This is a genomic window from Bradyrhizobium sp. Ai1a-2, assembly GCF_000426245.1.
Taxonomy (GTDB): domain Bacteria; phylum Pseudomonadota; class Alphaproteobacteria; order Rhizobiales; family Xanthobacteraceae; genus Bradyrhizobium.
In genome coordinates this window covers 57,672-115,342 of record NZ_AUEZ01000005.1, presented here as the reverse complement: position 1 = coordinate 115,342, position 57,671 = coordinate 57,672, and the positions used below count along the sequence as shown (strand labels likewise).

Genomic DNA, 57,671 nt, shown 5'->3' with positions numbered 1-57,671 from the left:
CGTATCGTCGGTATCTGATCTGATCGATCAGCGCAACGAACTGGCCTCATCGTCGGCGATGCTGGCGCAGTTGGAGGGCCGCACGCCCAGAGCGGGAGGGGCGCCCGGGGAGGCGATGCCGGCGGGCTCCGCCTATCTCGAAGGCGCCACGGTCACGGTTGCCGGGGCGACATTGTTGCAGCGCGTGGCGGGTTCGGTGACGAAATTCAGTGGCAATGTGTTATCGACTCAGCTCGATGTTCCCAATACACCAGCGAAGGCCGGCTTCATCAGCATGGTCGCGAGTTTCGAAATCGAGCAACAGCAGTTGCAACAGGTGCTTTACGATCTTGAGGCCGGCATGCCGTTCTTGTTCATCGACCAGCTCGTCGTGCAGACCATCCTCGATGGCGCGAACTCCGGCGAAGGCCCGGGCAAGCTGCGCGTGCTGCTCGGTGTTTCCGGCCAGTGGCGGGGGGCCAAGTAATGCGTTCGGCAGTCGTCGCCTTGAGCTTCCTGGGCTTGGCGTTGTCAGTCCAGCCCGTCGCATCCGCGGCGCCTGATGCTGCCGGCGATGCGCTGGATGCCGGGCTGTTGGATGACACGCGGCTGGGCGGGCCCGTTCTGACATCGCCGCCACCTTCCGAACCGGTCACGACAGTGCGCGCGGTTCCGCCACAGCCGGCACCGATTCGGCCACTCAGTGCCAATCCGTTGTGGGGCATTCCGCTGACGCAGCTATCCAACACACGCGAGCGTCCGGTGTTCTCACCCTCACGGCGGCCGCCGGCCGTGGCCGTCGCCGAACCTGTCGTCACCAGGCCGCCTCCGCCACCGCGGAAGAAAGAAATCGAGCCTCCGCAATTGTCGCTCGTTGGCACCATTGCCAGCGACGACGAAGGCTTCGGCATATTCCTGGATCAGTCGACCAATGCTGCGCTGCGGCTAAAGGTGGGCGAAGATTTTCAAGGCTGGAGGCTGAGTGCGATTCGCGGGCGGGAAGTCACCATGGAAAAGAATGAACAGGGCGCCGTGCTCACACTGCCGCCACCAGGCGGCGAAGGTGGTGGCGAGGTCCATCTCGTCCCGGTGAGCACGATCAGGACGCCATTGGTGACGCGACGCCAGAGCGTCAGCTCCGATTGAATCAGAACCGATGCTCTAGAGTCTCGTATTGATGCGTTTTCTTCGCGCGAAAGCACTTCTAGTTAGTTGAGTCCGAGCCATCGCTGGAAAGCCGGCGTCAGCAGCAGGCCGAGCGCCAGGAACGGGCCGAATGGCATCGATGTCTGACGCTTCACTTGGCGTCCGGCGAGTTGCAGACCGCCGGCCGCGGCAAGCGCGCTCAAGGCAGCGATCGACAGCAACGTTGGGATGCCTGTTACGCCGACCCAGGTCGTAGCGGCCGCAAGAAATTTGACATCGCCAAGCCCGAGCCCCTCGATTTGTCGTAGCAAATAATAGAGGCGCCGCAACAACAGGAAAATCACAGCAACCGCCGCAGCTTCATCGAGTGCCTCGAAGCCATCTGTCAGGTTCCCGAAGACGATGGCTTGGACAACGCCAAGGATGGCAATCGCAAGATTCAACCCGTCCGGAATGATGCCGTGACGAAGGTCGATCAGTGCCAGCGCGCAGCACGCCATGCCAAGGGCGGCGTAGAATCCGAGGAACTGCACTACTTCACTGTCGACTGGCATGAGAGCTACGATGAATGACGAAGTGTGTGAGTGCTTACCAGAATTTTCTTCGCGCTCAGCAGCTCAATTTTCAAGCAGCCGGCAGAACACGAAGCGACCTTTCGGGAATGTGATCGTCGAAAAAACTCTTCACAGAAGAAAACCGCAACGTGCAATCAGTCTGTCACAAAACCGCATAGGAAGCTGACAATATTTCCCGTCGCTGCGAGCGATAGCTGATGCGTGAATAACGGTGAATAAAATGCGAGTGGCGACTTGCCTTGCCTTGCTGGTGATGTTGTGCGGTGCGCGTTCCGCATATGCCGGAGTTCTCGATGAAGGCGCCGAGCGCTATCGGCCTTACATGATCGAAGGCATTGGCAGCGCGCTGGCGGGTGCGCGAGCATTGCGCGAAAAGGCTGCAGCGGGGGATCTCGCGGGCGCGAAGAAGGCCTGGATATCGGCGCGCGCCGGCTGGGAGCGCTCCGAAGTCTTCACGACCGGCTTTGTGCCTGAGCTTGACGCGAAGATCGACGCCTGGCCGAACGCAGATAGTGGGTTCCATGCCATCGAAGCGAAATTGTTCGGCGCAGGCCAGACCGACGTCGACAAAGATGCCGCTGCGTTGGTGGAGGACCTGAATGATCTGCACGTCAAGCTCAAGGACATGCCGCTCACGCCGCAGGGGTTGCTGGATGGGACGGCGCGGCTCGCTTACGAAGTCGGGGAAAGCAAGGCCGATGGTGGCGAATCCCGCATCAGCGGCACCTCGCTCGATGATATGCGCAACAACATCGCCGGCATCGATTTCGCCTACCACACGATTTTTTCCGCCGCTCTCAACACGGCGGATGGCAAGCTCGATGAAATGGTGACGAATCGAATCGAGTTGCTCGAAGCGATTGTCGCGGCGCCCGACCTGCCGCATGTCGATATTCCGCAGTTGCGCCGCGCCAGCGAGGAACTGGTGGTGACACTGCAGACCGCTTCGACAAAGCTTGGACTGCAGCGGCCGACGCTGGAGGCCCAGGTGCGATGAACTCGCCTTGGCTGCGGCTGGCGGCGCTTGCGTCGGGTCTTCTTGTCGTCGCGTCGCTTGGACGCGCGCTGGCTTTTCCCGTCGATGGCAATCAGACTGTCCTGCCGACAAAAACCGAGCTGAACGAGGATGCGCTCGACAAGCCGCGCGAGGTGTTCCAATCCGAACGCGCCGGCGCGAAATCTTATATGGTGAACCTCGGTGACCTCGCGTTCAATTCGCCGGCGATCCTTGGCGAGGTGGCGCGGCAAGCCGGCGTGAGCTGTGGCACCTGCCACGTCAACGGCGTCGGCAACGCCAAATTCTTCATGCCGAAGATGTCGACGCGGCCGGGAAACTTCGATGTCACCGGCCCATTGTTCAATCCGAAGGCCAACAATCTCGTGCTTGATCCGGTTCGGATTCCGAGCCTGCGCGGTGCGCGCTATCTTGCGCCGTACGGGAGCGACGGGCGATCGGCATCGCTGCGCGATTTTATCCGCAACGTCATTGTGAACGAGTTCGCCGGGCCCGAGCCGTCGCCGGCGATCATCGATGCTATCGTCGCCTATGTTCAGGATATCGACTTTCTGCCCAATCCAAGCCTCGGTCCCGGCGGCCGGCTGGTCGGCAATGTCAGCGAGTCCGAACGTCGCGGCGAAGCCTTGTTCTCCAAACCATTTCCGCATGATCCTGGCTTGAGCTGCGCCGGCTGTCATGTTCCTTCGGCGGCCTTTGTCGACCACCAACAGCATGATGTTGGCTCCGGTGGCCTGTTCAAGACGCCGACCCTGCGCAACGCGGACTTCAACGCGCCTTATTTTCACGACGGTCGCTTCGACAGCGTCGATCAAGTCGTCGATCATTTCGATCGTGCATTCGATCTTGGCCTGTCAGCACAGGACAAGCGCGACCTGGTGGCCTACGTCACGGCCGTCGGCGATGGCGTGCAGCCCTATGAGCGCGACGGCGCCGGCGCGACGCTGAAGGAAATCAATGACTTCAACCTGGTGCTCGCGACCGCAATTCCTTCGGGTGATAAAGCGATTGTCGCGCTTGCGGTCGACACCATCGGCCACGAGTTGCGTGAACTCACTGAGCGATATCCTGATCGAAAGAACACCAGCGTATCGGGCGGCGAGCGGCAGCGCGTTTCGGCGCGCAACAGTCTCAAGGAACTCGTCCTTATGCTGCGGCGAATCGACATCGCCGTAAGCGAAGGCCGCGGTGCCGACGCTGCGACCGAGTTTCGGAACTATCGCTATCTCATGGCTGCGGCTGTCCCGGCGATGCTGGCGGGCGCTGAACCGTGGTCGCTGTTCAATCAGGATGTGCATGATCAGCACTATGCGGCGCTGCGCCAGGTGATGCAGTCGAAACATCTGTCTCACTAGGCCGCTGCTACGACGCGCGAATTCGTGTGCACAGAAATTCTCGCGCGATAGCGTCGCGCACCTCACTTCCAAAAACTCTTGTGCCTTGTCGTGCGATGCAAACGGCATCGATCGCGATGCATGCATCGTGGTTGCCGATGCAACGCAGAGAATCTTTTGAACGAATCAAAATTTCTCGCGCGCTTTCACAGCAACGATAAGCGTGCGTCATGTTGCCGCATTAGACGATGTGTCGCCAACCACAACCTTTGGAGTCGGTGATGACTTTCAATCATAAGAAGAACTGGCGAACCACCACAGCACTTTGCGTCATTTCAACTGTTGCCGTCGCAACAGCCGCCTACGCAGCTCACTATCCCGGCGGTCGAAGTGACTGGGACAAGCGCCCGCACCACAATCGTTTCGCTCATGACAATAAAAGCAACGATCACGACGGGAACGGTCATCACGGTGATGACAACAATGGCCACCATGGCGATCATGGTGACAAGGACAATGATCCGGCCGACAAAGTGAAGACCGCGTCGCCGATCAAGCACGTCATCATCCTGATCGGCGAAAACCGCGGGCTCGACCACACGTTCGGCGTGTACAAGCCGAAGGGCAGGGGACAGACGATCTCCAACCTGCTGTCGAAGGGCATCGTCAACGAGGACGGCTCGCCGGGTCCGAACTTCGCGCAGGCCCAGCAGTACTCGGTCGCTGCGCAGTCCTCCTTCTATATTGGCGTGCCGACGATCGCGAAGTCGCCCTATAGCGCGACCAACGCGATGCCGCAGCCGAACACGGCGGGCACGCCCACCGGGCAAAGCGACACGTCGCCTCCGTTCAAGACGATCGCCGAAGCCAGCGTCGAGAAGGACATGGATTCGAGCGATCTCGATATCCTTACGACCGGTTTCAGCGGCCTGCCGACTGGTGTCCTCGATACCCGCGTTCCCGGCGCCGGCAATCTGACCGGACCGTTCCCGCTGCAGGGTGAGCAGATCAGCGACGACGACTACACCGGTGACACCACACATCGGTTCTATCAGGACTGGCAGCAGGAAGACTGCAGCGCGGCCAGCGCCACGAAGGCCAACAACGCCGGCTGCTTGAACGACCTGTTCCCGTTCGTGATGGCGACTTACTCGGCGTCCAACAAGAGCATGGCCAACTCGATGGGCTTCTATAATGCCCAGCAGGGGCAGGCTCCGATCCTGAAGATGCTGGCCGATCGCTTCACCCTGGGCGACAACTTCCATCAGTCGTTCCATGGCGGCACCGGCGCCAACCACTTCATGCTCGGCACCGGCGACGCCGGTTTCTGGAGCGACGGCAAGGGCAATCCGGTCACGCCGCCTGCGAACCAGATTGCAAACCCGAATCCGGTGGCCGGAACGGTGAACCGCTACACGGTGGACGGCAACTTCAGCGACTGCTCTGATGTGGCGCATCCTGGCGTCAAGCCGATCGTGACCTATCTGAACAATCTGCCGTATGCGGCCGAGCCGAACTGCAAGCCCAACCACTACTACATGCTCAACAACACCGATCCGGGCTATCTGCCCAACGGTGCGCTGGCGAACGGAAGCAGCATGCCGCCGTCGTCGGTGCGGACCATCGGCGATGCCTTGATCGAGAAGAAGATCTCGTGGGCCTTCTACGGCGGTGCGTATAATGACGCCGTGGCGCTTTCGAACGCCGCGGTTGCCGCCAACCCGAGCAAGCCGGATCTCAACGCGGCTGCGCTCGCCGATCCGGCCCACGCGCTCGGTGTGGCCTACTGCCAGATCTGCAATCCGTTCCAGTATGCGACCTCGATCATGGCCAACCCGACCGTGCGTCAGGCTCATATGAAGGACACTGCCGATCTGATCACGGCGATCCAGAACAACACCTTGCCTTCGGTGTCGTTCGGGAAGCCGGACGGTCTGCTCGACGGCCACCCGCAGAGCTCGAAGGTCGATCTGTTCGAGGCCTATGCGCTGAACGTCCTGAACGCGCTGGACAACAATCCGGAGCTCAAGGCTGAGACCGCGGTGTTCATCACCTGGGACGAAGCCGGCGGCTACTGGGACTCGGGCTACATCCAGTCGATCGATTTCTTCGGCGATGGAGCGCGTATGCCGATCCTGATCCTGTCGCCCTATTCGACCGGCGGGAAGATCTACCACAACTACGGTGACCACGTTTCGCTGCTCAAGTTCATCGAACGTAACTGGAGTCTGCAGCCGCTGACCAACCGCAGCCGCGACAACCTGCCGAACCCGACATACTCGAGGAACAACGAGTATGTGCCGACCAACAGCCCCGCGCTTGCCGACCTGTTCGATGCGTTCGATTTCAGCAAGCCGGTCACGCTGTCCTATACTGAGTAACTAAACGGCGTTCCAGGAACGACTGATCTGAACATGGTGCCGACCGAACCGATGGTTCGGTCGGCACCACGGCTTTTTTTGCGCCGCACTGAGGTTTTCCCATGGATCGAGACCGGATGATTGCGTTGGGCGGCAGGAGGCTGCGAGCATGCCTGTTTGCCTTGGTCGGTTCGGCGCTTGCCGGCGTTTCGGCGTCGGCGCAGCAATTTTCAGCGGACCTTGTCATGAGGCAGGGGGAAAAGGTCGTGCGTGTGGGAAGCTTGCGCGTGTCCGAGAGCAAAGTGAGGATCGAGACAACCGATTTCGCCGATGGCTTCTTCCTGGTCGACGGGGAAAAGCCTGCGGCCACTTTCGTGCGGCCGCGTGCGAAGGTGTTCATGGACTCGAGGCAATCAAGTCCGCTGACGCAGATGTTTGTCGCTGTTGATCCTGACGAGCCCTGCCGGCAATGGCAGACAATGGCGTCGCTGGCGGCGCCGGTGGATCCCGATAAGTGGCATTGCGCGCGCGACGGGGAGGGAGCAGCGGGAGATCGCAAGGCGGACATCTATCGGATCGTTGCGGCCTCCGGAGCCGGCTTTGTCGGGTGGGTCGATCGCGAGCGCAAGTTTCCGCTGCAGATCAAGACCGCGGACGGAGCGGTGATCGCCCTCGACAACATCCGCGACGAGCCGCAGCCGGCGCAATGGTTCGAAATTCCGCCCGGACTGCGCAAATTCGATCCGCAGGCATTGATCGATCGCATCCGGCAGAGCGACGTATGGGTCGCTCCGCCCGAACAGGAGTGAGCGGTCACTGCGATTGCCTGACTGTCGATTGCAGTATCCGTCCAAGCGCCGCGTAGTGCGATTGGTGGACGTTGGCGTTGAACAGCGACCACGGTTCTGCCTTTTTCAACGCAACGGGAACGTCAAAGGTCGCCAGCATCGAGAAAGTCTCGTATTCGGCCATCGCCTCGTCGAGATGGCCGGCCGCAACTTCGAGATCGATCCGGCGCAGGCTGAGAACCAGGTCCTTGACGGCGGTGCGTGCCGCAAGTCGCTCTTCCTGGCCTCCGACCGAAGCATACCTGATATCCGGAACGTGCTCGGTCAGTTCACGCAGCTCGGCGCCTACGCCCGTGACCGCCAGCGAAACCACCGCGGTGTCCCCGGCAGGAATGGCCAATTCAAGAACGCTCGCCAGTTCGCGGACTTCCTTCATTCGGATCGCCACGCCATCCTTGTCGAAAGGGCGGTCGCCATCGCCGATCGCGGTCAGATAGGCGACGAGGTCCTGCGTGTCCTTCGGCGACAGACCGAGATCGAATATGCGGTCAAAATGTCCCACTACTTCTTCATAGGTGTCATACCGGCCATCGTGGAAGTAGGGCGCGTTGAAGTTGGCATTCAGCAGGGTCGGCGTTTTCACCAGGCCCCCTGAGCCCACGTCATGACGGATAAGGTCGGTGAAGACACCGGTCGGAGTATGACAGGCGGCGCAGTTCAGTTGAGGCTGATGCGGAAATGGCTTGAAGAACAGTTGCTCGCCGTGGCGCTCGGCGGCACTTGCCTGTGCGGTAAGCATGCCGCCGGGCGTGAGCCTGGGATTGGGCAGGAAATCGATGTCGTTGATGTAGGCGACAAGGCCGTCCAGGACGGCATCGCTCGGCCGCGGTCCCTGAAACTCGTTGACGATCACACTATATATGAAGTCGCGCAGCGAGGTGATGCGGCCGTCATGCCCGTAAGGCGCCAGGAAGCGCGCGCCGCGCAGGCTGGGGATCCGGACCGGATCGAGAATGCTGTTGAATGCCTTCGGGTTGAACATCAGGCTGGTGGTGTCGAAGGTGCCGGGGCGCGAGGAGGCACCGGGGACGAACAGCTTCGGATTCGAGGCCCCATTGATGTGACAGGTGCCGCAGCTCATTTCCGCCTGTCGTGCCTTGCCGCCCAGGATGGAAGGCGAATTGAATGCGAGATCGCCAAGGTTGATCAGGTAGGACTTGTGCCCGCCCATGGCCTCCGAGTGAAACAGTTCGCGCGGCCGCGCCAGCGCTTCCTCGGAAAATTCTGTTCCGGTCGGCAAGACGGTCTGATCGCCGCCCAAGGGAAACGCTTCTGTCCGCAACGGGACGAGCGTCGCAACAAGCCCGATCAGCACAATCAAAGCGCACGAGGTGATGCGATGCGCGGCAGTCGCACGATTTCGGTGCGAGCGGCGCGCAAGAATGTCCCTGGTCATCACGACAAAGCCCCTGCAGCAATGAGTTGGGCGGTCTGTGAACAGCAGATGTCGTAGAGATGACAGTGTCGCTGTCGGCGAGACCGCAGCTGGACTGGATAGACAGAACTTGTCGTCAGTTTGATGACACTCAGATGGCAGAGCACACCTCGATATCCGTCTAATAATGGCGCCTAACGTCTTGGCGTGCGCGCGACTCTCACATTGTCGAAAAACAGTCATCGGATCGAAATGTGCGGCAGTTAGCCTCACTTGCGTTTCATTCCATATTTGCTCTCAGGGGAGAAAACCATGCGGCTTTGGGGAGCCATTCCCGCGCTCACATTGGCTGTTGGTGCGATCGCGGTCGCGCCGGTGGTCAAGGCAGAGAATATCGTCGAGAAGATCGTCGACCAGTTCAAGCACGACAAAGGCGACGATTCCAAACATCATGACCATGATAATGGGCATGGTAACCATGATCGGGACGATCTGCTGAAGGCCTACAAGCACGTCGTGATCATCTATCAGGAGAATCACAGCTTCGATAACCTGTACGGCCACTGGGGCGACGTCGGCCGTGACAACATCAACGGCGTTTCCGATGCCGATCAGCCGCACACGCTGCAGGTCCGCCAGGACAGCAAGACGGTCTACTCCTGCCTCTTGCAGAATGACGTCAACCTGACTTCTCCGTCGCCGTTGCCGACGAGCTGCACCGACAACGGAAGCTCGCTCGCCATCCTCAGCGCCTTCAAGAACAAGCCGTTCGAAATCAACGACTTCATTCCGACTTCGGCCACAACCTGCCCGAAGCCGATCGGCGCCTTCGCGGCTCACGGCTTCCTCAACGGCACCGGCCTGCCCGGCGGCTGCACGGAAGACATCGTGCATCGCTTCTACAGCGAGCAGTATCAGATCAATGGCGGCCGGCAGAACCGCTACATGACCGGCAGCGATGCTGCGGGTCTGGTGATGGGCTATTACGACACCAGGAAGCTGCCGATCTACCACTATCTGCACGATCGCGGCGCGCCGAACTACGTCATCGCCGACAGCTTCTTCCAGGGCGCCTTCGGTGGTTCGTTCCTCAACCACCAGTTCCTGGTCGCGGCCGCGGCGCCGCAGTTCGTCGGCGCACCCAACGACGGGAGTGCCAATGACCTGCACTCCATCGTCGACGCCAACGGCATGCCGACCAGCACGCCGCTTTACACGCCGCTCACCACGGTGAAGGACGCGCAACTGACGGCCAAGTGCAGCCAGTCTGGCTTGCCGAACGGGCTCGCCTGCGGCGACTTTGCCGTCAACACCACCCAGCCGTTCTATCAGCCCTATTCGCCGGGCACGGCGGATGCCAAGCGCCTGCCGCCACTCAACAACGCCAACATCGGCGACAAGCTGTCGGCCAAGCGCGTCGACTGGGCCTGGTATTCGGGCGGCTGGTCGAACGCCAATGGTGACGTCGGCGCGTCGGGCTGGACCAACGGAAACGGCACCACCTGCACCGATCCGAACCACCTGCCCACGGCGGTCTTCCCCAACTGCGCCGACGTGGACTTCCAGTTCCACCATCAGGCGCTCAACTACTTCGCCACCTACGCGCCCGGCACGAAGGCCCGCAAGGACCATCTGAAGGACGAGGCGGAGTTCATCCAGGCGGCAAAGAACGGCAGGTTGAAGGACGTCAGCTTCATCAAGCCGATCGGCGAAGAGAACGAGCATCCCGGTTATGCCAGCGAGGCCGAGGGCAGCCAGCATCTGGTTGACCTGGTCAAGGCGATCACCGAGGGACCGGATGGCAAGGACACCCTGATCATCATCACCTATGACGAGTTCGGTGGTCAGTGGGATCACGTCCCGCCGCCGCCCCACAATCGTCGCGGCGATGACGCGAAGGCTGCGGACCAGTGGGGACCGGGTACCCGCATCCCGGCGCTGCTGATCTCCAAGCGCTTAGAGAAGTCGGGCGTCGCCCATGAGGATTACGACACCACCTCGATCCTCAAACTGCTCGAGAAGCGGTTTGACCTCGATCCGGTCGTGACCCGGCCGGTGCGCAGTCTCGCAGTGGCGCTGAAGGCCGGCGATTCCGACCGCCACTGAGGACAGGCTACAAGGCGAGCTGGCCCGCATCTGCATCAGGTGCGGGCCAGTTGATTCGAGCTCATTCGGCAAATTCTCTCGCGCCTCGCAACCCCGTAGTCCCGTAGGATGGGTAGAGCGCAGCGAAACCCATCGCGATGGAGCACGCGGGACGATGATGGGTTTCGCTGCGCTCTACCCATCCTACCGAGTCAAATGTCAAACAGCGTCTCGGCTGTCATCGTCCGCGAAGGCGGACGATCCAGTATTCCAGAGGCGGCAGAGTTTGAATCGAGAGGCCGCCGGATACTGGATGCCCCGCCTTCGCGGGGCATGACGGTGAGTGGTGAGGGGATATGAGTTCGCATTCTCGCGGCATGAGATGCCCGAGCTTTGCGCTACTTTCCACCCTCTCAATGAACAGAGGGCGCAGGGAAAGCCGGGTGCTGGTTGCACCCGTGGGTCCCGTGCAACAAAAAGCACGGGGGTAGGACCACAGGTTCAACCGAAGCAGTCCGGCTTTCCCTGCGCGATGGTGTTACGGCTTACTTCGTGCTCTCCCCGGTGACCGGGCTCTTTTGCCACCGTCACCCGCGGCAGCTCTTGCTGCTCGCGAGCTTAGCGCCAGCGTCGGGGCGCCAGGACCACACGACTTCGCCGTCCGTGATGCGCGTGCTCGTCAGTCACACGCATCGCGTCCACCGCATCTCACCGCAACGTTCGTGACGATCGCGATGCGCCCCTCATTCGGGTGAGACGCGCGGAGTTAAATCACTGATTTGCCCGACGACGGAAGCGGAATGTTTTTTCCGCGAGGGCTGGACGGCGCAAATCACGTTGAAATCGCTTCGATAATTGGCGACCCGCGCATGCGATATCGGCCCCTCATGGTGAGGGCTGCGCCTTGAGACGAATGCAATGCGCGAGCACGCGCGCCGCTCAGACCGCCCAGGGACGCTCCGACTGCAGCACCTTGAGTTCGGCAGCGACCTGTCGCAGCTCGTCGGCCAGACGGGTGTTGTGAATCCGGATTTCCCGCCTTGGCGAGAGGTCGGCAATCAGCGTGCTTTCGGCGGCTCTGCGCTCGAGCTGCTCGATCCGTTCGTCGAGTTCATTCATGGCCCAACCCGCTCGATGCTCCGAGGCGAGGCAGCATGGCAGCGTTTTGGAACCGGTGCACTAACCTGTGAAACTCGCAAGCCAATTGATCACCGCGGGCGATCCTCGTAGTTCGCCCCGCCGGTCGACAATCCAGACAACCGTGTCAGTGCTGCTGCACCATCAGCTCGCTCAGCCCGCGAGTCATCGCCGCGACATCGAGCGGCTTCTCCCATAGCGGCACGCCTTCAAATTCGGGGTCAATCACGCTCCTGTCATAGCCGGTCGTGAAGACGAACGGGATGCTGCGGGACCGCAATGCACGCGCGAGCGGGAATATCGATGCGGCTCCGAGGTTGATGTCGAGCACTGCGCCGTCGACTGTCCGGAATTCAGTCAGGATGGCGGATGCATCTTCGACATTGCCGATCGGACCCTCGATTTCGGCGCCGAGCGCCAAACACGCCCGCGCGATATCGTCGGCGAGAAAATATTCGTCTTCGACGATCAGGATGCGGCGTCCGGTCAGGAGGCCGCGTTCGCGAACAAGAACAGATGCGGACATCGTACCTCCAGCGTCGCTCGTTGCGGAAATCCTGTCGAAAATTAGGAACGCAAGGCGAAGCTTCGCTTTGTTGAAAACACCCCAAACGATGGCAGGTTCCATGCGCAACCGCGACATTATCGTCATCGGTGGCTCTGCCGGCGCGACGGCGCCGCTGAAGGACATTCTGAGCAAGCTGCCGGTAGATCTACCCGCGGCGATATTCATCGTGCTGCACATGCCAGCCCAGGGGATCGGAGTCTTCTCGACCGTGGTGGGGTCGGCCGGCAAGCTGCCGGTCCGCCAAGCGGAAAACGGCATGGTCATCGAACATGGCCATATCTACCTGGCGCCGCCGGATCACCATCTTCTGCTCTTCAAGGATCATCTGATGTTGGGCCGTGGCCCGCGCGAGAACATGGTACGCCCCGCGATTGATCCGCTGTTTCGCTCTGCGGCGCTCCACTACGGACCCCGAGTGATCGGCGTCGTCCTGAGCGGATTTCTGTCCGATGGAGCGGCCGGCCTGAACGCAATCAAGCGCTGCGGCGGCTTCGCGCTGGTGCAAGACCCCAAAGATGCCATCGCCGACGAGATGCCGATACGCGCGCTTGGGACGACAACTGTCGACCTCTGCGTTTCCGGCGGGCGGATCGGTGACGTGCTATCCGACCTGGTTCGGGAGGCACCGGGTGCCGCGCTGCCTATTCCCCCCGAGATCCGGCTGGAGGTGGAGATCGCCGCAGGCGAACGCATCGGCAGCGATAGCCTGCTCCCGATTGCCGACCCGGCCTCGCTGACTTGCCCAAGCTGCGGCGGTGTGCTTTCGGAGATCAAGGACGGTCATCCCCTGCGTTTCCGTTGCCAGGTCGGCCATGCCTTCACCGCCGATGTGCTGGCCAAGGAGCAGGAAAGCCGGGTTGACGAGGCGTTGCGGGTGGCGCTGCGGATCATCGAGGAGCGCGCCGAACTGGTTCATCGCATGGCAATGGCCGGCCGCCAGAGCGGCCGGGCCGCGGTGGCCGAAATGTACGAGACGCGGGCGGCAGAGTACCGCGAATACGCCGACATGATCCGGCGCGTCGTGCTACAGTCGCTGCACCCGAAGCCTCGCAAACCTTAGGCATTGCCATGGCCATATCGCTTGCCGAGCGTGCCGAGCAGCTCAGGGTCGAGCGGCGCCTTCTGATCAAGGCGGATACCGATATCGAGGAAGGCTGGAAACGGCTCCAAAACCAGCAGGATCTGCTGCTCGACCTGCAGGCTGGCGGTCACGATACCAAGCAGGCCGAACGCCTCGTCACTCTCCTCGAGCAGACCCTGCTGCAATGGGAGCACCATCGCACGCTGATCGAGCAGCGCATCGCGTATCTCGAAAATGAACTCTATCCAGTGCCGGTCAAGGGGAAGTGACGCATCTGGGATCCGTGAGTCCGGCGCCGAATCGAACATTCAGTCAGGCCATTTGCAGTACGCATTGCTCCCAGTACCGTTCTCGATGGGTCGCCGCTTATTGGCGCTGGCCAGATCGGACCGGATGATCACAACCCGTAAGTTCTTCAGACATTTCCGAATCCAGGTTCCGGGGCCATTTCCACCCGCCTGGCAGTCCGCAACGCCTTAGCGTCCCGGCGTCATTGAGCCAGTCGACCAGATCGTTCTCTCGTGCGTTATTTCGCCAGAATGTCTGTTGGGATAGTGTCAAAGTCTGCTATGTCCATGGTTTGCCAAGCTAAATCAGGTCCTGACAGAACAATGAGAGCCGCCGCCCCATGAGTGAATCCGGATCGGAACTAGCGGAGGGCGGGCGTCGGACCAAGGCGCCCTTGATCATCGGCGTCGGCGCGTCCGCCAGCGCGATGGACAGTATCGAGCGGTTCTTCTCGAAGCTGACGCTCACTTCTGACCAGACCATCGTGTTGGTGTTGCAACAACGCGAGGCGTTCGACGAAGGACGGCTGCGAGAGATGCTGCAGCGATCGCAAGGCAGTCGGCTTTCCGAAATCCAGGACGGCGCTGCGATCGAAGGTGGGACGATCTACCTCTGCCCCGTCGAAAGGATTGCTACGATCCAGGGCGATCGTCTTGCGATCCGCAGGGCAGCGCAGGCGCCGGGCGAACGCGCCACGATCGACAGCTTCCTGGTATCGCTCGCGGAGGAGCGCGCGGAAGAGGCGATCGGGGTTGTCCTCGCCGGGACGGGCGGCGACGGGACCCTGGGCGTCGCGACCCTGAAGGACCATGGCGGGCTGGCTATCGCAGAACGGGTCGCCAGCGATCATGCTGATCCACTCGCCGACAGCAACAATGCGGCCGCGATCGCCGATTACGTGCTGCCGCCCAATGAGATTCCCGAGCACATCCAGGTCTATTCCCGCCATCTGCGGCGGCTGGAAGAGAGGCAGGGATTTGACGAGGTGCTCGCCGCCGCGGCGAGTTCACTTTCGCGGATCGCCGACATCCTGCGCAACAAGACCGGCAATGATTTCCACGGCTACAAGCAGAACACCTTCCTCCGCCGTGTGCAGCGCCGTATGCAGGTGGTGCAGATCGACGAGATCGCCTCCTACGTCGATTACTTGAGACAGGACAAGGACGAGGCGCTGAACCTCTTCAACGACCTCCTGATCGGAGTCACCGAATTCTTCCGCGACAAGCGCGAATTCGAGGTGCTGGAAACCCAGGTCATTCCGAAGATCTTCGAGGACAAGGCCGCCGGCCAGCAGGTCCGCGTCTGGGTGCTGGGTTGTGCCACCGGGGAAGAGGCCTATTCGATTGGCATCCTGCTTCGCGAGTACATGGCCACGCTCGACTCGTCGCCGCAGGTGCAGATCTTTGCGACCGATATCGATGGGCGCGCGCTGGCCGCGGCCCGCGTTGGTCGCTATCGGACCAATATCGAGGGCAACATGTCTCCGGAGCGGCTGGCGCGCTGGTTCGTCCGCGAGGGCGACACTTATTGCGTCGTGAAGGAGCTGCGCGAGATGTGCATCTTCTCGCAGCATAACGTCATCAAGGACGCGCCGTTCTCGAAGCTCGATGTGGTATCCTGCCGCAACCTCCTGATCTACCTGAACGCCGAGTTGCAGAACCGGGTCATTCCTCTGTTCCACTTCGCCTTGCTGCCGGACCGCTTCCTGTTCCTCGGCAACTCAGAGAACGTGACGCGGCATCCAAAACTGTTCGCGCCGGTGGATCGTCGGGCGCGCATTTTCAAGAAGCTCGAGACCGGCACCCGTCTGCCGCCGGAATTTCCGATCACGACCACGGCCGGGCGCGCGGCCATCGAAGTTCCCCCGGCGCGCGTGTTAGGCCAGGATGTCGGGCTGGAGCGCCGCGCCCAGCGCATCGCCGAGCGCTACGCGCCGGCCTATGTGATCACCGACGAGAATTTCCAGATCCTGCATTTCTCCGGCCGCACCGGCCGCTATATCGAGCCGACCGCGGGCGCCGCGACGCTCGACCTGCTCAGTCTCGTGCATCGCGATCTTCGGCTGGAATTGCGGACGGCGCTCGGCCGGGCAGCGGAGGCCAACGAGACTGCACGTGTCGAAGAGGTGCAGCTCGGCGTGAACGGCCATCGCATGCTGGTCGACATCACTGTCGAGCCGATCCAGGAGGGTGCTTCCGGCCACCGCAATTTTGTCGTGCTATTCAAGGACGGCCCGCTGCGCGCCGTCGACAACAAGGAAAATAATCCGAATGGGCTGGTCAGGACCGAGCACGTCGAGCGGCTTGAGAGCGAATTGCGGGCGACGCGCGAGCGGCTGCAGGCCACCATCGAAGAGCTCGAGAGCACCAACGAAGAGCTGAAATCCTCCAACGAGGAATATCAGTCGCTGAACGAGGAATTGCAGTCGGCAAACGAGGAACTGGAGACCTCGCGCGAGGAGCTGCAGTCGGTCAATGAGGAATTGACCACGGTCAATGGCGAGCTGGCGCACCGGGTGCAAGAACTGACCCGTGCCACCAGCGACCTGAAGAACTTCCTCGAGAGCACGCAGATCGCGACCGTGTTCCTGGACAATGACCTCAAGGTGATGAATTTCACGCCCGCGATCACCCAGGTGCTGCACCTGGTCGACACTGATGTCGGCCGGCCGATCGCGCATATCAAGGCGCGGATTCCGATCGAGGAGCTCTATGACGAGGTGCGTCGGGTGCTGCGGACGCTGGCCAGCGCCGAGCGAGAACTAAGTGCGCCCGACAGCGGCACGCGCTACATCGTCCGCATCCTGCCGTACCGGAGCATCGACAATTTCATTGCCGGCGTGGTCATCACCTTCATCGACGTCACGGCGATCACGCGCGCGGAGGAGCGGCAGCGGCTTCTGCTCGCCGAGCTTCAGCACCGCGTCCGCAATACGCTCGGCGTCGTCCGCTCGATTGCACGCCGCTCGGCTGAAACCAGCTCGAGCGTCGACGAATATGCGGCCCATCTCGACGGCCGCCTCAACGCATTCGCACGCACCCAGGCGATGGTGACGCGAGACCCTGAAGGCGGCGTCGATCTCGAATACCTCGTCATCGAGGAGCTGCTCGGCTACAATGCCCGAGAAGGCGAGCAATTGCGCGTCTCCGGTCCGCAAGTGCGTTTTCAGGCAAAGGCGGCAGAGACATTCGCGCTCGCCCTCCATGAACTTGCGACCAATGCGCTCAAATATGGTGCAATGAGTCAGCCTTCCGGGCGCATCGAGATTAGCTGGCGGATCGACGAGGCGGTCAATCCGCCGCGACTGGCTTTTGACTGGCGCGAGCGGGGCGGCCCACCCGTCACACCGCCGCCGCGCAAGGGTTTTGGCACCGAACTGCTGGAGCGGACATTGGCGTTCGAGTTCAAGGGGCAGACCACGATCATGTACAATGCTGGCGGCCTTCATTGCACCATCACCATTCCCTTGAATCGGCGGACCATTCATACGCCGGTGGTAGGCAGCTAGATGCATCCCGCACCCATCGACGGAAGTCTGGCGCAGCCGGTAATCCGACGACTGAATGCGCTGCGGCGCTTGTCGGACGAGGGCATCGCTTCGCTGGAACGGGCGATCCGCGAGGGCACGCAGCACGTCGGCGCGGGCGAGGACCTGATCTGCGAGGGCGATGCGGTCCATAGCGTGCGGATCATCCTGTCGGGCTGGCTGTGCCGCTACAAGACGCTGGAGGACGGCAGGCGCCAGATCGTCAATTTCGTCCTGCCGGGCGAGACCTGCGACGCCTATACATACCTGCTGTCGATGATCGATCATTCCATCGCGACGTTGACGCCGGTGGTCTATGCCGACGTGAAACGCCCGCAATTCGAAGCGCTGGTCGCGCACGACCGCTCGGTCGCGGAGGCGTTCTGGTGCGAGACATTGGTGAACAGCGCAATCCAGCGCGAATGGGCGATCAATCTCGGCCGCCGACTGGCGCTCGAGCGCGTGGCGCATCTGTTGTGCGAGCTCTATGAGCGGCTGAGCCCGGTTGGGCTGATTGAGGGCAATTCCTGCGCCTTTCCGGTGACCCAGATGGATCTGGCCGACGCGACCGGTCTCTCGGTGGTCCATCTCAACCGCACGCTGCAGGAGTTGCGCAGCTCCGGCCTGATCCTGCTGCGCGAACGGACGCTGACGATCACCGACCTCAATGCGCTCAGGAGCACCGCGCTGTTCTCGCCGAATTATCTTTATCTCCATCGGGCGTGAGCCGCCCCGCCGGTGTCCCATTTTAGGAACCGGGAACCGGTTCCCTTCGTTGAGTGGTCAGCTTGAGTAAGATCCGATCAGGCTGAATCTTCACCTCTCCCGCTTGCGGGAGAGGTCGGCGCGTCGCGCCGGGTGAGGGCTCTCTCCACTCGGGGAGTCCCAATGCGGAGGCACCCCCACCCCAGCCCTCCCCCGCAAGCGGGAGAGGGAGCGCAGCTTCGCTGGGGCTACCCTTCAACTTGATCGGCGATTGCACTTGAGGTCCGCGCAGGCCGGCTGGCCCCGCGGTCCGTTCGAAAGGATACCACCATGGAGATCACGACATTCAGGGACATGTATCTTGCCGAATTGCAGGAACTTGTCAGCGTCGAGCAGCAGCTTAGCGGGGCGTTGCTGCGCATGGCTAAAGCGGCCTCGCATCCTTCGCTAAGGGCGGCGTTGGAGCGGCATCAACGGGAAACCGTCATGCAGGAGGAGCGGCTGCGGTCGATCCTGCAGAAGCACGAGGCCGCCGTAGAGCAACATACGGATCAGGCCATGCAGGCGCTGATCCATGAGACCGAGAAGATGTGCGTAATCCTGAAAGGTGGCTACCTTCGCGACGCCGGCCTGATCGCCTCCGCGCAGAAGATCGAGCATTACGAGATCGCTGCCTATGGCAGCGTGGCCGCGCTTGCGGGCCAGCTCAATCTTCGGGAGGACCAGCGGCTGCTCCACAACGCGCTCGAGGAGGAAAAGCGGGCGGACGAATTGTTGACCACGCTTGCCAAGGGTGAGATCAACCAGGACGCGCTGGCGGCCTGATCGGCCGCGCCTCGCGAAGTTGCGCGATTCGCTGCTCTGCAGCGGGCAAATTCGAAATACCCGGATGTCCGGTCGACATTAGGCTGGGTATGCTATCGTTCGGATTTGTAATGGCGGTGCCGATGGGCTCGGCACCGCTTGCCCAAGGAGGAAGCTCCGATGCGCAACGACAAGGAAGATGCGCTCAGCCGTTTGCTGCGAAACCTGCATCCCGCTCGCTCCGCCGCCACCCAACATTCGTCGCGCCGGGCGGTGCTCCGGAACATCGGAATTGCCGGTCTGTCGCTTGCTGTATCGCCGGCCTTCGCCGAAGAGCTCGTCAAACTGCCGTTTGCGAGCGGGCCACGGGAACGCCCTCTCACGCATGATTTTCCGCAAAAAGGCGACATGATCCTGCAGCGGGTGCGGCCGCCGCTGCTTGAAACGCCGATGGAAGTGTTCGACCGCGGCGTCTTCACGCCGAACGATCAGTTCTATGTGCGCTGGCACTGGGCCGAGATCCCGAATTCGGTCGACGTAGACGCCTTCAGGCTTGCGGTGCGCGGCCATGTCGATCGGACATTGTCGCTGTCGGTATCGGATATCGTACGCGACCTGCCGCGGGTGGAGCTGGCCGCGGTCAATCAATGCTCCGGCAATTCACGCGGCTTCTTCGCCCCGCGCGTGCCAGGTGCGCAATGGGCGCATGGCGCGATGGGCAACGCCAAATGGGTCGGCGTGCGACTGAAGGACGTGCTGGACCGCGCCGGCGTCAAGGCTGGCGCCGTTCAAGTCCGCTTCAAGGGATTGGACGAACCGGTGGTGCCGGAGGCTCCGACCTTCAGGAAGTCGCTCGCGATCGATCATGCCCGCGACGGCGAAGTCATGATCGCCTACGCCATGAATGGCGAGCAATTGCCGCTGCTCAACGGATTCCCGCTGCGGCTGATCGTGCCGGGATGGTACTCGACCTATTGGGTCAAGATGCTGAGCGACATCGAAGTGCTCGACAAGCCTGACGATAATTACTGGATGGCCGTCGCGTACACGATTCCCGACACGCCGCATGCCAGCATCACGCCAGGACAGAGCGGCGTGAAGATGGTGCCGATCAATCGCATGGTGCCGCGCTCATTCTTCACCAATATCACTGATGGCGCGTCCTACACCGCGGGCACGCGCGTGCCTGCGCGCGGCATCGCCTTTGGCGGGGACAGCGGGGTCGCCAAGGTCGAGTTTTCCAGCGACGGCGGCAAGTCGTGGCAGCCGGCCAGGCTTGGCGATGATTTGGGCAAGTACGGCTTTCGCCAGTGGCAGACGGACTTCGAGCTTGCCGACAAGGGCGATCACGCGCTGATGGTCCGCTGCACCAATTCCTCGGGCGAGGTCCAGCCGGACGCGCCGAACTGGAACGGCAGCGGCTTCATGCGCAACGTCATCGAGACCGTGCAGGTCAGGGCATTCTAGGAGACAGGCCATGCTGAAACGTCTGGCGGCGATCGCCTGCTTCGGAAGCGCGCTGCTCTCCTCGACACCGGCCTGGGTTCAGGATCTGCCGACGATCAAATCGACGACGGTGGAGTTGCCGGCAGGCGATGCCTTGTTTCCCGGCGGCTCCAGCGCCAATGCGATCAACAACAATTGCCTCGCCTGCCACTCGCCCGACATGGTGCTGAACCAGCCGCCGCTGCCCAAGGCGACATGGGAAGCCGAGGTGAACAAGATGATCAACGCCTACAAGGCGCCGATCGACAAGGCCGATGTGCCTGCGATCGTCAGCTACCTCGTGCAGACCAAGGGCAAGGATTAGAGCGTTTTGCGCATGGCCGGCTATTTTGCCGGCTCCAGCGCCTGCGCGATCGCATCGTCGACGTGATCGAGCCAGATGAACTCCAGCTTCTCGCGCGCGCCTTGCGGAATGTCGTCGAAGTCGCGCCGGTTACGCGCCGGCAGCATGACCCGGCTCAGGCCCGCGGCCGCGGCCGCGACGACTTTCTCCTTGATGCCGCCGACCGGCAGCACCAGGCCGCGCAGCGATATCTCGCCGGTCATCGCGGTGTCGTGCCTCACCGTGCGATTGGTGAGCAGCGAGGACAGTGCGGTGAACATGGCGACGCCGGCGCTCGGACCATCCTTCGGCGTGGCGCCGGCGGGCACATGGACATGGATATCGCTTTTCTCGAACACCGATGGATCGATGCCGAACTGTGCGGCGCGGCTTTTCACCAGCGTCAACGCGGCCTGCGCGCTTTCGCGCATGACGTCGCCAAGCTGGCCGGTGAGGATCAGCCCGCCTCTGCCGGGCACACGCGTTGCTTCGATGAAGAGGATGTCGCCGCCGACCGGTGTCCAGGCGAGCCCGGTCGCAACGCCGGGCACGCTGGTGCGCAGGGCGATCTCGCCTTCGAAACGCGGCTGGCCGAGCACGGTTGTCAGATCCCGTACGCCGAGCGCCACCTTGGCTGAGCTGCCTTCGGCGATCTGAACCGCGGGATAGCGCAGCGCCTTGCCGATTTCCCGTTCGAGCGAACGGACGCCGGCTTCCCGCGTATAGCCCTTGATGATCGACCGCAGCGCTTCGTCCTCGATTGTCGCCTGCTCGGGCTTGAGGCCGTTGGCCTCGAGCTGGCGGCGCACCAGATAGCGCCGCGCGATCTCGAGCTTTTCATCCTCGGTGTAGCCGGGCAGGCTGATGATCTCCATCCGGTCCAGCAGCGGTCCCGGAACCGTATCGAGCATGTTCGCGGTCGCGATGAAGGCGACGCGCGAGAGGTCGAAGGGAACGCCGAGATAGTTGTCGCGGAAAGTCGCGTTCTGCTCGGGATCGAGCACCTCGAGCATCGCCGCCGACGGATCGCCCTGGATGCCGCGTCCCATCTTGTCGATCTCATCGAGCATCATGACGCAGGCGCGGGAGCCGGCCTTCTTGATGCCCTGGATGATGTTGCCGGGCAGGGCGCCGATATAGGTGCGGCGGTGTCCCCGGATCTCCGCCTCGTCGTGGACGCCGCCGAGGCTGACGCGCACGAACGGTCGGTCCATGGCGCGGGCGATCGACTGTCCGAGCGAGGTCTTGCCGACGCCGGGCGGTCCGACGAAGCACAGGATCGGCGCCTTGCCCTGCGGCGCCAGTTTGCGGACTGCGAGATATTCGATGATCCGCGCCTTGATCTTTTCCAGGCCGAAATGATCCTCATCGAGGATGCGCCTGGCTTCGCGGATATCGATCGGCTTTTCTTCCGGCAGCGCCCAGGGCAGATCGATCAGCCAGTCGAGATAGCTGCGGACCATGCCGCCTTCGGCGGCGGCCTCCGGCATCCGCTCGTAGCGGCGCAGCTCCTTGCGCGCCTGGCCTTCGGCTTCGGGCGACATCTTCGCCTTGTCGATGGCCGCGCTCAGTTCGGCGACTTCCTGCCCTTTTCCCTCGCCTTCGCCGAGCTGGCGCTGGATGGTGGCCATCTGCTCGCGGAGCAGCGCTTCGCGCTGGCGCTCGTCAAGGGCGGCCTTGGTCTTCTGGCCGATCTCGTTGCTGAGCCGCAGCACTTCGAGCCGCTCGGCGAGATAGCGCGAAACCTTGTCCATCCGCGAGGCGAGGTCGATGGTCTCGAGGATCTCCTGCTTCTCCTGCGGCTTGATGTCCATATAGGATGCCGTGAGATCGGCGAGCGCGCCGGGAGATGTCGTTGCCTGGAAAGCACCGACCAGCTCGGGCGGCGCCTGCGGCAAGAGCTGGACCGCCTCGACGGCCTGTCTCTGCAGATTCAGAAAGCGCGCCTCGATCTCGGGCGTCGTCGTCGTCGGCTCCGGGATGTGAAGCACGCGCGCCGCCGGGAACGGCGTGCCGGGCAGGAAATCAAGGATGCGGGCGCGCTGCACGCCCTGGCAGACGATGTGATGGGTGCCGTCGGGCGCGGTGATGTACCTGACGATGTTGGCGATGGTGCAGACGCGGTGCAGGTCATCCGGACCGGGATCGTCGACTTCGGCGTTTCGCTGCAGCAGGATTCCAATCGGCCGCTGTTCGCGCAGTGCCTGTTGGGCCGCGGCGATCGATTTCGCGCGGGCGATCGTGACCGGCGCGATCACCGCCGGAAACAGCACGATGTTGCGGACCGCGACGATGATCAGCGCATCCGAGGGGATCGCGACCGATTCCACTTTTCCACCCGTTGTGGCCGAACCGGGATTTTGACTATCAAGCGACATCTTGAATTCTCACACGGATTTCGACAGTCGCAACACGACGCATCCATTCGAGGCGGTCCGGCTGACGGCATAACGTCCGGTCGGCAACGCAATGCGGCGCTCAAAGCCGCCCTGCGGCAGCTCGAGCCGGTGGATCAGCGCATCGCGGAGCTCGGCGGGCAATATCCTTTGTCCCTTGATGATCAGCACGCCGTTCTCGATGATCGCCACCACCTGATCGGGGTCGACGCCGGGCAGCGCCACGAAGATCAACAGCTCGCGATCGGTCTCGAGCACGTCGATCGGAGGCTCCCAATTGGGCTCGCGCGGACCGGCCGGCTGCAGGCTGAACAACTTTCGATGCAGCCGTTCGGCGCGTGCGAGCGATTCGATCGCTTCAGACAACATCCAGTTGACCGGATCTTTTGTCGCCATTTGTCGTTCCGCCTCCAGTAAAGTTCGCAAAGCTCGTCGCTGGCCTCAAACCTACCCCGAAAGCGAACGGCTTGCACAGGTACAATGGCGGCCCAAGACTTGGCAAATGGCCTGGAACCGTCGCTGACGGCGTTGACCCAGCTCAATGCAACGACGGTTGCTCGGTTCTAAGCTTTATTTGTATCGAAATCATCTCGCAGGAAGGCCGCATGCAGAACCTCAAACGCGCATTTTGGGGCACGCTGGCGGTCCTGGTCCTGCTGTGGCTGATTGCGGAGCCTTCCGTTTTCCAGTCGCCGACTTTCTTTGCGCTGCGCGACAAGATGGTGCAGCTCAGCGGTGTCGTGGCGATCGGATGCATGAGCGTGGCGATGATCCTGGCGCTGCGGCCACGCTGGCCGGAGTCGTGGCTCGGCGGTCTCGACAAGATGTATCGGCTGCACAAATGGCTCGGCATCGGCGCCCTCATCGTCGCCACCATCCATTGGCTCTGGGCCCAGGGACCGAAATGGGCCGTCGGCTGGGGCCTCCTGCAGCGGCCGGCGCGTGTCCCAAGGCCTACAATCGAAAATCCGGTCGAGGCGTATCTCGCAAGTTTGCGCGGGACGGCGGAGGGCGTGGGCGAATGGGCTTTCTATGCCGCCGTGCTTTTGATCGCGCTGGCGCTGATCCGGTACTTCCCTTACCGCCTGTTCTACAAGACCCATCGGTTGCTCGCCGTTGTCTATCTGGTGCTGGTCTTCCATGCGGTCGCGTTGATCAAGTTCAGCTACTGGATGTCGCCGCTCGGATCGGTGATGGCGGTGCTGCTGGCCGGCGGCACGGGCGCGGCCGTCCTTGTCCTGCTGCGGCTCGTGGGCGCCGGGCGGCAGGTCAAGGGCAAGATCACCTCTCTGCAATATTATCCAGGCGTGAGCGCACTCGAAACCGAGATCGCGGTGCCCTGCGGGTGGCCCGGTCACAAGCCGGGACAGTTCGCCTTCGCCACATCGGATGCCTCGGAAGGCGCGCATCCTTACACCATCGCCTCCGGCTGGCACGCCGAACGGCCCAGGATAACTTTCATCACCAAGGAGCTCGGCGACCACACCAACCGCCTTCGCCATAAGCTCAGCGTCGGCCAAGAGGTGAAGGTCGAGGGGCCCTATGGCTGCTTCACATTCGACGATGATCGTCCGCACCAGATCTGGATCGGCGGCGGGATCGGTATCACACCTTTTGTCGCGCGCATGAAACACATGGCGCTGCAGAAAGGGACCCCCGACTGGCCCGAGGGGCAAACTGTCGATCTCTTCCACACCACCGCCGATGTCGATGAGGTAGCGCTCGGCAAGCTGGCGGCCGATGCGAGGTCTGCCGATGTCCGCCTGCATATCCTGATCGATGCCCGCGACGGGCACCTGACAGGCGAACGCATACGCAACGCCGTGCCGCTATGGCGCGAAGCGAGCATCTGGTTCTGCGGGCCGCCTGGCTTCGGCGAGGCCCTGAAGCGCGACTTCACTGCGCAGGCTTTCCCGGTCAAGGATCGCTTCCACCAGGAACTCTTTATGATGCGGTGACCGGGGCCCGATCCGGCGGGCTAGGTCACTTTGACATCATCGCCAGAATTTCATCGGCGACGACATCCGGCAATTCCTCGTGGACGGCGAGTTTGCCCTTTGGCAGTTGCTTGACCTGGACATTCGGAAGCCCGCTGAGGGCCTCGATCTCTGCGCGCGATTTCGGCGGCGTCTCGGCGCCGTAGATCACGAGGATCGGAATATCTGCGCGACGTGCGAGATCGAGGAATGCAGCGCGATTGTCGACGCGGTCGAGCGCGCCGGTGACGAAGCGCACCGAACTGTGGCGGGCGCCTTCCGCTTGCGTGACGGCAAGCTTCGCGGCGAGGCGGTCGCCGGTGAGCCAGGCGGGATCGCTGTACACATGACCTCGCGCCATCTTCGAGATCACGAAGCGGCTGACATTCAGCCGGTAGAGCGGTGGGCCGATCAGAGGCTGATCGATCGCCGCACGAATGCGTGCGAACCACGGTCGCTCGCCACCCATCATGGTCGGCAACGGCCCGCGCCAGGTCGGCGCGATCAATACGAGACGTTCGATCGTGCCGCGGCGGTTGGCGGCCTGATGCAGCGCGTAGGTTGCCGCATGCCCGGCTGCGACAACGACATGAGGCGGCAAGACGCTCGCGGTCAGGAACCAGTCGAGAAATGCCGAGAGCATGTCCGGCGACCAGTTGGGGGATGGGCGTGCCAAGTCGCCAAACCCTGGCCAATCGACGGCTGTGACATGGAAACGGGAAGCGAGCCTCTCGAGGAGAGGATGCATCTCCTGACGTGTCGAGATTGAACTCAGGGCCGGCAGAAGGACGACGGAGGCGCAGTAGCCGGCCTCATCGAGACCGAGCGTGACTTCACCGCCTCCGTATCTCCATTGGATCGTTCGCGTCATGCCAGTTCCTTGCCGTCGACGCTGTCCGGCCCGCATCGATCCGTTACCACGACAGCAGAAAACGTTCTATCGCCGGCTTGGTCGGAGCGATCACGGGTGGAGGAGCGCCTGCCGCGTGATCCGGAATCAGGCCGCGCGTGCGGCGGTCCGAGCCGCCCGAACAGGAACAGCAGGAGCGCGCAACAGATCAGCAGGCCGCCAAAGGCGATCAGCGGCAGCGGAACGAACAGTCCCGCCATGGCGCCGCCGGCGACAGCACTGAGTGATTCCGCGCCGACCTGGAGCGCCTGGTTGTTGCCGAGCACGCGACCCTGGCGGTCCATGGCGACGGCATTCGACAGGATCGTTGGGCAGGCCGCGAGTGCGATCGTGCCGGCCAGCGTGGTCGCTCCCGCCGTAAACCAGATCGAGTTCAGCGCGGGAAACGCCGTCACCAGCATCATCGCAATGCCGGCAACGACGCAGGCGCCCACCGCGAGGCGATCAAGGCCGAACCGGCGCGTCAACGGCGCCATCAACCCGAAGCTTGCGATCGCCGAAATCAGGGCAAGCCCGGAATAGATGAGCGTGGTCTGATCCACCGTCGTGTGCCAGCGGTCGACGAGATAAACCAGCACCATCCGGAAGTAGCCGAACAGCGCGAGATATATCAAAAAATTGATCAGATAGAGGCGCCTTATCGGCCGGTCGGTGAAGACGGTGCCAAGGTTGGAGATCGTGCCGATGGCGTCGAAGCTCTTGCTGCGGTCCGGAGCGTGCGTCTCGCGGAATTGCATGGCGGTCCAGACCAGTGCGGCCGCAAGAAGTGGCACCATCGCCCAGAACGGTGCGCTCCAGCCGAGCGCGAGCGCCAACTGTCCGCCGATGATCGGCCCGGCAATATAGCCGAGGCTGCAGCTCGAATAGGTCCAGGCGAACAGGCGGGGCCGTTCCTCCGGGTCGGTTACATCGGAGATCGCGCTTTGTGCGACCGCGATGTTCGATTCTGACAGTCCGCCAATGAGGCAGCCGATCGCGATCGTCGCCAGCGATCGCCACTCGATGCCAGCCGAGATGATGGCGTAGGCGAAGATCGTCACAAACAGCGATCCGACCAGGAGTGGCCTGCGCCCGTAGCGGTCCGACAGCGCGCCCATGACCGGCGATCCGAGAAATTGACCGAGCGGATAGATCGCAAGCAGCAGGCCGAGGGCGAAGCTGCGTTGTCCGACGGTGGCGTCCGCCGCCAGAAATCCGTTCGATCCCATCAGCATGGGAACGAACAGCGTGATCATCAGGGAGTAGCCGCAGAAGCCGATAAAGATCACGAGATAAAGCGGCAGCAGCGCCTTGAGGTCGATGCGACCGGGCAGCTGAGCGGGATAAGCGGTTGTCATTTCCGGCTCTCAATATGATCGGGGCAAAGAGGCTTGAGCGAACAGGCGTGGCGATAGCGGCGCAGGGTATGCGGCGAATGCCCGCGAAGTACAAATACGCGTTCGATATGCCGGTATTGGACGAGGCTATCTCTGCTGTCCCTCGGACATTCGAGCCCCATAGCCAACGGCATCTCACTACCACAAATTTGATCCGATTTGAGATCGTTTTGGCAGTGCTGCGATGCCGACGGAACTTGACAGCGCCCAGCCTTTTAGGTGGTGATTCAACAATCCAGGGCTGGCAGGACCGCGGATGCAATACCGCCATCTCTATTATTTCGTGAAGATTGTCGAGGCCGGCAGCTTCTCGCAGGCGTCGCGGACTATTCACGTTGCGCAGCCTGCGCTCAGCCAGCAGATCGCGGAGCTGGAGGCCTCACTTGGCGTACCGCTGCTCCAGAGGAGCGCGCGCGGGGTCAGGCCGACGGTGGCCGGTGAGAAGCTTTACGAGGAAGCCTCATCAATCCTGCGCAAGCTCGAAAACCTCCCCGGTCTCGTCCGTTCGAGCGTCGGCGATGTCGAAGGCCTGGTGGGCCTCGGCATGCCCGCGTCGCTTTCCACGACGCTGGTCGGACCGTTCATTGCGCAGTGCAGGGCGAAGTACCCCAAGATTACCCTCAAGTTCATCGACGGCGACAGTGAATTCCTGCGCGAAGAAGTCGAGAAGAGCCGGCTCGATCTCGCGCTGGCATTCGAGGACGAGTTCTTCCCGGTGGTTCTGCGGCAGCCTTTGTTTCGGCAGAACCATTACTTGATCAGCAGCCGGCACTCGGCTCACGCGATGGCCGGCAGCACCATCTCGCTCGAGGACGTCGCGAAGATCCCGCTGGTGCTGCCCGGTCCCTTGAACGCGCGACGGATCGTGATTGATCGAACCTTTGCCGACGCGGGCCTGTCGCTCAACCTGGCAGCGGAAGCCGTCACCGTCTCCAGCGAACTTTCCGCGGTTCGTTCGGGCGCGGCGAGCACAATCCTCAATCTCGGCGACATGTCCGGCTTTTCGCTGAACGACTTCGCGGAGCCGATGCTGATCGAACCGACCTTCCATCTGACCTGCTGCATCATATGGTCGAACGAGTTTCCGCTCACGCTCGCCGCCGAGAACGCCAAGAAACTGCTGATCGATTTCCTGAAGGCACATATTCACGCGACCAAGCGGCCTGGAGCGGTGTGGCTGGCGTGAGGCAGCTCCGAGATTGTTTCACCTCTCCCCAGCGGGGAGAGGTCGGATCGCATGAAATGCGATCCGGGTGAGGGGGCGCTGGTGTCCATGAGGGACCGTAACCCCTCACCCGGCGCTTCGCGCCGACCTCTCCCTTCGGGAGAGGTGAGACGAGCCTTCACGCTGATCATTGAACCGCTGGAGCATGATCTTTTTCGGAAAACCGGTCTCCACTTTTCCGGATCATGCTCTAGCCGCCGCGCTCGGCAGCGAATTCGATGCCTGCCTGGGTTTCGCCGATGGCTTCCGAAATCAAGTTCATCGCGCGGACGCGATGACCACCCTTGTCCGCTGTTGCCTCCCGCAACGACCCGAGGGCCTGATAGAGCGAGGAAAGCGCTCGCTCCATGTTGCCTTGATAGGCATCAGCGGACTTTACGGAAGCGCCGAGGAGCCCGATGGCCGCAGCACCCGTCGTCGCCGTCACAGCAAAGCCGCGGCGCGTGATCTTCGAATCAAACATGATTTTTCCGTGTTGCTCAGGTGAATCGAAACAGCGGCACGAGCGGGCTGATCGATTGGAGTTGAGCGAGCTCGCGTCGTGCCGCATTCAGTCGCCGAAAACCATTCGCCAGACAAATACAGTTTGAATATGCGGGCATAGCGCGGGCCGATAACCCCAGCGGTCAACCTGCTTAGCGGACTGTGCGTGCGTCGTGCTTTTCATTACCCAGCCGCATAACGAAGTCGTGAAGCGGTTGCCGACGTGGATGGCGGCCGGTCGGAATGCGTTCTGGGCCGGTACCAATAGCGAACGTAAGCTGTTGATTGACCTTGTCGAAGTCGCCTCTCGCCGGCCCCTTCTCGGCCCAGCGCAATTTTCCGCGGCCATAGGCGTCGCCGATACCTGCATATCGAAGCCCTATTTGCGTTTGCTTGCTTGCTGCATCATTGGTTCGCCGCATTAGCGGGCAGGCCGGATCGGCTTGCCCTTGTCGCGGCTCGCGACGCGTCGGCGGTGAATACGACACCTCGCTGACATTGTGCCTTTCGCTTTCATTGTGCCTTTCGCTTCGCTGATAGTTGAACTGGAAAACTGACCACTGCATCCGTGCATTTGCGGGCCTTCGACGCCTGAATCATTGGAGTTTTATTATGTTCAGTTTGCGCGCCATTTTCTGTGCAACGACCTGTCTCGTTGTCGCTTCTGGATCACCTGCCCTTGCATCAGACAAGCCTTCGCTGAGTCCCGATCAGCCGTCTGCGACGGTGGCGACGGCAAGGATCTCGGCAACGGTCCAATTCAGCCTTTCGACTCTGGATCGCGCCCTGGAGCGGGAGGTGCCGCGGCGGCTCGCTTCGTTCGATGACCGCGGCTCGAGCTGTTGGCATCGCCGGATTCTTGGCCGGATGGTCGACGTTGATTGCACCTATTCCGGCTATGTTGAACGCACCGGACCGATCTCGCTCAGAGCCGAACATGGCCGACTGGTCGCAGCGACGCCATTGTTCGGCGCCGTCTCCGGACATGGCATCCGTGGATTGGGCCGGCTGCTGCATGGCGCGGCCGAAGGCGAGATGGTCGCCTATGCCAGCGCGCGGCCCCGGCTGCGGGAGGACTGGTCGGTCGCGCTCGATATGGGCGAAGGATTCCGCTGGGAGCAGCCGCCGGTGCTTCAGATCCTCGGGTTTCGCGTCGATTTGGAGCGCTATGTCGATCCCGCGGTCAGGCGGCAGTTGGCCCGCGTCAGCGATGAGGTTGCTGCCGACATCAGGGAGCTGGACGTCAAGGCGAAGGCCGAGGCCGCCTGGAAAAACGCTTTCTCCAATGTGAAGCTCGTCGATACGCCTGCGATCTGGCTGCAGACCACACCGCAAAGCGTGGCTTTCTCTGGCGTGCGCGCCGAGGGTGACGTGCTTGAAGGCGCGATCGAGATCGCAGGCCAGGCGGCGACCGTGATCGGAGCGGAGCCCGCCAAGCCTGCGCCGACGCCGTTGCCGCCGCTGGGTGACGAAGTCGCCAGTCCCGGCCGCTTCGAGATCATCGTGCCAGTGTCCATCAGCTACGACGCCGTCCGGCAGCAGGTACAAAGCGCCTTGACGGGGAATGCCGAACTCAATCTCGGGCCGCAGGATATCGAGATCTATCCTTCTGCAGGCAATCTCGTCGTTGGACTCCGGACGGGCCGGGCCATGACCAGCGGGACGGGCGGCGATTGGATTTACCTGACGGCGACGGTACAGCCAGACGCCGATTCGCAAAGCGTGGAGCTCATCAATCTGTCGGTGGCGAGCGACGCCGATGCCGCTTCGGCGCAGCAAGGCAAGTCGCCGGTGAATGACATGCTGCGAGCGCTCCCGCAGCAATTGACCATCGGCTTCAAGGACGCGCGTGACAGGATCATCGCTTCCGCCAATGACCGGCTAAGCCGTCCGCTCGGCGACGGCTTTCGCAGCGAGGGCAGGCTGAGTTCGGTCGGTGTCAAGAACATCGAATTGCTCTCCGATGGCATCCGCATCAATCTGCGCGCCGACGGCCATCTCAAGCTGATCTATGGATGAGGCCGGCCATGACGATCACAGTGAAACGGGGGATCGCCACATCGCGCGTGGCGCGCTGCCTCGCCGCGCTGCTCGGCGTCGTCGCGCTTGCGTCCTCGATCGATCGGGCAGATGCGCAGACGCCGTTCTATCGGGCCTCCGCGGATGAGCTCGCCGGTCCGCCCGGCACGCTGATCCGTTCCGTTCCGAGCCGATGCCGTTTGCGCCGGCAGGGGCGGAGGCCTATCGGGTGCTCTATCGCTCGACGGGATTGCAGGGCGAACCGATCGCGGTGTCCGGCGTGATCGTGGTGCCGGCGGGGCCACCGCCAGCCGGCGGGCGCCCGATTGTTGCATGGGCGCATCCGACCACCGGTGTCGTGCCGCATTGCGCACCGTCGCTCGCGCTATTCGTGTTCCAGCAGATGGCGGGACTGCGGCCCTTGGTGGAGCAGGGTGTCGTCGTCGCTGCCACCGACTATCCCGGTTTGGGCACGGCGGGGCCGCATCCCTATCTCGTCGGCGACAGCGAAGCGCGAGCCGTGATCGACTCGGTGCGTGTCGCGCGGAGTATGCCCGGCACCGGCGGCGGTAGCAGCTTTGCCGTGTGGGGCCATTCGCAGGGTGGACAGGCCGCCCTGTTCACAGGGTTGATTGCAAAGAGCTACGCGCCGGAACTCGATCTGGTCGGCGTTGCTGCTGCTGCACCCGCAACGTCGCTGGTCACGTTGATGAGCGATGATTTCAAGACCAGTGGTGGCAAGAATCTCACGGCCATGACGCTGTGGTCGTGGTCGCGCGTGTTCGGCGCGCCGATAGAAAAGGTCGTTCTGCCGCAGGCGATACCCACGGTCGACGAACTGGCCGACGAATGCATTGAGTCGATCTTCGATATCCTGCTGCGGCGCCAGACCGAAAAGCCGCTCGAGCAGACTTTCCTCTCGGTGCCGAACATTGCCACTGTCGAGCCCTGGCGGACGCTGGCCACTCGCAACACGCCCGGCACGCTGCCGCCGCGTATCCCGCTCTTCCTGGCCCAGGGCACGGCCGACAATCTGGTCCGCCCCGAGGTCACGCGTGCCTATCTGCAGCGGCAGTGCAAAGCGGGCGGCAAGGTCAGCATGCTCTGGCTGCCCGGCGTCGGCCATGGCTTCGCCGGCCGCGACAGCGCGGACATGGCGGTCGCATGGATGATGGACCGCTTCGCCGGGCGCCCTGCGCCCAGTGATTGCGGCGAAGCTGCCGAGGCTTCGGCGCAATAGGCTGGTTGGAGTCCGCTGAGCGTCAGATGCGGGACACGCGATGTCATTTGGTTGAATCGGCTTGGCCGCGAGTTCACCTCTCCCTATGGGAGAGGTGAAAAGAGGCAGCGCGCATGGCGGACACAATTCGACCTTGTCTCATTACGCCGCCAGTCGTTCCAGCGCCGTCCAGTCAAAGTTGACGCCGTGGCCGGCGCGGGTCGGCGCTATTGCCATGCCTTCTTCGAGCACCAGCGGGTGCTCGATATAGCGGTCGAGGCCAAAGCCGTGTGCCTCCAGATAGGAACGGTTCGGGCAGGCCGCGAGCAGGTGCACCGTGATGTCATGCGCGCCGTGGCTGGTGACGGGAAGATTGAAGGCTTCGGCAAGCCGCGCGATCTTCATGAAGGAAGTCACGCCGCCGCAATTGGTGACATCAGGCTCGGGATAGGAGACCGCGCCGTTGGCGATGTAGTTCTTGAACTCCCAGAGCGTACGCAAGTTTTCTCCCGCCGCGATCGGCACGCCGCCCGCGGCGAGGATCCGGGCGTGGCCGGCGACGTCGTCGGGAATGATCGGCTCTTCGAGCCAGGTGAGATCAAAGGGTTGCAGCGCCCGCGCGGCGCGGATGGCTTCCTCCACCGTCCATTTCATGTTGGCGTCGGCCATCAAGGGAAAGCCGTCGCCGAGATGCTTGCGCATCGCCTGCACGCGCGCGACGTCGGAGCCGAGATCGGGACGGCCCACTTTCATCTTGATGGCGCGAAAGCCCTTGCCCAGATTGTCGTCGGTCTGCTTCAGCAGGGCCTCGACCGACAGATCGAGGTCGATGCCGCCGGCATAGCAGGGGACGCGCTGATCGAACCCGCCGAGCAGGCGCCAGAGCGGCAGTGCGGCGCGGCGCGCCTTCAAGTCCCAAAGCGCGATGTCCAGCGCCGAGAGCGCGAGCACGGTGGGGCCGCCGCGCCCGCCGTAATGCAGGCCCCACCAGGCGTGGTGCCACAGCGCTTCGGTATCGTCGGCCTCGCGGCCCTCGATCAATTCGGGAACCTCGCGCCGCAGGATGTCGGCGATGGCGCCGCCGTTGCGGCCCACCGTATAGGTGTAACCCACGCCCTCGGCGCCGTCGGAATCGCGCGCGCGAACCGTGATGAGCTCGAATGCCTTGATTTCGCCATGCGTGCTGTCGGACAGCGTGACCGACAGCGGAATCCGGTAGAGTCCGGTCTCGATATTCTTGATGCGTGCCATTGCGTTTCCACCTGCTTTTTTTGGCAGGTTAGGACGGGGGCAAGCGATCGACAATCCCCTCCGGTGCGAAGCGTGTTCCCGATGCCAGTCGTGCGATTTTGAAAGAGTCCCGGCAGGTTCGGGAAGACCGGCCGATGCTTCAGAAGGATAGTGGTGGGCACAGTACAGAACCATCCATTGTCACCGTGAGGTCCGAATGCCCGAGCCGCGCCCATCTCCCGCACGTTCAGTGCTGGGATCATTCGTGCTGATTGGCGTCGTCGTTGCCGGCAGTGCGGCCGCCTTCGCCTACACCGCCGGGTGGCTTTCACCGGAGCGCCTGACGCCCTGGAAGATGCTGGAGGCGCTGGCGCCACCAAGCGGCCCGGCGCTCGGTCACCGCCGCAACCACGCCAAGGGCATCTGCTTCACCGGCGTTTTCGAGTCCAACGGCAATGGCGCGGCGATCTCGCGCGCCTCGGTCCTTGCCGCCGGCCAGTATCCGGCGCTGGGACGTTTCAATCTAGGCACGCCCAATCCGGATGCCACGGATGCGTCGGTCCGCGTGCGCGGCATTGGACTGCGGATCACGCCGCCGGATGGCCAGGAATGGCGCATGGCGATGATCAACGCGCCAGTCTTTGCCGCTTCCACGCCGGATGGTTTTCACGAACTCCTGGTTGCAGCGGGCAGCAAGGACCCCAACGCGATGAAGGTGTTTGCCGAAGCGCATCCGGAGTTTGCGCCGTTCGGTGCGTGGGCGAAGAATGCGCCCTGGACCGGCAGCTATGCCGAGGATCGCTTCAACGGCCTCAACAGCTTCATCTTCACCGACAGCTCCGGCGCCGATCACGCGGTGCGATGGTCGTTGCTGCCGGAGGCGCAGGTGGAGCCGGTGACGCAGGACGATCTCAAGAAGCTCGGTCCTGACTTCCTTGAACAGGAGATCACGCAGCGGATTCGCAGTGGCCCGCAGCGTTGGACCATGACGGTGACGGTTGCCAACCCCGGCGATCCCACCGCGGATCCGACCAAGGCATGGCCGGACGATCGTCGCACCATCGAGGTCGGCACGCTCGTCGTGCAGCGGATCGAAGCCGAGGCGGATGGTCCCTGCCGCGACATCAATTTCGATCCGACCGTGCTGCCTCCGGGCATCCGCACCTCGGATGATCCGTTCCCGGCGGCCCGGTCATCGGTCTACGCCAAGTCGTATGATCTCCGCACCGCGGAGGCCAAGGATTATCCACGAACCGTAACGGGCCCGAAGCCATGAACGCTATCCGCCATCACTTCTCTCCCCTTCAGCGCCTGCTGCACTGGGTCATGGCAATCTGCATCCTGGCGATGCTGTTCATCGGCGTCGGCATGGTATCCACGATCATGCCGAAATACGTGCCGCTGGTCTCGATCCACAAGACGCTCGGCGCCGTCATCCTGGTGCTGGCGCTGATCCGCCTGGTCACGCGCTTCTATTATGGCGCGCCGCCGCTGCCGGCCGATCTGCCCGAGCCGATGAAGCTCGCGGCGGAATTGTCGCATTATGCGCTCTATGCGCTCATGATCGGCATGCCGCTGCTCGGCTGGGGCATGCTGTCGGCATCAGCCTATCCTGTCGAGCTGTACGGCGGCATCTACCTTCCTGCGATCCTGCCGCAGAGCGACAGCCTGCGGACGCTATTGTGGAACGCGCATTTCTATCTGGCCTTCGCATTCTTTGCGCTGATCCTGATGCATGTCGCCGCCGCGCTCTTCCACGCGCTGGTCCGGCATGACGGCGTGTTCGATGCGATGGCGCCGGTGCCGATCCACGACGAGGCCACGCGGGTCGAGTACAAGGCGGCTGAATGACATCAGAAGACACACTTCACAGAAGCTGCTCGCAACGCTGACAAGTTGGCCTCGCGCTGACAAGACGGTTGCGAACGACGCATGGGCTCCGGCGGGACAGGGTTCTCACACATGCCCGCCGGGGCGCCTCAGTGATCAGTCCGATGCATGTGGTTCGAGGAATGTCGGACCCAGGAGCATGGCAAATGAAGAATTGGCAGCAAGGCCGGCAAGCGCGCGACGCCCGCATCGAGGCCGGTGCGAAACTGGCGAAGGGCAAGATCGTCGAAGCGCGCGACGCGACCCGTCTGATGGAAGCTGTGATACGGCCGGGCGACCGGGTGTGCCTCGAGGGCGATAACCAGAAGCAGGCGGATCTGCTGTGCCGCGCGCTGCTTGCCGTCGACCTCGCCAGGGTCAACGGCCTGCATATGGTGCAGTCCGGCATCGTGCTGCCTGAACATCTGGACCTGTTTGACCGCGGCGTCGCGAAGAGACTCGATTATGCGTATTCCGGTCCGCAGTCGGCGCGCATCGCGCGCATGCTGTTCGGCGGCAAGATCGAGCTCGGTGCGGTCCATACCTATCTCGAATTGTTCGCGCGCTACTTCATCGACCTCACCCCGCAGGTTGCGCTGATCGCGGCCGTCAGCGCTGATCGCGACGGGAACCTCTATACCGGGCCGAACACCGAGGACACGCCGACGGTGGTCGAAGCCACCGCCTTCAAGAACGGCGTGGTCATCGCCCAGGTCAACGAAATCGTCGACAAGGTGCCGCGCGTCGATATCCCGGCCGACCGGGTGCAGTTCGTGGTCGAGGCCGACAAGCCGTTCTTCGTCGAGCCGCTGTTCACCCGCGATCCCGGCGCCATCACCGAAGGGCAGATCCTGACCGCGATGCTGGCGATCAAGGCGATCTATGCGCGCTACGGCGTGCAGCGGCTGAACCATGGCATCGGCTTCTCCACCGCCGCGATCGAACTTCTGTTGCCGACCTATGGCGAACGGCTGGGATTGAAGGGCAAGGTCGCAAGCCATTTCGCGCTCAATCCCCATCCGGCGCTGATCCCGGCGATTGAATCGGGCTGGGTCGAGCAGATCCATTGCTTCGGCTCGGAGGTCGGCATGGACGACTATATCCGCGCGCGCTCCGACGTCTTCTTCACCGGGCCCGACGGCTCGCTGCGTTCCAATCGCGCCTTCTGCCAGACCGCCGGCCTCTATGCCTGCGACATGTTCATCGGCTCGACGCTGCAGATCGACCTGCAGGGCAATTCATCGACGGTGACCACCTCGCGCATTGCCGGCTTCGGCGGCGCGCCGAATATGGGCGCCGATGCCCGCGGGCGGCGCCATCCGAGCGCGCCCTGGCTGCAGGCCGGCGGCGAGGCCGATCCGGACAGCTCGGCGCTGCTCCGCCGCGGCCGCAAGCTGGTGGTGCAGATCGGCGAAACCTTCGGCGAAAAGAACGTGCCGCTGTTCGTCGAGAAGCTCGACGCGATCGAACTTGCCGAGAAACTCAAGCTCGATCTCGCTCCGGTGATGATCTATGGCGACGACGTCACGCACATCGTGACGGAGGAGGGCGTCGCCAATCTGCTGTTGTGCCGTGACGCGAACGAGCGCGAACAGGCGATCCGCGGCGTCGCCGGCTACACCGATGTCGGCCGCAACAGGGACAGGAAAATGGTGCAGCATCTGCGCGAGCGCGGCGTGATCCGGCGGCCGGAGGATCTCGGCATCGATCCGCTCGACGCCGACAGGAGCATGCTGGCGGCGCGCTCGATCAAGGATCTGGTCCGATGGTCGGGCGGGCTTTACGCGCCGCCGTCGCAATTCCGCAACTGGTGAGAGGATAGCCGCGATGGAAGACCTAAGCTTTCACCATCAGGCCCGCAGCCGTGCCGGCGGGACAAGACGAATGGCGATCATCGGCGTGGTGGCTTCCGGCAATCTGGAAGTGCTGGCGGAACGCGTGCTACCCGAGACGGAGTGTCGTCTGGAAATCAAGACCGCGGCCGAAGGCTTTGGCCAGGTGTGGGATGCAGTGGTCGCCGATTTCGTCGAGCGCTATTCGCCCGGCGGGCTCAAATTCTCGATCAATGACGGCGGCGCGCGGCCCGACACCGTGTCACTGCGCCTCGCCCAGGCTGTCAGGTTGATGGCGGAGGACGAGCCATGAGCGTAACGGATCTGGAAAAGCCATCGGTGGAGCAGGCGAGGGCGACGAGCTTCTACGAGGCCTCGGCGCGCGCGCGGATCCGGCTGCTGCTCGATCCCGCAAGCTTCGTCGAGTTCATTGGTCCCGAACAACGCGAGGTCAGCCCGCATCTGAAGCTGTTCGATCTTCCCGAGCAGTTCGACGACGGCATCATCGTCGGCCGCGGGAGCCTTGCAGGATCGCCAGTCTTCATCGCGGCGCAGGAAGGCCGCTTCATGGGCGGCGCCTTCGGCGAGGTCCACGGCGCCAAGCTGACGGGATTGCTGCGCGCGGCGAAGGAGCTCAAGTCTATTCCGGTATTGATCCTGTTCGACACCGGCGGCGTCCGCCTGCAGGAAGCCAATGCGGGCGAGCTTGCCATTGCCGAGATCATGCGCGCGGTGATCGAGGCGCGGACCGCAGGCGTGAAGGTGATCGGACTGATCGGCGGCCGCTCGGGATGCTACGGCGGCGGCGGATTGATCGCCGGCTGTTGCTCGGCGCTGGCGGTGTCCGAGCAGGGACGCATCGCCGTCTCCGGTCCGGAAGTCATCGAGACCAATCGCGGCGTGGAAGAGTTCGACTCGCGCGACCGTGCCCTGGTGTGGCGCACCATGGGCGGCAAGCATCGGCGGCTGATCGGCGGCGCCGAGCTCTTCGCCGACGACACGGTGCAGGCGTTCCGCGAAGCTGCCCTCGAATTGCTTGAGACCACCGCGGGCTTTGGCATCGACACGCTGAACGCCGAGCAGTCGCGCCTCGAAGACCGACTGCAGCGCTTCGGCGCCTGCCGGGATGCGGTCGAGATCTGGGCGGCGGAAGGCGTTGCGGACGCTGCGTCCGTTCCTGCGCTGCCGGCCGATCAGTTCATCGAACTTGCCGACAAGGTCCGGAGGATTGCCCGTGACGCTCGATAAGATTCTCACCTCGCTGTTTCCGGACGGCCACGACGTGAAGAACGACGGTGGCGTTCTGCTCGGGTCCGGCACATTGCGATCCGGCGCCCGCGCGCTGGTCATCGGTGTCGCCGATCGAACCGCGCTCGGCGTCGATGAGGCGATCCGGCTCTCCGGCACCGTTCTCGGCTCGATCAGGAATGGAAGCGGTCCGATCCTGGTCATTGTCGACAGCGACAGCCAGCGCATGAGCAAGCGCGATGAGCTTCTGGGATTGAACGAGTTCCTGGCTCATCTCGCCAAATCGCTCATCCATGCGGACATCCAGGGAAGGCCGACCATCGGCCTTCTGTATGGCCATTCGGCGGCCGGCGCGTTCCTCGCCAGCGCGCTTGCGACCCGCGTGCTGGTGGGATTGCCGGGCGCGGATCCGGCGGTGATGGACCTGCCGTCGATGTCCAAGGTGACGAAACTGCCGATCGAGGTGCTCGAGGAGAAAGCGAAGTCGACGCCGGTGTTCGCTCCCGGCCTGCAAAATCTGGTTCAGCTCGGCGCGGTTCATGTCACCTGGGACGACAAGGTCTCGCTGGCCGATCAATTGGAAAAACTGCTGGGCAATATGGGCGATGCGCGCGACCGACGCGACGCGCTCGGCAAGGAACGTGGTGGCCGCATGAAGGCCGCCGATATCGCGGAGCGCGTTCGTGAGCTTGCCATGCAAACCCGCTGAGGGACCGATGAGGCGCCATGACTTGATCTTTGTCCGCCCCGAGAGCTGGCGCACGGCGCTCGTTGCGCGGAGCGATCTGGCGGCCGATCCGCTGGTCGCGCTATGGGTCGAGAACGGCTGGCCGTTGATCGGGCGGCGTGCCACGCCTTGCGAGCGGCACGGCGTGGCGTTGGGTCTGCCGCTGCCGCCCTTTGCCGGCAAGCGGCGACTTTCCTTCCTGATGCAGATCGAAGACGTGCGCGCGATCGCGCCGCCACCCTCGTTGGAGGCAGCCGCGCGAATGGCGCCACCCGCATGGCGGCCAACGCTCGAACGTCTCGATGAACTCGCTTCGCTTCATGCGGTGGATGCAAGGGTGTTCGGCAGCCTCGCCTGGCGCATGCTGACCGGGCTCGATTATCTGACCGATCGCTCCGATCTCGATCTGCTGCTGCGCATTGGTCGCGGCACGGATGTTGCCGGCCTCGTCGCTGGTATTGCCGAGATCGAGGCGCTAGCGCCGATGCGGCTCGATGGCGAACTGGTCCGCGACGATGGCGCGGCTGTGAACTGGCGAGAGTTGCATGCGGGCGCGGATCAGGTCCTCGTCAAGACCATCGGCGACGTCACCTTGCTCGATACGACACTCTTCCTCGCCGGGGAGATGCGGTCATGACGCTGGCTCTGGCATGGACCGCGCAGCAGCGGGCGCCTCTTCCGCAGGTGAAGGCGCCATGCGCGCCGAATGCGGCGGCGATCGCGGCAAGCGCCGTCGATTGCCTGCTGCTGGAAGTGGAGACCTGGCCGAAGCCCGGCCTCGTGAGCCATGTCGATCGCGGCAGTCACGAGGATATGGATGCCGAGACGCTGCGCGTCAGTGCTGAAGCCATCGGCCCGTATTTCGCTGCGTTGGCGGAAGCCGGCGCCGCGGGCTCCGCGATGGAGCGGCTGAGGATCATCGGTCTTGAGGCCGAGGCGGCGATGTTTGCGGCGACGTCAGGCATCAACACCCATCGCGGCGCCATCTTCGGTCTCGGCCTGTTGTGTGCGGCGGCCGGAGCGCGGAGCAGCGGGCAGGTCGATCCGGCCTTGTCCTTGGGAGCAACCGTGACGCGCCTGTGGGGCAGCAGCATCCTCGGGGGACCTGTGCTGCTCCATAGCCATGGCATGAGAGCGCGTCGTCGCTTCGGCGCCGGCGGCGCGCGCGTGGAAGCAGCCAAGGGATTTCCCAGCGTCTACCACATCGGCCTTCCGGCGCTGCACAGGGGAGCTCTCGTTGCTCCGGATGACGCTGAAGCTGCGCGGGTCGAAGCATGCTTCGCGCTGATCGCCGTGGTCGAGGACACCAACCTGCTGCATCGCGGCGGGCTGGACGGCCTGCTGTTTGCGCGCCGCGTGGCGCGGCAGTTTCTCGGCCAGGGCGTGAGCGCGCCCGATTGGCGCGACCGCGCCCGCGCCATCCACGATAGCTTCGTCGTGCGCCGGCTCAGCCCGGGCGGATCGGCTGATCTTCTGGCCATGACGCTTTTCGTCGATGCCCACGAAAGGTCCTGTCCCTGATGTCCAACGCGATCCTGCTTGCGCTGGCGCCGGTGTTCTTGGTGATGCTGGGCTTGCCATGACTCTCGCAATCCTCTGCTCCGGGCAGGGACGGCAGCATCGCGATATGTTCGCCTTGACCGGCGATGCGCCGGAGGCCGCCAGCCTGTTTGCCCATGCGGCGACGCTGCTCGGTGGCCGGGATCCGCGCGAGATCGTCCGCAGCGAGAGTGTGGAGGCGATTCACCATAACCGCATCGGCCAGATCCTCTGCACGCTGCAGGCACTGGCCGCAGCTTCCGTGCTGCGCGACCGAATGCCGGACCGGCTTATCGTCGCCGGCTACAGCGTTGGCGAGGTGGCGGCGTGGGGCGTTGCAGGCCTTATGAGCACGACGGATACGCTCGACCTGGTGGCCCGCCGCGCGGAAGCGATGGACGCGGCCACGCTCCACGGTGACGGAATGGTGTTCGTTCGCGGCCTTCCCCGCGATGCCATCGACAGATTGTGCGAACGGCACGATGCCGCGGTCGCCATCGTCAATCCGGGCGATGCCTTCATCCTCGGCGGAAGCCGCGCAACATTGAGAGCGCTCGCCGACGAGGCGAAGGCGATGAATGCGGCCAGGGTCGTCGACGTTCCGGTGGAAGTTGCATCCCACACCAGTAGGCTTGCCAAGGCGTCGACGGAATTCCGCGACCAGTTAAGCCATTTTGCCGTGGCGGTTTTGCCAGCCACCGGCATACGGCTCCTGAGCGGGATAGACGCTGCGCCTGTCATCGACGTCAAAACCGGTCTCGACAAGCTGGCAGCCCAGATCTCGCAGACGGTGCAATGGGCAGATTGCCTGCAGGCCTGCATGGAGAGCGAAGCGACGGTGTTTCTGGAACTCGGGCCGGGCCGGGCGCTGAGCGAGATGGTGGCGGGCGCCTACCGCGGCGTCCCCGCCCGATCCCTGGACGACTTCAGGACGCTGGACGGCGTTCGCGCCTGGCTGGCCGCCCACCTGGAGCTTCAGTTCTGATTCAATCAGAACCAAAAAGAACGTGATATTCCCGGTCGGCGCGCGGCTTCTCACGCAAAGATTATCGTTGCAGGCATTGCGACGGTCCGTCGTTGGTGGCGAACATCGATGAGCCTTTATATGATACATATAATGGCAACTGACAACCGCGCATGAGGAGATTCGGCGAATGACGATCCCTGCAGCCGAGACGTTTGGTGCAACCTGGCCCTTTGCGCCGCACTATTTTGACGGGAACGGCTTTCGTATGCACTATGTCGACGAGGGCAGCGGTGATCCCATCGTTTGTCTGCATGGTGAACCGACCTGGGGCTATCTATACCGGCACTTTATTCCGCCGCTTTCCGCGACGCACAGGGTTATCGTTCCCGATCACATGGGCTTCGGTAAAAGCGAGACTCCTCGCGATCGCGAGTATTCGCTGAAGGCCCATGTCGACAACCTGACGAACCTCATCGAAGCACTCGATCTGAGGAACATTACCCTGGTCATGCAGGATTGGGGCGGGCCGATCGGTTCGGCCTTCACGCTGCGACACCCCGACCGCGTCAAGCGCTTGTTCCTCCTCAACACATTGGCAGGCTATGGCAACGCGGAGTTCGACGCGAAGACGCCCTGGTTTCAGTTTATCCGCAAGCACCACGAAGCCGGCACGCTCAGCGAGGTGTTGGGACATTTGGACGTCAACATTCTCAGCATCATGAAGATCATTGGTCTTGAGAATCTGTCGGTAGTGAATTCCGATTGGCTCGCGGCCTACGGTTCGGCCTTTCCTGCAAGGGAGGACTGCATCGGAGCAATCGAGTTCCCGCTCGACGTGTTACTCGGTCGGATTGTCCCGTACGTCGTTGAAGGCTTTCCACTCGTCGACAATCTGAAGTCAAAGCCAGCGATGCTCGCCGTCGGCATGAAGGACAGAGCTATCTCGCCGGCGGTCCAAATCGCCGACTTCAGGGGAATATGGCCGGACCGGCCGATCATCAAACTGGCCAATGCCGGCCACTTTAGCCAGGAGGATGCACCGGATGTCCTCGTTGCACTGATTCAGCTCTTTGTTCAGGGCAAGGAGTAATCGCGCACGCGACGCGACCGTCGACACCGCGCGCTACTCGAATGAGGCGTCGAAGATTTCGATGTCGATCAGGGCGGGCTTCGTGATCAGCGTGCCATCGGGCTGACGCGACAGGCAACGGCGGAGCGTGGGAATGACGATTTCGCTGAACTTCTGATGCGCCCACGTCAGGTGCGCGACTGCCACGCCCGCGGCCTGGTAGTCCAATCGCCGCTGAAGCCCGTCGTCATCGAAATAGAAGATCTGCTCCCGGGAATGCGTAGCGATCGTCGGCGGAAATATCGCGCGGAGACGCCGCCAGATCTGGCTGCCGGTGTTCCAGGGAGGCAGTTCCTCGGTCTCTATTTCAGGTTGCGCCAGCAGGAAGGGGGTCGTCAAGCAGTTCCAGAGCGAGAGGCCGCAAAAATACGCCAGGCGCAGATCGTTCCACGGCATGTCGTCGTGGTGATCCGAAAAGGCCGTCTGCGGGTCGCGACATGATCGCAGGATCTCGCCCTGGAGGCTCTGGATGGCGACCCAGTCGGGCTGATACAGGCCGCATTTGTCGGGGGAGGTGAAGCCGGTGAATTGGAGCGTCTGGACCTCGGTCGAACCTTCCATGACCATGTCCTTGAGACCCCCTGCATTGCCAATGCGGGAGAAAAGCGCGCCGTCGATGGAAAGATGGACGGTGAATCTCTTCAACCGACGCCATCGTTCCAGCCCACCGGAGGCCTCGAGGGCGTCATCAAGCAATGCCATTCGCAAATCCCGTCTTCGACCAGCCCCAAAATCGCGGAGAGAGCATGGCCCAGCACGGGCGAATTTGCGCGTTAGATGTTGTTAGATGCTCGGAGTCAGCTCATCGAGCAGTAGTTTTACGGACCTGAGATCGGCGCTGTCGAGGCCTTCACTGTATCGTGCATAGAGCGGAGCGATCAGCGCGTGCGCCTTTGCTGCATCGCCCTGTTCATGCCAGAGCCGTCCCAAGGTGGCGGCGGCCCGCAATTCCCATCCGAGCGCACCTTGCTCGCGGGACAGCGTGAGCGACTGCATCAGATAGGTTTCGGCCTCGGATGAACGGGCCGAGGAAGCCAGGACATATCCCTTGACGCGGAGCATCTCGGGCAGGTCGAACGATTGCCCGGCGCTGTCGCGCTGTGCGATCGCCTCGTCGATGATTCCGAGCGCTTCCTCGTATTGCCGCACCTGCACCAGGCCTTCGGCAAGTGCTGCCGCGAACACCGTGCTCAGGATCTTGTGCCGCGTCTGCCGTAATGTTCCGGCGCCCTGGCGCAGCAGCTCGATGCCGATCTTGGGCTCTCCGCGGCGGACCAACAGCTCGCCCTTCAGTCCGAGTCCCACGGCCTGGTAGGGCCCCAGAAAATGTCTGGCCGCGTGATTGATGAGACGCTCGATCAGCTTGTCGGCATCGTCCCAATCGCCGACCCAGAGAAACACGTAGATGGACCATATCAGCCCAATGCCGATGGTGAGCGGCTGCTCTGTGCGCTCGGCCTCGCTGACCGCATATCTGGCCGCCTCGATGGCGCGATCAGGACGCCCCGTCAGCCAGAGGCTTCGTGCAAGCGCTACCAGCGCCACGATCCGGTCATCATATCCCAGCCGCTGCATGTTGATCTTCATGCGAGAAGGATCATGGGTCGTGGCGCTCTCACATTGCAGGACAGCGTCGTTCTGATTCCCGATCAGGTGGTTGGCAACCCCGAGCATCCACTCCGCGGTATGGATCGCGGCGACATCGTTCAATGTCCTGGCAACCACGACGCCGCGCTCGCCCATCACCAGCGCGCCACGATAATCGCCGATCCGGGTGAGATAGATATGAAGCTCCCGCATCAGCCATAGCTGCCAGTGCAGGTCGTTGTGGGACTCTGCCAGTTGCAGGCTGCGGGTGAAGGCCGCATGGACTTCCTCGGTGTTGCCTTGCGTGAACATCAAGGACACGCCAAGCGCGGCCTGAAGCTCCATCTCCTGGCGCGGGTCGGCAATTTGCGGATCGAACCCCGACAGCGCCTGTCGTGCCCAGCGATGGCATTCCGTCAGCAGCGAAAGCTGGAGGAAGAATTGGGCGGCTGCGGCGGCAAGCCCGATTCCGATCGCGCGGTCGCCCTGGTCGGAGAAACTCCAATCCAGGGCGGTGCGGACATTGGCAAGATGATCGGCATAAGAGGCGAAGCCGTCGCCGGTCGAAATGCCTGCGGTTCTCGCCGCGAGGCCTGCAAGGAGATCGCGGAAATAGATCGCGTGTTTGCGCGATATTCTTGCAGCTTCGCCGCTTTCCGCAAGCTTCTCCGCGGCGAAGGCGCGCGTGGTGTCGAGCAGCCGATAGCGCACCGGCTGAGCCGTTGACGGCAGCGAGATAAGCGACTTTGCCACGAGGTTTGCGATCGCCTCAACCGCCTCGGCTTCATCGGTCCCATCGTCGGGGGCCACCGCAAGCGCGGCTTCCAGCGTGAAGGTGCCGGCGAACACCGACAGCCTGCGCAGCGTGACGCTTTCGGTGGGAGTCAATAGATCGTAGCTCCAGCCGAGCGCCGCGCTCAGCGTCTGATGCCTGGGCACCGCGGTGCGCCGGCCCTGCCACAACAGCGAGAAGCGGCTGTTGAGCAGCGTGGCGATGCCCTGAATTCCGTAGGCGTTGACGCGACCGGCGGCGAGCTCGATCGCCAGCGCAATGCCATCGAGCTTGCGGCAGATTTCCGCCACCAGCGGCGCCTCGGCATCGCCGAGTTCGAACCCGCCGAGGCTCGCGGCGATGCGCTCGACGAACAATTGCGCCGCGGGATAGGCCAGCACGTCGGGAGCCGTGATGGTGGCGCGCTCCGGCGGGCAATCCAGCGGAAACAGCCGATGCACCTGCTCGCCTTCGGCGCGCAGCGATTCGCGGCTGGTTGCCAGGATCGAAACCTCAGGCGCCTCGCGGATGATGCTTTCCGCGAGCATCGCCAGGCTTTCCAACAGATGCTCGCAACTGTCGAAGATCAACAGCATGCGTTTCTCGCGCAGAAACGCCAGTATGCTCGGCACCGGATTGTCGGAGGAGACCGAAAGCCCCAGCGCCGATGCCAGCGCGCTCGGCGCCAGGCTCTTGTCCCGTAGCGAGCCGAAATCGACGAACCTCACCGTTCCGGCAAAGGCGGCAAGCTGACGGTGCCCCACCGCCAGGGCGACGGTTGTCTTGCCGATGCCGCCTGGTCCGACCACCGTGACCAGCCGGTGGCGCGCGAGCTCGGCGGCAATCTTCTCGATCGTCTCAGCGCGCCCGATCATCCTGGCAATTTGCCCCGGAAGGGGAGGGCTACCGGCCGGCGCTGCGGCAGGCCTCGGCTCCGTACGCACGATCGGCGCGGTGAAGCAATAGCCGCGGCCAGGAACGTTCACGACATATCTCGCGCCGGACGCGGTGTCGCCGAGCACCTTGCGCAGCGCGCTGACGTGGAAGCGAAGGCTGCCTTCGTCGACGTTCACATCGGCCCACACCCGCGACACCAGTTCCCGCTTGCCGACGACCTCGCCGGCGCGTTCGGCGAGGAAGATCAGGATGTCGAGCGCGCGGCCTCCGATATGTACGGGATTGCCATCCTTCTCGAGCAGTCGCGCTTTCGGCAGCAGTCGGAATGGTCCGAATGCCAGTGCAGATTCATCGCTATTGTCGCCCTGCACGCGTTACCTGCCTGCTGCGAGAGCCGCCTTTGGCCCAACTACGATGTGTGCCCGGATTAGGGCACCAGTTTGGACGGGATTTTCTCTCGCTGGAGCGGCTTGCAGCCAACGAGCCATGATCCACGCCCGGTTCCCGGGGGCTATCGGTATCGTCTCTCGCCAGAGGCAGCAACCCGTTCGAAAGGCAAGCCGCGGCGGCCGCGGCAAGCGGATAATGTATGGAGAAGGAAAGGGGGGCCGTCCCGGGGATGGGGCGGGGGGATAGGACGGCCCCCGGGGCTCGTTGCCTTGGGGGGCTATGCGAGCCGATGGTGCAAGCTGGTGGTGTTGAATGCTTACGAGCGAGAGGGTGCCAGATCGGATGGGCTCGGGTCTTTCGGATCTGCACCTTCGTTTCGAGTTCGCATGATCGCGGTTGCCGGACGGACGCAGATTGATCAGCGTCGGGCGGATGCGTTCCGGCCTTATCCCCGGGCGGCCAGTCTTGCGTCCAACGAGTCCGGATGTTGCGCGCTCAGTTCATCCAGCAGCGCTCTCGCCGCCTTGAGCGCGTGGCTGTTGAACCCCTCGGTAAACCGGCCATAGGTCGGTGCGAGCAGCCGCCGCGCCTCGGCAGCGCGATCCTGCCGGAGCCAGAGTCTGGCGAGGCAGGTCGCGGCAACCAGCTCCATGGCGAGTGCTGATTGACGCCGGGCCAGATCAATCGATCCCTTGAGGTAATGTTCTGCCTGCACCAAATCGGGGATTCTCGCCGCGAGCAGCACTTCCGCCTTTGCACGCAGCAACTCGGGCATGCAGAACAGATCCTTGTTGTGCTCGACACGGACGATTGCCTGATCGATCGTATCCAGCGCTTCCCTTTCCTGCCCGGTGGTGGCGAGCGCCTGCGCCAGCGCGATGCGGAAATCCGCGAGCGAGCCATAGCGATGGCTGCGCATGACTTCCAGCGCACCCCGAAGCAACGCAATCCCGGTCTCGACCTGGCCCTGCGCCACCAGGACAACGCCTTTTGTTCCGTAGCCAATGGTCTGGTAGGGCCCCAGCGCGTGCTTGCTGGCTTCCAGGATAAGTCTGTCGGCGTATTCTTCGTAGTTCTCCGTTTCCGAGTTCCAGACAAAGATCGAGAATGCCCAGAGCAGCGCCATGCAGAGCTTGGCGGGATGACCGATACGCATCGTGTCGGCGATGGCTCGCTGCGCCGTGTCGACCGCCTGATCGGGATAGCCCTGAAGCCAGAGGATGCGAGCCTGGGTGATCCGTGCGCGACTGAAATAATCGTAGTTCAGGGGGTCATCGACATCAGGTTCCGATCCCGGCAATTGCAACAACGCCGATTCCACATAGGACCGGGCCAGCGGCGCGTCTCCGGAAAGATGGCAGGAGACGCCGAGCGCAATCCGCATATGCGCAAGTTTGACGCGGTCGCCGTGATCGGACGCGACGGCTTCGCCTCGTTTGGCGAGCGCCAGCGCCTCCGTGAAATTTCCCGCCCTCATCTGGAACACGTGAAGCCGCTCTATCAGGCGAAGCTGGCTGGGAACGTCGCCGATGTCTTCGGCTATTCGAAGCGCTCGCGTGAGGAACGCATGGACGTCATCGGTGGTCCCTTTTGTAAGCAACAGCGCCAGACCAAGGGCGGCGTGAAGGTCGAGGTCGTATTTCAGGCTGTGATTTGTCGCCGCAAGTTGCTCGATCGCGCGCTTCGCCCAGAGCTGGCACTCGGCGAACAGCGACAATTTGAGGAAAAACGGCATCGCCGCTGCAGCCAGCGCGACGCCCATTGCGCGGTCGCCGTGTTCGGCGAAGCACCAGGCTAGCGCGGCGCGTATGTTTCCGAACTGGTCGGCGATTGCTGCAAAGCGGCTCGATTCCGCCGCCGCGGTCGCGCCGTTGCCGATCTCTTGCAGCAGGTGCAGGAAATAGCCGGCATGCCGCCGCGCCGTCGCATCGCCATCCGTGCTGGCGGCAAGCCGTTCCAGGGCATAGGCCCGCGTCGTGTCGAGCAACCTGTATCGCGTCGTCGTGCCGCTTGCGCCTGCCGCAAGCATGGACTTTGCAACCAGGCTGGCAACAGCCGCGATCACCTGCCCATCGTCGGTGTCCTCCGCGCCCGCAACCGAGCGGGCGGCTTCCAAGGTGAAGGTGCCCGCAAACACGGCCACCCGCCGCAGCACCATACGCTCCGGCTCCGACAGCAGCTTGTAGCTCCAGTCGAGTGTCGCGCGCAGGGTCTGGTGCCGCGGCAGCACCGAACGTTGTCCTTCGCCCAGGAGCTTGAACGCGTCGTTCAACAGCGCGACCGTGTCCTTGATACTGCAGGCGCTGGCGCGGCTGGCGGCGAGCTCGATCGCAAGTGCAATGCCATCCAGCCTGCGGCAGATCTCGCCAACCAGGCGCGCGTCCGTGTCGCTCAGTTCGACGAACCGGCCACCACTCGCAGCCGCGCGCTCCACGAATAGCTGGACTGCAGGAAAGGCGAGTGCCTGCGCGGCCGTCAGCCCGGCGTCGTCCGGTGGGCTCAAGAGCGGCTGCAGACGGTAAACGTGCTCGCCCTCGACCCGCAGCGACTCCCGGCTGGTGGCCAGGATATGAAGCTGCGGCGCCTCGGCATAAAGCCGCTCGGCCAGCACGGCGGATGTCTCGATCACATGCTCGCAACAATCCAGAATCAGCAGCATCCGCTTGTCTCGGAGCAGGTTCAGCAGGCTGCCCGAAGGATCCCCGGTTTGGCTGAGGCCAAGCGCCGAGGCGACGACGTTTGGGACGAGCGCAGGGTCCTGAAGCGCGCCAAAGTCGAGGAAGCGGACCGCACCGGCGAATTCCTCGAGCAATTCATGGCCGGCGGAGACCGCCACTGTGGTCTTGCCGACTCCACCGGGGCCGACGATCGTGACGAAACGCTCGCTCTTCAGCTTGGACGATATGTCGCGAACGGTTTGGTCGCGTCCCACCAATCGCGTCGGCCGCGCCGGCAAATTGTGGAGCGGCTCAGGAGTTGGTCCGATCGAGGACTGCTGCTGACCGTTCGGATGCGAAAGCCGCCCGACGAAGCAGTAGCCCTGTCCCGAAACCGTGCTCAGATATCTCGCGCCTGCCTCGCCGTCGCCGAGCGCCTTTCGAAGGCCGGCGATCTGCACCCTGAGGCTGCCTTCATCGACAATGATGTCGGGCCATACCTTGGCCAACAAATCGTTCTTGCTGACCACGGTGCCGGCGCGCTCGACCAGGGTGATCAGAAGATCAAGCGCCCGGCCGCCGAGCCGAATCGGATGGCCATCCTTCTCGAGCGTTCTTTGCCCTGCATGCAGCCGAAACGGGCCGAAGCAAACGGCCTCCGGCGCGGCCGAATCCCGACCGGCCTCGCGGACGGCACGTTGCGTGCGGTCGCCCATGTTCGGGACCTCAATCAAGCAAGTGGCCGGTGCTCTCCGTCCTTCAGCGCACAAGCTTGATGCGCAACGGAGCAGCACGTCGCGGTCCCCGACCAAACTCCAACCTGAGTTCGTCGAGGGACCAATCGAGGCCATCATATTGCTTTCCGGACGCCTAGCAACCTTAGCCAAAGGTGTTACACGATGGCTCCGCGTCCGACAGGTCGAGCTAGGAATAATATCGCGCCATGCGGCAAAAGGGGCGATGTGCGCCGGCTGCCTCGGCGGTGATGCCGATTTTCAATCAAATGATCGCAAATGACTATGGCGCGGCCGGTGTCGCAAGTTGCGACACCGCCTCAGGTGCTTTCACAGCGATGCGTGATTACTGGCAGCAATGAGATGATCCGCGTGGCGTACTTCGGCCCGTGGGGTGCCGAACGGGACCTTGGTCCGGACGCTTTGGTCAATCGGCGAAGGCGATGCGCTTCGGCTGGCGGTCCGCCAGCGCGCCGGCGTTTCTCCGGTAATGCGCTTGAAGACGGTCGAGAAATGCGCCTGGGTGCAGAAGCCCACCGCCAACGCGACCTCGGCCAGGGACGTCTCGCCGTCCGATAGGATCGACTTCGCGCGCTCGACGCGCCGGTGCAGCAGATATTCGCGCGGACGGAAACCGGTCGCCGCCCGGAACTGGGCCGCAAAATGCATGCGCGACAGGCCGGCGGCCTTGGCCAGATCGGCGAGGCTGACGCTGCGATGGTAGTTGGCGTTGACGTACTCCTCGACCCGCCTGAGCCGCCATTTCGGCAGGGCGTTGACCTTGCTCCGCGGCGTCTCGAGCCGGGCGATATGCATTGCCAGCGTTTGACCAATGCAGCGGGTGAAGGCCGGATCCTTGGCGTTGCCGCGCTCGATCAGTGCCCTGCCGAGCTGCTCGGCAAAGGAGTCGCGCAGTAGGATGAAGTCGCCCAGCTCCTCGCCGGTCGGGCAGGACTCGGCCGCGGCGCGATGTCCGTGCAGATAGTCGGCCGAAACATGGAAGTGCAGGAAGTCGTATGGGGCGTGAAACTGCGCACCAAGCTGCGTCGAAGGCGCCGTGACATGCAGCGTGCCCGCCGGCATGACCCCATCGAAGATGATCTGCCGTCCCCGTGTCAGGGTGAGGCGCGTGCTCTTCAGGGCAATCGCCACGACATATCGGCCGGGCGGCGTTGCCGCTTCCTCATATCGGGAACCCGTTTGCGAGCCGGCCCAGCGCGAAATCGCGATCTCCCCGACCGCAGCCGCATCATCCGGTTTCAGGTCGCGCCACCTGTGCTCCTGGCGGAGCCCTTCGGTATCAGGATGGACGTGGTGCGTTTCCGAGCCGATCTGGAGGCCGACGTGAGGGTGGCCCAGCCTCTCGTTGAAAGCCTGCGTAAGCATCGCTCATCCTTTCTAGTTTCGGTCGCCTGCTTCATCGCGCGACCGAGGAACTTTGCGAATGCAGTAGTTGCGATGTTGAAGAGCATATGCCCTTCGCGCTATGATGCTCGTTATAGATGCTTAGCGGGTGTTAGATATTGCAAATGGCCGTAGCGTGGTCGGCCGCACGTCGGGACGAATTTGCTTTAGTTCTGAAAGAGTTGGCCGCGAATAAAGTTGTGAGGAAAATCGTTAGTATGCCTGCGCGTATACCTTTGTATAGCTTTCGATCGTATCGATTTCGACTGTGCGCCTCGGCATTCCAGAACACATAGGCCGTCGGAAAGTTTGCTTCTCTTCCGAAGAAAAAACATCCGACAATATTGTAGGGATTGTCCGGCCTTTCCTGCGATGCCGCAGCATCGCGCCACATCACATCATATCACATCGACAGCAGCGTGGTCATCGTCATCTGCGTCTTGCGCATCCAGGCGATCGGCAAGGTGAACTGCAGCGAGCTGGAAATCCGGGATGTGACCTGATCCTGCAACTTTAGTAGATCGGCCGCGCTTCCGTCGAAGTGTCTTCCGGCGATTCCACGTAGTAGCCAGAATAAGTATCCACGAAGCAGAGATGGTCGTGGACCCCCTTTACGCCAGCGGTGTTCTCGGCGAGCACCATCGCCGCCTTGCGCGTGCTGTCGTCGAAGATGACGCCATGCAGGTGAACGACGCCCTTGCGCACGGTGACCTGGAAGCCGGCGGGCCGCCAGTCGGTGTCCTGGATCTGACGCAGGATATGATCGCGGATATGCTGGTCGTCGGCGGTCGGGTCGGGGATTTCCCTGGCGAGGCTCGCGACCGCCTGAAGGATGTTGGCGCGCGTGATGATGCCGACAAGCATCTTGCCGCTCATCACCGGCAGGCGCTTCACGCCCTTCTTTTCCATGATGCCCACGAGCTCGTCCAGGGGCGTCTGCTCGTCCACCGTGATCGGATCCGGCGTCATGACGTCTTCGACGTGACGCCCGCGTTCATGCACGAAATCGATCGCCGCGCGGCCGGGCCCGGCGAAGAACTGCAGCCAACCCGGACGCCGGCGCCCGGTGCCGATCTCGCCGCGGCGAAGGAAGTCGCTCTCGGAGACGATGCCCTTGAGCGTGCCATCTTCGCCCATCACCGGCAGGCCGCTCAAGTGACAGCGCAGCATGATGTTGGCGGCATCCATGATGGATGCATGAGGGCCGACGGTGATGACGTCCCTGGTCATGATCTGGTGAGCGCGCATGGCATGTCTCTCCCGCAGCTAGTGCGACATCAGCGTCGGCACGGTCATGCAGCGCAGCATGTCGCGCGTGACGCCGCCGAGCACGGTTTCCTTGAGGCGCGAATGCCCATAGCCACCCATCACCAGGAGATCGAGCGACTCGTCAGCCGCGAGCGACAGGATGCCCGCCTGGATCTCGGAATCATCCATCCTGAGCGAGGTCACATGGACCGGAACGCCGATATGCGCCAGGTATCGCGCGAGATGGGTCGGCGACGCCTCGCTGGGGACGTTGTCCTCTTCGTTGACGGTGACGACCGTCAGCGTATCGGCCGCCTTCAGGAACGGCATTGCGTCGTGCACGGCGCGCGCCGCAACGCGGCTGCCGTCCCAGCAGATGCCGATCCGCCTTGCCCTGAACGCGCCCTTGAACGTGTAAGGCATGAACAGCACCGGACCGCCCGCCTCGAACAGAGTTTCCTGAGCGAGGTTGTTGTCGAAGGTGTCGCGGTCGTGTTCGGGCTGCGACACGATCGTCAGGTCGTGCAGCCGCGCGACCGCACCGACGATGTCGACAGCCTCGCCCGGAAGCGCGCTGAGCGCGCGACAGCGGTAGGTGATGCCTGCATTCTTCGCCTGCGCCTCGAACACGCGCAACGCGCCGTCGGCGCGCTCGAACGCGCGCTGACGCTCGATCTCATAGATCGAGGCGACCGCGGCGCCGCCCTCCGCAGCCATTGGTATGCTGCTTGCCTCGTAGCCTATCGCCAGCGCCTCGAGTTCGGCCTGGCGTGCGGCCGCGAGCGATATCGAGCCATCGGCGACCGGACGCGCCGACAATTCCGTGGGCACCAGCACCAGAATGTTCCTGTACATGGATCTCTCCGTGATGACGGACGAAAGCCGCCTGCGGGGCGCTTCACGTCGTTGGCGAACTCACTATGTCAGCGCAGTTTCCTCCCCTTGTTGACCCACATCAAATGGTATTCGGCCTCCCTTCTTTATTGGTTCGCGACTGGGTCGCAGACGCAAGGAAGGATCGACATGGCACGCGTTGCATTGGTTACGGGCGGTGTTCGGGGCATCGGCGCCGCGATCGCGCGGGCGCTTCAATCGGCAGGTTACCGCGTCGCGGCGACCTATGCCGGCAATACCAAGGCCGCCGAGGCGTTTCACGCTGAAACAGGGATCCCGGTGTTTCAATGGGACGTCGGCGATTTCGCCGCCTGCGGCGCTGGCGTGAAGCAGGTGGAAGCTGCGCTCGGGCCGATCGAAATCCTCGTGAACAATGCCGGCATTGTCCGCGACAGCAGCCTGCACAAGATGACGAAGGCGCAATGGGACGCCGTGATCAACACCGACCTCAATGCCCTGTTCAACATGTGCCGGTCCGTCATCGAAGGCATGCGATCGCGCAAGTTCGGCCGCATCGTCAACATCGCGTCGATCAACGGCCAGAAGGGTCAGTTCGGACAAACGAATTATTCCGCCGCCAAGGCCGGTGAGCTCGGCTTCACGCGGGCGCTCGCGCTCGAGAGCGCAAAGGTCGGCATCACCGTCAACGCGATCTGCCCCGGCTACACCCACACCGAAATGCTGGATGCGGTCTCGCCGGAGGTCATGAACAACGTCATCCTGCCGCAGATCCCGATCGGCAGGCTCGGCCGGCCCGAGGAAATCGCGCGCGCCGTAGTATTTCTCGCCGCCGACGAGGCCGGCTACATCACCGGATCGACGCTGTCGATCAATGGCGGCCAATATATGGGCTGAGCAATCGAGAACCATCATTGAAGCAAGGAGAAGCAATGTCCAGCACCGCTACGCCAAAGACGGCAACCACGCATGCGCATGCCATCGTCTGGATCGATCATCTCACCGCCAAGATCTTCGGGATGGGATTGACCGGTGTGGACACCATCGTGGTGCCGGCGCATCTTTCCTCGACCCATCTTCATCACAAGGCCAACAGCATTGGCGCGGGCAAGGTCGAGAGTGACCCCGCTTTCCTGGTCACGGTTGGGCAGGCGTTGCAGAATTGCACCGACGTCCTGATCATGGGACCGGGGAACGAGAAGACCGAGCTGCTGCACCATCTGCAGGACACGCACCCGAACATCATCGTTCGCATCGAGGCGAGCGATCATCCGACCGACAAGGAAATCATCGCCTGCGGCAAGGAATTTTTCGGCTTCGCCTGAAGCGACCTCTCCCGCTTGCGGGAGAGGCCGGCGCAAAGCGCCGGGTGAGGGCTCTCTCCACTCAAAGATCCATTCGTGGAGACACCCTCACCCCAACCCTCTCCCGCGAGCGGGAGAGGGAGCGCAGCATCCGTCGCGGATACAATTTCCGTCTCGCGCTACATCCAACCCCACTTGAACTTCCTCGCGCGCTTGCGCCGGGATTTAAGCGCAACACGCTTGGCAGCCTCGGCCGCGGCGAGATAGGCCAGCGTGATCAGCGCGATGGTGGCGAGCAAGGCCGGCGGCAGGCTGGCAAATCCGAGCATCGATCCTGACGGTCCGAGCGTCAGCACGACGGCCGCGGCCAGTGCTCCGAGCGAGGAGATCACCAGCACACGGTCGGGACGGCTGCCGCGCCAAGGCAGCCGGCGCGAGCGGATCAGGAAAATGACCAGGATTTGCGTGGCGATCGATTCCAGGAACCACCCGGTGTGGAATTGAGTGGCGTTGACATGGAAGATTTTCAGCAGAATGAGGAACGTGGTGGCGTCGAACAGCGATGAGACCGTTCCCATCACCAACGTGAAGCGCAATATCTCGGCCATGTCCCAGGCTTGCGGCCGTGCAATGTCTTCGGCATCGACTTCGTCGAAGGGAATGCCGACCTCCGAAAGATCGTAGAGCAGGTTGTTGAGGAGGATCTGCAGCGGCAACAGCGGCAGGAAAGGCAGCACCACCGAGGCCAGCGCCATCGACAACATGTTGCCGAAATTCGAACTCGTGCCCATGCGCACATATTTGAGGATGTTGGCAAAGGTCCGCCGTCCCTCGCGCACGCCGGCGCCGAGAACCGAGAGGTCGGGCGCAAGCAGGATGATATCGGCGGCGGCCCGCGCCACCTCGGTCGCTTCAGCCACGGATATGCCGACATGGGCGGTGTGGATCGCCGGCGCGTCGTTCACGCCGTCGCCCATGAATCCGACCACATGGCCGCGATGGCGGAGCGCGGCAATGATGCGGCGTTTCTGGTCGGGATCGACGCGGGCGAACAGATCGACATGGCCGACCTGCGCCGCAAGCGCGCGGTCGGTGAGGGCGGCAATCTCCTCTCCGCTCATGATGCGCCGCGCCGGCAGTCCGACGGCCTGCGCGACATGGGTCACCACGGCGGCATGATCGCCGGAGATCAGCTTCACCGTCACGCCGAGCGAAGCGAGGTTCTTGATCGCATCGCGGGCATCGCATTTGGGCGGATCGGCGAACGCGCAGAAGCCGACCAGCGTCAGCCCGGCTTCCTCCTCTACGCAGACGGTCGCCTGATCGGGCGGCATCGGTCTGATGGCGACGGCCAGCAGCCGAAAGCCGTCGCGTGCATAGCTTTCCTGAAGGCTGTCGAGCTTCGCCCGCTGCTCGGCGTCGAGCTGCCGGGATTGTCCGTCGATCTCGACGGTGGCAGCGCGCGCGAGGATGCATTCCGGCGCGCCCTTGACGATGAGGCATCGCTCTGTGCCATCCGAGGCCAACACCGAAAGGCAGCGCCGCTGGAAATCAAAGGGACATTCGGCGATGCGCTCCCATCCGCTCAGCGTCCCGGCCGCCGTCAGCAGCGCGTCGTCGAGCGGGCTTCGCACGCCGGTCTGGAACGCAGCATTGAGCCGCGCCAGTTCGAGCACTCGCTCGCTCGTCCGGCCGGCCGGATCGATATGCGCTGCCAGCGTGATCTTTGCTTCGGTCAGCGTGCCGGTCTTGTCCACGCATAGCGTATCCATCGCGCCGAGATCGTGGATCGCGGAGAGGCGCTTGACGATCACCTGCCGCGCGGCCATCCGCTGCGCGCCTTTCGCGAGCGTCACCGTCATGATCATCGGCAGCAGTTCGGGTGTCAGGCCGACGGCGAGCGCCAGCGCAAACAGGAATGCTTCCATGGCGGGGCGATGCGCGGCGAGATGCGCCAGCAGCACGAACAACGTCAGAAACAGCGTGAGCCTGAGGATAAGGACGCCAAGCCGGTTCACGCCGCGTTCGAGCGCCGTCGGCGGCGCGTTGGTGGCGAGCTCGGCGGCAATCATGCCGAAGCGCGTCCGCTTGCCGGTTTCGACGACCAGCATCACGGCGTTGCCGCTGACCACGCTGGTCCCGGCGAAAAGCGCGTTGCTTGCTTCAGCGGGCAAGGTGGCCGCGCATGGCGCGGTGTTCTTGCTAACCGGAAACGGCTCGCCCGTCATCAGGGCTTCGTTGACCTGCAGTTCATGCACTTCCAGCGCGACCCCGTCCGCGGGCACAAGGTCGCCGGTGCGGAGGTGAACGACGTCACCCGGCACCAGTTCGCTGACGGGAAGCGAGACGACCGCCCCGTCGCGCACGACGTCGGCCTGGATCGCCACGGATTGCCGCAATGCTTCGGCGGTCAGTTCGGCGCGGTGTTCCTGGACGATGTCGAGCGTCAGGGACATGCCGATTACGAGCAGGATGATGACGAAACTGCCGATGTCCCCGCTCACGCCCGAAATGGCCGCCGCAGCAATGAGGATTGCGACCAGCGGGTTGAAGATGCGATGGACGATCTTCTTGAGGATCGATTGGCTTTGCGACGGCTGCATCAGGTTCGGGCCGAGCCGCGCCAGCCTGTCCTTTGCGTCGGCCTGCCGAAGCCCGCCACGCTGCGAGGATAGCGATAGCAGGAGGGTCTCGGTCGGCGTGGACCAGAACGCCTCTGGCTTCGGTTCGGAGGGAGACAGGATTCCCATGGGCTCTCGCTGCAGGCGGTTCTGACCGCCTGATCCATGAGGGAGGCCGTGGCAAACCAGTTTGATGCAGCTCAAACGGTCCGCCGCGGCGCTAGCGTAAATGGAACCAATGGAGATTGGTATGACAGTGCAGGCCATGGATTCCAAAGTCGTCACATTCGAGCCGCTCAAGCCGCCGCCGTCGATCGGCGCGACAGTCCCCGCGCTACCAGTACCGCCCGAGCCGGTCTCGGCGTTCGACGTGATTGATCACCTCGCCCATGCCACGATCGCACGC

Annotated in this window: 48 protein-coding genes and 1 pseudogene (2 of these 49 cut by a window edge); 31 read left to right on the top strand and 18 right to left on the bottom strand. The window is 63.1% G+C overall.

Going from position 1 to position 57,671, the window contains the following annotated elements:
* Nucleotides 1–466, top strand: the 3' portion of a protein-coding gene (gene gspM / locus K288_RS0105880; RefSeq protein WP_027578690.1) for a type II secretion system protein GspM. Its footprint begins 98 nt before the window's first position; 466 of the gene's 564 nt are visible here — the last part of the coding sequence; its start codon lies off the left edge, out of view; it ends in the stop codon at nt 464–466.
* Nucleotides 466–1,125 carry a hypothetical protein gene (locus tag K288_RS0105875; RefSeq protein WP_043159380.1) on the top strand — a complete coding sequence of 220 codons (660 nt, stop codon included), beginning with the start codon at nt 466–468 and terminating at the stop codon, nt 1,123–1,125. The genes gspM and K288_RS0105875 overlap by 1 nt, the downstream gene beginning before the upstream one ends.
* Before the next feature lie 62 nt (nt 1,126–1,187).
* On the opposite strand, the gene K288_RS0105870 is transcribed toward K288_RS0105875, so the two are convergent.
* Nucleotides 1,188–1,679, bottom strand: a complete 492-nt coding sequence (locus K288_RS0105870; RefSeq protein WP_027578688.1) for an A24 family peptidase — start codon at nt 1,677–1,679, stop codon at nt 1,188–1,190.
* Nucleotides 1,680–1,920: 241 nt separating this feature from the next.
* Between K288_RS0105870 and K288_RS0105865 the strand changes: the two genes are divergently transcribed.
* The 4 genes from K288_RS0105865 to K288_RS44795 all read left to right on the top strand — a co-directional run bounded on the left by K288_RS0105865 (nt 1,921) and on the right by K288_RS44795 (nt 7,218).
* Nucleotides 1,921–2,697, top strand: a complete 777-nt coding sequence (locus K288_RS0105865) for an EfeM/EfeO family lipoprotein (protein ID WP_244443066.1) — start codon at nt 1,921–1,923, stop codon at nt 2,695–2,697.
* On the top strand, nt 2,694–4,070 hold the full coding sequence (locus K288_RS0105860; RefSeq protein WP_027578686.1) for a cytochrome c peroxidase: 1,377 nt from the start codon (nt 2,694–2,696) through the stop codon (nt 4,068–4,070). The genes K288_RS0105865 and K288_RS0105860 overlap by 4 nt, the downstream gene beginning before the upstream one ends.
* A gap of 260 nt (nt 4,071–4,330) precedes the next feature.
* Nucleotides 4,331–6,430 (top strand): alkaline phosphatase family protein, encoded by a 2,100-nt coding sequence (locus tag K288_RS0105855; RefSeq protein WP_027578685.1) that lies wholly within the window; start codon nt 4,331–4,333, stop codon nt 6,428–6,430.
* Nucleotides 6,431–6,696: 266 nt separating this feature from the next.
* Nucleotides 6,697–7,218 (top strand): hypothetical protein, encoded by a 522-nt coding sequence (locus K288_RS44795; protein WP_152535410.1) that lies wholly within the window; start codon nt 6,697–6,699, stop codon nt 7,216–7,218.
* Nucleotides 7,219–7,222: 4 nt separating this feature from the next.
* Here the strand turns inward: K288_RS44795 and K288_RS0105845 are convergent, their stop codons facing one another.
* Entirely contained in the window at nt 7,223–8,653 is a 1,431-nt protein-coding gene (locus K288_RS0105845) for a cytochrome c peroxidase (protein WP_027578684.1), read from the bottom strand.
* A gap of 291 nt (nt 8,654–8,944) precedes the next feature.
* Here K288_RS0105845 and K288_RS44790 point away from each other — a divergent pair, with 291 nt between their 5' ends.
* Nucleotides 8,945–10,738: an alkaline phosphatase family protein gene (locus K288_RS44790; protein WP_043159377.1), complete on the top strand. Its 1,794-nt coding sequence runs from the start codon at nt 8,945–8,947 to the stop codon at nt 10,736–10,738.
* A gap of 918 nt (nt 10,739–11,656) precedes the next feature.
* Here the strand turns inward: K288_RS44790 and K288_RS44785 are convergent.
* On the bottom strand, nt 11,657–11,836 hold the full coding sequence (locus K288_RS44785; protein WP_244443065.1) for a hypothetical protein: 180 nt from the start codon (nt 11,834–11,836) through the stop codon (nt 11,657–11,659).
* 145 nt (nt 11,837–11,981) lie between these two features.
* Nucleotides 11,982–12,380, bottom strand: a complete 399-nt coding sequence (locus K288_RS0105830) for a response regulator (protein ID WP_027578683.1) — start codon at nt 12,378–12,380, stop codon at nt 11,982–11,984.
* Between the two features lie 100 nt (nt 12,381–12,480).
* Between K288_RS0105830 and K288_RS0105825 the strand changes: the two genes are divergently transcribed.
* The 7 genes from K288_RS0105825 to K288_RS0105795 all read left to right on the top strand — a co-directional run bounded on the left by K288_RS0105825 (nt 12,481) and on the right by K288_RS0105795 (nt 20,636).
* Nucleotides 12,481–13,482 (top strand): chemotaxis protein CheB, encoded by a 1,002-nt coding sequence (locus tag K288_RS0105825; protein WP_027578682.1) that lies wholly within the window; start codon nt 12,481–12,483, stop codon nt 13,480–13,482.
* 8 nt (nt 13,483–13,490) lie between these two features.
* A complete protein-coding gene (locus K288_RS0105820; protein WP_027578681.1) occupies nt 13,491–13,772 on the top strand; it encodes a hypothetical protein in 282 nt (93 codons plus the stop codon).
* Between the two features lie 359 nt (nt 13,773–14,131).
* Complete coding sequence (locus K288_RS0105815; protein WP_027578680.1) at nt 14,132–17,299, top strand: CheR family methyltransferase; 3,168 nt, start codon at nt 14,132–14,134, stop codon at nt 17,297–17,299.
* Nucleotides 17,300–18,043 carry a Crp/Fnr family transcriptional regulator gene (locus K288_RS0105810; RefSeq protein ID WP_027578679.1) on the top strand — a complete coding sequence of 248 codons (744 nt, stop codon included), beginning with the start codon at nt 17,300–17,302 and terminating at the stop codon, nt 18,041–18,043. It abuts the gene before it with no gap.
* A 309-nt stretch (nt 18,044–18,352) separates the two neighbouring features.
* Nucleotides 18,353–18,847, top strand: coding sequence for a DUF892 family protein (locus K288_RS0105805; protein ID WP_027578678.1), 495 nt, complete (start codon nt 18,353–18,355; stop codon nt 18,845–18,847).
* A 159-nt stretch (nt 18,848–19,006) separates the two neighbouring features.
* Nucleotides 19,007–20,293 carry a molybdopterin-dependent oxidoreductase gene (locus K288_RS0105800; RefSeq protein WP_152535408.1) on the top strand — a complete coding sequence of 429 codons (1,287 nt, stop codon included), beginning with the start codon at nt 19,007–19,009 and terminating at the stop codon, nt 20,291–20,293.
* A gap of 10 nt (nt 20,294–20,303) precedes the next feature.
* Nucleotides 20,304–20,636 carry a sulfite:cytochrome C oxidoreductase subunit b precursor gene (locus K288_RS0105795; protein ID WP_043159376.1) on the top strand — a complete coding sequence of 111 codons (333 nt, stop codon included), beginning with the start codon at nt 20,304–20,306 and terminating at the stop codon, nt 20,634–20,636.
* Between the two features lie 20 nt (nt 20,637–20,656).
* Here K288_RS0105795 and lon read toward each other — a convergent pair whose 3' ends face one another.
* On the bottom strand, nt 20,657–23,032 hold the full coding sequence (gene lon, locus K288_RS0105790) for an endopeptidase La (RefSeq protein ID WP_027578675.1): 2,376 nt from the start codon (nt 23,030–23,032) through the stop codon (nt 20,657–20,659).
* Nucleotides 23,033–23,041: 9 nt separating this feature from the next.
* Nucleotides 23,042–23,446, bottom strand: a complete 405-nt coding sequence (locus K288_RS0105785; protein WP_027578674.1) for an Hsp20/alpha crystallin family protein — start codon at nt 23,444–23,446, stop codon at nt 23,042–23,044.
* A 209-nt stretch (nt 23,447–23,655) separates the two neighbouring features.
* Here K288_RS0105785 and K288_RS0105780 point away from each other — a divergent pair, with 209 nt between their 5' ends.
* Complete coding sequence (locus K288_RS0105780; protein ID WP_027578673.1) at nt 23,656–25,008, top strand: ferric reductase-like transmembrane domain-containing protein; 1,353 nt, start codon at nt 23,656–23,658, stop codon at nt 25,006–25,008.
* Nucleotides 25,009–25,033: 25 nt separating this feature from the next.
* On the opposite strand, the gene K288_RS0105775 is transcribed toward K288_RS0105780, so the two are convergent.
* Together K288_RS0105775 and K288_RS0105770 are read right to left on the bottom strand one after the other, a co-directional pair.
* Entirely contained in the window at nt 25,034–25,897 is an 864-nt protein-coding gene (locus tag K288_RS0105775) for an alpha/beta hydrolase (protein ID WP_051334378.1), read from the bottom strand.
* Entirely contained in the window at nt 25,894–27,273 is a 1,380-nt protein-coding gene (locus K288_RS0105770; RefSeq protein ID WP_027578671.1) for an MFS transporter, read from the bottom strand. Before K288_RS0105770 ends, K288_RS0105775 begins: the two co-directional genes overlap by 4 nt.
* A 295-nt stretch (nt 27,274–27,568) precedes the next feature.
* Here K288_RS0105770 and K288_RS0105765 point away from each other — a divergent pair, with 295 nt between their 5' ends.
* Complete coding sequence (locus K288_RS0105765) at nt 27,569–28,498, top strand: LysR family transcriptional regulator (protein WP_027578670.1); 930 nt, start codon at nt 27,569–27,571, stop codon at nt 28,496–28,498.
* A 229-nt stretch (nt 28,499–28,727) separates the two neighbouring features.
* Here the strand turns inward: K288_RS0105765 and K288_RS0105760 are convergent, their stop codons facing one another.
* Together K288_RS0105760 and K288_RS0105755 are read right to left on the bottom strand one after the other, a co-directional pair.
* Nucleotides 28,728–29,087, bottom strand: a complete 360-nt coding sequence (locus tag K288_RS0105760) for a hypothetical protein (RefSeq protein ID WP_152535407.1) — start codon at nt 29,085–29,087, stop codon at nt 28,728–28,730.
* Nucleotides 29,088–29,172: 85 nt separating this feature from the next.
* Nucleotides 29,173–29,586, bottom strand: coding sequence for a hypothetical protein (locus K288_RS0105755; RefSeq protein ID WP_027578668.1), 414 nt, complete (start codon nt 29,584–29,586; stop codon nt 29,173–29,175).
* A gap of 46 nt (nt 29,587–29,632) precedes the next feature.
* Between K288_RS0105755 and K288_RS44780 the strand changes: the two genes are divergently transcribed.
* Together K288_RS44780 and K288_RS44775 are read left to right on the top strand one after the other, a co-directional pair.
* Complete coding sequence (locus tag K288_RS44780; protein WP_084799483.1) at nt 29,633–31,039, top strand: DUF4403 family protein; 1,407 nt, start codon at nt 29,633–29,635, stop codon at nt 31,037–31,039.
* Between the two features lie 193 nt (nt 31,040–31,232).
* Entirely contained in the window at nt 31,233–32,279 is a 1,047-nt protein-coding gene (locus K288_RS44775; protein ID WP_244443064.1) for an alpha/beta fold hydrolase, read from the top strand.
* A 141-nt stretch (nt 32,280–32,420) separates the two neighbouring features.
* Here K288_RS44775 and K288_RS0105740 read toward each other — a convergent pair whose 3' ends face one another.
* A complete protein-coding gene (locus tag K288_RS0105740) occupies nt 32,421–33,509 on the bottom strand; it encodes a mandelate racemase/muconate lactonizing enzyme family protein (RefSeq protein WP_027578667.1) in 1,089 nt (362 codons plus the stop codon).
* A gap of 196 nt (nt 33,510–33,705) precedes the next feature.
* Between K288_RS0105740 and K288_RS0105735 the strand changes: the two genes are divergently transcribed.
* The 10 genes from K288_RS0105735 to K288_RS0105690 all read left to right on the top strand — a co-directional run bounded on the left by K288_RS0105735 (nt 33,706) and on the right by K288_RS0105690 (nt 42,760).
* On the top strand, nt 33,706–34,764 hold the full coding sequence (locus K288_RS0105735; protein WP_027578666.1) for a catalase family peroxidase: 1,059 nt from the start codon (nt 33,706–33,708) through the stop codon (nt 34,762–34,764).
* On the top strand, nt 34,761–35,339 hold the full coding sequence (locus tag K288_RS0105730; RefSeq protein WP_027578665.1) for a cytochrome b: 579 nt from the start codon (nt 34,761–34,763) through the stop codon (nt 35,337–35,339). The genes K288_RS0105735 and K288_RS0105730 overlap by 4 nt, the downstream gene beginning before the upstream one ends.
* Nucleotides 35,340–35,524: 185 nt before the next feature.
* The gene (gene mdcA, locus K288_RS0105725; protein WP_027578664.1) at nt 35,525–37,171 is read left to right on the top strand and encodes a malonate decarboxylase subunit alpha; all 1,647 of its coding nucleotides are present in this window, start codon (nt 35,525–35,527) and stop codon (nt 37,169–37,171) included.
* A 13-nt stretch (nt 37,172–37,184) separates the two neighbouring features.
* A complete protein-coding gene (gene mdcC / locus K288_RS0105720; RefSeq protein WP_027578663.1) occupies nt 37,185–37,502 on the top strand; it encodes a malonate decarboxylase acyl carrier protein in 318 nt (105 codons plus the stop codon).
* A complete protein-coding gene (locus K288_RS0105715) occupies nt 37,499–38,437 on the top strand; it encodes a biotin-independent malonate decarboxylase subunit beta (protein WP_027578662.1) in 939 nt (312 codons plus the stop codon). Before mdcC ends, K288_RS0105715 begins: the two co-directional genes overlap by 4 nt.
* Nucleotides 38,424–39,146, top strand: a complete 723-nt coding sequence (mdcE, locus tag K288_RS0105710) for a biotin-independent malonate decarboxylase subunit gamma (protein WP_027578661.1) — start codon at nt 38,424–38,426, stop codon at nt 39,144–39,146. The genes K288_RS0105715 and mdcE overlap by 14 nt, the downstream gene beginning before the upstream one ends.
* Nucleotides 39,121–39,801: a malonate decarboxylase holo-[acyl-carrier-protein] synthase gene (mdcG, locus tag K288_RS0105705; RefSeq protein ID WP_027578660.1), complete on the top strand. Its 681-nt coding sequence runs from the start codon at nt 39,121–39,123 to the stop codon at nt 39,799–39,801. Before mdcE ends, mdcG begins: the two co-directional genes overlap by 26 nt.
* Nucleotides 39,798–40,685, top strand: a complete 888-nt coding sequence (mdcB, locus tag K288_RS0105700; protein WP_084799482.1) for a triphosphoribosyl-dephospho-CoA synthase MdcB — start codon at nt 39,798–39,800, stop codon at nt 40,683–40,685. Before mdcG ends, mdcB begins: the two co-directional genes overlap by 4 nt.
* A gap of 58 nt (nt 40,686–40,743) precedes the next feature.
* Nucleotides 40,744–41,688, top strand: coding sequence for a malonate decarboxylase subunit epsilon (locus K288_RS0105695; protein WP_027578658.1), 945 nt, complete (start codon nt 40,744–40,746; stop codon nt 41,686–41,688).
* Between the two features lie 169 nt (nt 41,689–41,857).
* Nucleotides 41,858–42,760 (top strand): alpha/beta fold hydrolase, encoded by a 903-nt coding sequence (locus tag K288_RS0105690; RefSeq protein ID WP_027578657.1) that lies wholly within the window; start codon nt 41,858–41,860, stop codon nt 42,758–42,760.
* A 33-nt stretch (nt 42,761–42,793) separates the two neighbouring features.
* Here the strand turns inward: K288_RS0105690 and K288_RS0105685 are convergent, their stop codons facing one another.
* From K288_RS0105685 to K288_RS0105655, 6 genes and pseudogenes are all read right to left on the bottom strand, one after another.
* Complete coding sequence (locus K288_RS0105685) at nt 42,794–43,501, bottom strand: hypothetical protein (protein ID WP_027578656.1); 708 nt, start codon at nt 43,499–43,501, stop codon at nt 42,794–42,796.
* A gap of 81 nt (nt 43,502–43,582) precedes the next feature.
* Entirely contained in the window at nt 43,583–46,426 is a 2,844-nt protein-coding gene (locus tag K288_RS0105680) for a winged helix-turn-helix domain-containing protein (RefSeq protein ID WP_027578655.1), read from the bottom strand.
* Nucleotides 46,427–46,890: 464 nt separating this feature from the next.
* Nucleotides 46,891–49,818 carry a winged helix-turn-helix domain-containing protein gene (locus tag K288_RS0105675; RefSeq protein ID WP_027578654.1) on the bottom strand — a complete coding sequence of 976 codons (2,928 nt, stop codon included), beginning with the start codon at nt 49,816–49,818 and terminating at the stop codon, nt 46,891–46,893.
* Nucleotides 49,819–50,166: 348 nt separating this feature from the next.
* Nucleotides 50,167–51,081: pseudogene (locus K288_RS44770) on the bottom strand (AraC family transcriptional regulator); the annotation flags it as partial.
* Nucleotides 51,082–51,753: 672 nt separating this feature from the next.
* Nucleotides 51,754–52,488, bottom strand: coding sequence for a CBS domain-containing protein (locus K288_RS0105660; protein ID WP_027578653.1), 735 nt, complete (start codon nt 52,486–52,488; stop codon nt 51,754–51,756).
* 18 nt (nt 52,489–52,506) lie between these two features.
* A complete protein-coding gene (locus tag K288_RS0105655) occupies nt 52,507–53,343 on the bottom strand; it encodes a universal stress protein (RefSeq protein ID WP_027578652.1) in 837 nt (278 codons plus the stop codon).
* A 168-nt stretch (nt 53,344–53,511) separates the two neighbouring features.
* Between K288_RS0105655 and phbB the strand changes: the two genes are divergently transcribed.
* Both phbB and K288_RS0105645 read left to right on the top strand, forming a co-directional pair.
* The gene (gene phbB, locus K288_RS0105650) at nt 53,512–54,237 is read left to right on the top strand and encodes an acetoacetyl-CoA reductase (RefSeq protein WP_027578651.1); all 726 of its coding nucleotides are present in this window, start codon (nt 53,512–53,514) and stop codon (nt 54,235–54,237) included.
* A gap of 35 nt (nt 54,238–54,272) precedes the next feature.
* Entirely contained in the window at nt 54,273–54,665 is a 393-nt protein-coding gene (locus K288_RS0105645; protein ID WP_027578650.1) for a hypothetical protein, read from the top strand.
* Between the two features lie 158 nt (nt 54,666–54,823).
* On the opposite strand, the gene mgtA is transcribed toward K288_RS0105645, so the two are convergent.
* Entirely contained in the window at nt 54,824–57,394 is a 2,571-nt protein-coding gene (gene mgtA / locus K288_RS44765) for a magnesium-translocating P-type ATPase (protein WP_051334375.1), read from the bottom strand.
* A gap of 121 nt (nt 57,395–57,515) precedes the next feature.
* Between mgtA and K288_RS0105635 the strand changes: the two genes are divergently transcribed.
* Nucleotides 57,516–57,671, top strand: the start of a protein-coding gene (locus K288_RS0105635; RefSeq protein ID WP_244443063.1) for an alpha/beta fold hydrolase. It continues 1,662 nt past the right edge of the window; the window shows 156 of its 1,818 coding nt (coding positions 1–156); its start codon is at nt 57,516–57,518; its stop codon lies off the right edge, out of view.

What these genes read in the sequence shown, in the direction of transcription:
- K288_RS0105875 (WP_043159380.1), top strand. Translation starts at nt 466, where the DNA reads ATGCGTTCGGCAGTCGTCGCCTTGAGCTTCCTGGGCTTGGCGTTGTCA.
- K288_RS0105870 (WP_027578688.1), bottom strand. Translation starts at nt 1,679, where the DNA reads ATGCCAGTCGACAGTGAAGTAGTGCAGTTCCTCGGATTCTACGCCGCC.
- K288_RS0105865 (WP_244443066.1), top strand. Translation starts at nt 1,921, where the DNA reads ATGCGAGTGGCGACTTGCCTTGCCTTGCTGGTGATGTTGTGCGGTGCG.
- K288_RS0105860 (WP_027578686.1), top strand. Translation starts at nt 2,694, where the DNA reads ATGAACTCGCCTTGGCTGCGGCTGGCGGCGCTTGCGTCGGGTCTTCTT.
- K288_RS0105855 (WP_027578685.1), top strand. Translation starts at nt 4,331, where the DNA reads ATGACTTTCAATCATAAGAAGAACTGGCGAACCACCACAGCACTTTGC.
- K288_RS0105845 (WP_027578684.1), bottom strand. Translation starts at nt 8,653, where the DNA reads ATGACCAGGGACATTCTTGCGCGCCGCTCGCACCGAAATCGTGCGACT.
- K288_RS44790 (WP_043159377.1), top strand. Translation starts at nt 8,945, where the DNA reads ATGCGGCTTTGGGGAGCCATTCCCGCGCTCACATTGGCTGTTGGTGCG.
- K288_RS44785 (WP_244443065.1), bottom strand. Translation starts at nt 11,836, where the DNA reads ATGAATGAACTCGACGAACGGATCGAGCAGCTCGAGCGCAGAGCCGCC.
- K288_RS0105830 (WP_027578683.1), bottom strand. Translation starts at nt 12,380, where the DNA reads ATGTCCGCATCTGTTCTTGTTCGCGAACGCGGCCTCCTGACCGGACGC.
- K288_RS0105825 (WP_027578682.1), top strand. Translation starts at nt 12,481, where the DNA reads ATGCGCAACCGCGACATTATCGTCATCGGTGGCTCTGCCGGCGCGACG.
- K288_RS0105820 (WP_027578681.1), top strand. Translation starts at nt 13,491, where the DNA reads ATGGCCATATCGCTTGCCGAGCGTGCCGAGCAGCTCAGGGTCGAGCGG.
- K288_RS0105815 (WP_027578680.1), top strand. Translation starts at nt 14,132, where the DNA reads ATGAGTGAATCCGGATCGGAACTAGCGGAGGGCGGGCGTCGGACCAAG.
- K288_RS0105810 (WP_027578679.1), top strand. Translation starts at nt 17,300, where the DNA reads ATGCATCCCGCACCCATCGACGGAAGTCTGGCGCAGCCGGTAATCCGA.
- K288_RS0105805 (WP_027578678.1), top strand. Translation starts at nt 18,353, where the DNA reads ATGGAGATCACGACATTCAGGGACATGTATCTTGCCGAATTGCAGGAA.
- K288_RS0105800 (WP_152535408.1), top strand. Translation starts at nt 19,007, where the DNA reads ATGCGCAACGACAAGGAAGATGCGCTCAGCCGTTTGCTGCGAAACCTG.
- K288_RS0105795 (WP_043159376.1), top strand. Translation starts at nt 20,304, where the DNA reads ATGCTGAAACGTCTGGCGGCGATCGCCTGCTTCGGAAGCGCGCTGCTC.
- lon (WP_027578675.1), bottom strand. Translation starts at nt 23,032, where the DNA reads ATGTCGCTTGATAGTCAAAATCCCGGTTCGGCCACAACGGGTGGAAAA.
- K288_RS0105785 (WP_027578674.1), bottom strand. Translation starts at nt 23,446, where the DNA reads ATGGCGACAAAAGATCCGGTCAACTGGATGTTGTCTGAAGCGATCGAA.
- K288_RS0105780 (WP_027578673.1), top strand. Translation starts at nt 23,656, where the DNA reads ATGCAGAACCTCAAACGCGCATTTTGGGGCACGCTGGCGGTCCTGGTC.
- K288_RS0105775 (WP_051334378.1), bottom strand. Translation starts at nt 25,897, where the DNA reads ATGACGCGAACGATCCAATGGAGATACGGAGGCGGTGAAGTCACGCTC.
- K288_RS0105770 (WP_027578671.1), bottom strand. Translation starts at nt 27,273, where the DNA reads ATGACAACCGCTTATCCCGCTCAGCTGCCCGGTCGCATCGACCTCAAG.
- K288_RS0105765 (WP_027578670.1), top strand. Translation starts at nt 27,569, where the DNA reads ATGCAATACCGCCATCTCTATTATTTCGTGAAGATTGTCGAGGCCGGC.
- K288_RS0105760 (WP_152535407.1), bottom strand. Translation starts at nt 29,087, where the DNA reads ATGCGGCACGACGCGAGCTCGCTCAACTCCAATCGATCAGCCCGCTCG.
- K288_RS0105755 (WP_027578668.1), bottom strand. Translation starts at nt 29,586, where the DNA reads ATGCAGTGGTCAGTTTTCCAGTTCAACTATCAGCGAAGCGAAAGGCAC.
- K288_RS44780 (WP_084799483.1), top strand. Translation starts at nt 29,633, where the DNA reads ATGTTCAGTTTGCGCGCCATTTTCTGTGCAACGACCTGTCTCGTTGTC.
- K288_RS44775 (WP_244443064.1), top strand. Translation starts at nt 31,233, where the DNA reads ATGCCGTTTGCGCCGGCAGGGGCGGAGGCCTATCGGGTGCTCTATCGC.
- K288_RS0105740 (WP_027578667.1), bottom strand. Translation starts at nt 33,509, where the DNA reads ATGGCACGCATCAAGAATATCGAGACCGGACTCTACCGGATTCCGCTG.
- K288_RS0105735 (WP_027578666.1), top strand. Translation starts at nt 33,706, where the DNA reads ATGCCCGAGCCGCGCCCATCTCCCGCACGTTCAGTGCTGGGATCATTC.
- K288_RS0105730 (WP_027578665.1), top strand. Translation starts at nt 34,761, where the DNA reads ATGAACGCTATCCGCCATCACTTCTCTCCCCTTCAGCGCCTGCTGCAC.
- mdcA (WP_027578664.1), top strand. Translation starts at nt 35,525, where the DNA reads ATGAAGAATTGGCAGCAAGGCCGGCAAGCGCGCGACGCCCGCATCGAG.
- mdcC (WP_027578663.1), top strand. Translation starts at nt 37,185, where the DNA reads ATGGAAGACCTAAGCTTTCACCATCAGGCCCGCAGCCGTGCCGGCGGG.
- K288_RS0105715 (WP_027578662.1), top strand. Translation starts at nt 37,499, where the DNA reads ATGAGCGTAACGGATCTGGAAAAGCCATCGGTGGAGCAGGCGAGGGCG.
- mdcB (WP_084799482.1), top strand. Translation starts at nt 39,798, where the DNA reads ATGACGCTGGCTCTGGCATGGACCGCGCAGCAGCGGGCGCCTCTTCCG.
- K288_RS0105695 (WP_027578658.1), top strand. Translation starts at nt 40,744, where the DNA reads ATGACTCTCGCAATCCTCTGCTCCGGGCAGGGACGGCAGCATCGCGAT.
- K288_RS0105690 (WP_027578657.1), top strand. Translation starts at nt 41,858, where the DNA reads ATGACGATCCCTGCAGCCGAGACGTTTGGTGCAACCTGGCCCTTTGCG.
- K288_RS0105685 (WP_027578656.1), bottom strand. Translation starts at nt 43,501, where the DNA reads ATGGCATTGCTTGATGACGCCCTCGAGGCCTCCGGTGGGCTGGAACGA.
- K288_RS0105675 (WP_027578654.1), bottom strand. Translation starts at nt 49,818, where the DNA reads ATGGGCGACCGCACGCAACGTGCCGTCCGCGAGGCCGGTCGGGATTCG.
- K288_RS0105660 (WP_027578653.1), bottom strand. Translation starts at nt 52,488, where the DNA reads ATGCGCGCTCACCAGATCATGACCAGGGACGTCATCACCGTCGGCCCT.
- K288_RS0105655 (WP_027578652.1), bottom strand. Translation starts at nt 53,343, where the DNA reads ATGTACAGGAACATTCTGGTGCTGGTGCCCACGGAATTGTCGGCGCGT.
- phbB (WP_027578651.1), top strand. Translation starts at nt 53,512, where the DNA reads ATGGCACGCGTTGCATTGGTTACGGGCGGTGTTCGGGGCATCGGCGCC.
- K288_RS0105645 (WP_027578650.1), top strand. Translation starts at nt 54,273, where the DNA reads ATGTCCAGCACCGCTACGCCAAAGACGGCAACCACGCATGCGCATGCC.
- mgtA (WP_051334375.1), bottom strand. Translation starts at nt 57,394, where the DNA reads ATGGGAATCCTGTCTCCCTCCGAACCGAAGCCAGAGGCGTTCTGGTCC.